A 57671-nucleotide genomic window follows, 5' to 3' on the forward strand; every position below is an offset into this window, starting at 1 on the left:
TATGAGTCGATCGTGAGCTCGCTATCTATTGGATTTTGTTATCTTTGTCGATACTGGTCCGATAGGGCGAGTCTCATGTAAGTCTTTGGGGAACCATGACTTTGGTCATGGTGGTTCTTGACGGTACCGCTTGCAAAGCATTGAGGCTCGCCCTATTGGTTTTTAACCAATAAGTCTTTCCTCCAAGCTTAGTTGAGTTAAACATTGTCATCATAAATCAAAAGATTATGAAAATGACACGATTAAATAAAAACCGTCAAGAACTATCCCTACGACTTTCAAAAAGTGTATTGCTGGTTCACTATTCATCATTAATAAAGAACGTCATCACTGCGCCTGAATAAAAATTCCTACGGATAATACAGAGGAAAGGTGTTCCGTTTGATTAGCACACGTAGAGACGTAAGATCTTACGTCTTTACAGAAAATGGTAAAACGCACCGTTTCCCAAAATATTCGTACCGACCTTCATTAAAAATTCTGACAATACCAACGATTGACAGATACAATTGGACCGGATTGTTTATTATTCAAGCACAATAAAATTAGCATATCTTTTCCAATATACCAAAATGATGTGGTTATTTCTCCCCGGAAATGGAGGAGTTGAGAATCAGCTATTTAAAAAAATTAATTGTAGGAGCTTACATGAACAAAAAGAAACTTTTCAAGAATATTATAAAAAGTCCCGAATAGTTCGGCAGGCTTTCCCATATCGGTGAATGCTGCACGACCACAATTTTAAACCTTATTATAATCCGCATTTTCAGCATTCCGACACCAATTCGTGAATTAACTTATTAGACCGATGGCCTGGCATCCGGCCGGATAGAAAGGATGGTATCTTTCTGAAGCGTTGCCGGGATCAGAGGTCATTTTGAAATAACCTTAAAAATGATGAATTTTGACAAGGGTGGGAGAGGACTGTGCCTGCCACTAAATGTAGAGACGCAATGCCTGTCTATCCGACAGGTAGACATTGCGTCTCTACGAAAAAAACGAAAACACACCACCGCCGTACAACGCGGCGAGATCGGTATCCCCCGATCCGTACAGATATATTTGCAGGTGTGGTTGAAAGTCACACGTAGGGGCGAAATATCTTTCGCCCAATTGATACGGGCAAATAATCATTTGCCCCTACGTATATTTTTTATATTTTTTGTTTCACTGTTGTTTAGTTTAGAAGCCCGACCGCAGTCTCCCGGAAGCCGGGAGGCTGCCCCCGGGCAGCGACAGGAATTTGTCCGTGAGATCAACGGTACGGTGATCGATGCAGTGACCAAAGAGCCGTTGCTCGGTGTGTCGCTAGTGATCTATGTCGACTCGGTCAAGTATGTAGGTCGAGCTAGCCGTGACGGAGGACGTTTTGACTTCCGTGGCACACACATCACGCATGGCGTGATGAAGATCAACCACGAAGGCTATATAGCGCAGGAAATCCAATTATCCCCACAGAACAATGGCCCATATCATATCGCACTACAGCCCGACGCTATTGCCATAGAAGAGGTCGAGGTCATCAGTACGGGTTATTTCTCCGTGCCAAAGGAACGGGCTACAGGATCTTTTACTCATATTGGTCAGGAACTATTTAGCCGCTCGGTAGGTTCCAATGTCATCGACCGTCTGAAAGACGTTGTACCCGGACTGACTTTCAATCAGCCCAAGATCGGCAAGTCGACCTTTTTCAACGAGCCAAGCATCTCGATACGGGGGCGCAGTACCATCCGGGGCAATGCCGAGCCTTTGATTATCCTCGATAATTTCCCCTATGAGGGTGATATTAATGACATCAATCCCGAAGACATCGAGAGCGTGACCATCCTACAAGATGCGGCGGCCGCCTCGATATGGGGTGCACGTGCAGGCAATGGGGTGATCGTACTGACCTCCAAGAGCGGTAAACTAGATCGGCCGCTACAGATGACCGTACACTCGGATCTCTCCATCTCGGCCAAGCCCGATCTGTACTATACGCCCACGATGTCGATGGACGACTTTATCGAGGTAGAGCGATTTCTGTTTGACAAAGGTGCATGGAATGCCTATATCAACCAAGGGTACAGCTATATTACGCCTGCTGTCGAACTATTGAAACAACACCGCGATGGTGATCTGACCGATACGGAACTGGAAGCGGCACTGGACGTACTCAAAGGACAGGACGTCCGCCGTGATCTGTCGAAGTACTTTTATCGCCCGGCATCACTGCGCAAGCTGTCGGCCAGCTTTGACGGCGGTGGTAGGTATAACACCTATTATTTTTCAGCAGGTTATGACGAGAACAGGAGCACCCAACAGGACAGCGACAACAAACGTATCAGTCTCAATGCAAGAAACAGTTATAGGCTGTGGAAGGATAGATTACAGTTTGACATGGGAGTGATGTTCAGTAAGAGTATAAGCCATAATCAACGTCTATCGGGCAGTCAATATAATGTGCTGTACGATCGCTTGGCGGATGATCAGGGCAATCCGCTATCTATCGGCGGATGGAACAGATTCAGGCAGAGCTATATCGATACTGCCGGAAATGGACTGCTGAAAGATTGGAACTATAGGCCATTGCAGGAGTTGGGGATGAATACGTTTCGTAACGATGACCTGTCTTATCAAGTCAATACAACGCTACGGGTACGACCATTCGATTGGTTGACGCTGTCCGTTCGATACAGATATGCTGCTGGAAATGGAAACTTATATAGTGTGTGGTCTGAAGAGGCTTTTCAGATGCGTAATATGTTTAATCAGTTTTCGACCATAGATCGTATGACAAATATCGTCACTACAGCTATTCCCTCCGGCGGGCAATTGAATACAACGAGGCATGCCTCTGACCACCACAATGCGCGTATTCAGGCTGATCTAAATCACTCGTGGGGAAGACACAAAATGGCTGTCCTGGGTGGAGCTGAAGTCAATAGTTTAAGTGGGTTGAGTGAAATCGATGCCACGAGGCTTGGTTACCAGTCGGGCACGGAGACTTTCACGCCGATAGATCTGACTGGACGATACCCACAATACCATTTATCCTCGTTAGGAACCTTGTCTGTAGCTCCGATCCAGCCAACACGTGATCGCAGTGTCAACCGAAATGTGCTACTGTTTGGAAATGCTTCGTACACTTACAGCGATCGTTATACAGCCACAATCTCCGTAAGGAAAGATGAGGCTAATATCTTTGGCGTGGAAGCCAACCGCAGGGGGAAACCTTTCTGGTCATCGGGATTGCTCTGGCATATACACGAGGAGGATTTTGCCCGTGTACCTTGGCTACAAAGGTTGTCATTGCGTGGTACACACGGTATGATGGGCAATGTGAGCACGGCATCGGCATATCTGACATCTATGGGGGCTTTCACTCCTTATTTCTATACCGATAGGGTGTACCAGTCGATAAGCACGCCCCCAAACCCGATGCTGTCATGGGAGAAGGTGCAGATGACAAATGTGGCCGTTGATTTTGCGTTATGGCAGGGTGGGCTGTCCGGTTCGGTAGAACGCTACTTTCGGAAGTCTACTGATCTACTGAGTTACAATCCGATGGCACCCTCATCGGGGGTATCCCAATTGTATGGCAATTGGTCATCCATGAAGTCTTCGGGATGGGATATCTCGTTGACTAGTCATCAGCTACGGGGCCATTTTTCATGGTCGTCCAATTTTATATTCAGTCATATCAAAGATATGGTGACCGATTATTATCAAAAACCCAGCAGCGATAGATTGTATCTGACATCCAATATCGGACAGTACCCGATCGAGGGAAAACCCCTTAATAGCATTTATTCGCTACGGTATGCTGGCCTGGATGAAGTTGGAGACCCATTGGGCTATATAGGTGGAGAGGAAAGCAAAAATTATACGGCCATTTACAATAATACCCCACTGTCCGAATATAGGTATCATGGTAGGGCAACACCGGCTACTTTCGGTAGCCTGCGCAATACTTTGGGGTATAAAGGTGCCGAACTCTCCTTTACCCTTTCTTATCATTTAGGCTATTACTTTCGTCAGCAGGCTTTCTCTTCATCTATGCTCTACAGTGTATTGGGATACGGTACATCTGCATTTCAGTCACATTATGCCGATCGTTGGAAACAAGCTGGTGATGAAATGAAAACACGTGTGCCGGCGGCTTTGTATCCAGTGAACGGCAATCGTGAGGTCTTCTATGGTATGGCCGAAGACCATGTACAGCGTGGGGATCATATAAGATTGCGTGATGTACGTATTGCTTACAGTTTTCCGGAGTTGAAGACGAAGTCCATAAGGGCGATCCAATTGTATGGATATGTGGATAATGTAGGCGTACTATGGGTCGCCAACAGAGAAGGTTATGACCCACAGGCTGTACCTGACGTGGGAATGATCTATCCTATACCGATAACCTTTGCATTTGGTCTTAACATTAAAATATAATCAACATGAAAATATATACTATATACACTCCCCTGACCGCGCTGATCCTGTCATTGCTGTCCTGTGGAGAGTATCTCGATACCAAACCGCATTCCAATCTGGTCGTACCGGAAAGTTTGGACGATATGGAGCAGTTACTGGACAATGGAACAGTATTCACGCCCTATCCGGAGCTGTTGGAGTTGCAGGCCGATGACTTTTATTTTGAACAACCGTATTGGGAAAGCATGTTTGAGCTGGTGAGTAAAAATGCCTATATCTGGGCCAAAGATATTTACGGCACGACAGAATCTCACTCAGCATGGTCACAACCCTATAGTAGGATCTTTTACGCCAATGCCGTCTTGGATGGTTTGCAAGGCATAGCCCGCACCCAGGCCACGGCTGCACGTCATGACCATATCAAGGGGTGTGCACTGTTCTTAAAAGCGGAAGCGGTGTACATATTGGCACAGCTATTTGCCAAAGTGTATGACGAACGTACTGCGCACAGCGATCTGGGTATCCCTATCCCGATCTCGGCTGATGTCAATGAACAGGTATCCCGTCCTACGCTTGAATATACTTTTGAATTCATTACCAACAGTCTGACGGAGGCCGAAAAGCTGCTTTCGGCTACTGTAGATTATTCCAGACCCTCAAAAGCGGCAGCCAATGCTCTCCTCGCACGCGTTTATCTCTACATGGGAAGGTATGAAAATGCACTGGATCATTCCAGCGCATCATTGCAATCCTTTGATGACGTGATAGATCTGAATACAGCTACTGTTAGAGATTATAAAAATACAATGTTAAACAGGTTTTTGTCTCCTTCCAATGATATCAAGAATCTAAGGGCTTCTACCCTGATAGATACTGTACTCATCAGGAGCTATAGCCTTTCAGATAAAAGGTTGTCTTCGTTTTATTTGGAGCAGAGCCCTAAGAAGTGGGTCAAGAAACGTTTTAATAATCTAGTGGATTTGTGTTTCACGGGATTAGATGCGGACGAACAGTACCTCATACGTTCGGAATGCTATGCTCGGGACGGGCAGTTGGATAAGGCACTTGAGGATCTAAATAACCTTCTAAAAAATAGATTTACTGTCGGTGCGTATGTTCCTTATAGTAGTTCTGATAGAGATGAGGTTCTGCGTTGGATATTGGAAGAACGTAGAAAAGAATTGATCTTTCGAGGAGTCAGGTGGTCGGATCTTAAACGGTTGAATCGGGAAGGTTTTGATATGAAACTCACGCGTATGCTGGGCAACGATGTCTATACTCTGGCTCCCCATGATCCTAAATGGGTACTGCCTATACCATTGAACGAAGTAAGCGTAACTAAAATTATACAGAATGAGCGTTGATATAAGGAAGCTATTTTTACTATCGGGATCGATCATGATCGCGATGTCGTCCATTGCTCAGAAAAACACGGCACAGCTTACCGTTGTGTCGGATTACTTAGATGTGCGTGATACTTTGGAACTTTATGTCTGGAGGGATTTGATAGGGTCTGAAATTAATGCTCCTCATGATATCATATCTATGGTACAGGATGGTCACGGCACCTATAGAGCTGATATAGCCAGTATGAATACTCATACACATGTCAGCCTGTATTTCTCCTATCAGAAATCCATGAAAATCCCGATGTTTGGCATTTTTTCAACTTTGCCACTACGACCGGGAGATGATATTACGATTGAATTGTTTCCGAAAACAGGCCGATACAAAGCAGCTGGAATGGGATATGACAATGGTGAGCCTGTGTTTTTAAAGAATTGGTTCTGTGTTTTTTCTGGAGTGGGGGGCAAGCGTATGCATTTGGATTACGAGATGACGGATATCTATACGAATATCACTTACGCGCCATCGCCGAAGGAACAAAAGGTATATATTGAGAGCAAGTGGTATAAAATAGACAGCCTCACAATGGAAGTCGATCAGCTGATTTCAAGAGCTGCTCTCCAACTCGATACGCAAGACGCTGATCGCTTGCTCGAGAATGCGAAGGTATGGGCCGTCCTGAGCAAAGTTGAAGTGCTTAAGGAATACAGGATGATGAGTCTCATGAATACCGTGAGGCTGGATACCGCTGATTTCTTAGGGCTCATTGATAAAATGTCGGCCGATGTCAATCAGCTGACAAAACAATACAATCTATCGATAGCAAGAAATTTTCGGTCGGTAAAGGCTGGCGCTATGCTAGCGGAATATAGTAGTATCATGCGCAGAGGTGTTTCTGGTATAGCAGATATGTTTTCTGAGACCGTAAACTTATTTGGTGAAAAAATTATGCAAGACCGGATAATCGCAAATCTTATCATTGATCATTTTTCACGTAAGCCGGATGGATTGGCTTTGGAAAAAATAATGGAAGGAATTTACGATCCTTATGCCCTGAAGAGAATACAGGAAAAAGGAATTTTTGTGCCGGGTAATGCATTTCCTGAATTTTCCTTACCTGATATATCGGGCAAAAAACACAATTTGTCGGACTATAAAGGAAAGCTGGTATTGCTAGATTTTTGGTACATGGGCTGTATACCGTGTAGATATTTTATAAAGAATGAAATAAAACCTTTGGCTGAAAGTGGTATTGATATCGAGATCTTACTGATCAGTACGGATACAAGGAAGGTCTTGGAGAAAGCTATCATCGACGATGTCATCCCCTCATCGGTTATTGCACTGTATACAGAAGACCAAGGGTTTAAACACCCATATATTGGGCGTTTAGGCATAAGTGGTTATCCTTATCCAGTACTTTTGGATGGCAAAGGCAAAGTTCTTTTGGTCGGAAATCAGTTGAAAAACGAGCGCTTGATCGATATCATCAGGCGGTACAAAAATAGCGGAGAATAATTCTCCGCTATTGCATTTAATTTGATTTCGGCTGGCGTTCGCCAATACATTCAATCCAATTGTCAACTGCTTCTGGGTGCCCCGGAGCATAAGTCCAGAAACAAGTTTGTGGTTGCTGACTGTTACACTCGAAGGTTGTGCCTAAAGTTCCCACACTTTGCATGTTGGGTTCGTTAATGGGGGCATCCGTAGGATTGGGGAGCCCTTCCTCAATTTTTTCATAACCCGGTGTGCCATCAGTCTGACACGGACTGTCTTCGGCTTGGCTAGCCCAAGCACCTCCTATACCGACCACTATGGCCAGGATAGGTAGGATTTTAAATAAACGATTCATCATATATATTGAAATTAAAGTGTTTCATCTTTACGTTTCTTTTGTTGCTTTGCCAGCTTCCATAGCATGATAGATGCGACTGCTACGATCCCATTGACCACATAATGCATGTCCCATGATAGGTTCTTGAAAGCACCTTGACAGGAGCAGGGCAGGAAAGGGGCATAGTTCATTATATAATATATATAGCTTGTGTAGACCATCATTAATACAAGCAGTAATGAATAGACCCACAGCTCTCGGTAGCGGTATAGGATCAGAATGGCGAGTCCATATTCTAGTAGCACCACTAGCGCCGTAAGCATGTACGCTACGGTTTTGCCGACATAAGGCAACAGTTCTAAGTGTGCGGAGAAGGCCTCAATGTCCATCACTTTCTTGGTTGCAGTGTACAATAGGAGTCCGCTCAAGCCAAGCGAGAATAGCCGCATCACAGTAATCCGGGTACCGGAGTACCGCTCGTTTTTGATAGATAATGTTTTCATAGTATATAATTTGTAGCTATACCCATCGGCATAGAGGGCTTACAATACTCCAAAGATAGATACGATCGATAGGCAATATTTGGCAAAATGATGCCGACTAATTGGCACTCCCGTCCCTTGGATAGGCATGTGGTGTGTATGCGATGCGGTCAGAAGATTTGCCGCAGATACTCGCGGCTGAGACAGAGAAAGCTGGCGATTTCGGTTCTGGGAACTAAATTTAGTACATTGCCATAGCGTTGGCGGAATGCCTCGAGGCGGTCACGCTTGTCCAGTGCCAGCAGATACTCCCTGAATGCGATGTCCTGCTGGTGCCGCTCCCGTAGCAGATCGTACAGGATGATATGGGTAGGATAGCGGATGGACAGTTCATAGAGGCCCTTGCGGTCCATAAAATAAACCAGGCTGCTCTCGAGGGCAAGTAGCCGGAAGCGGTGTCTTTCCAGTGGGACGAATATCAACTCCTCCTGTGCGGCATATCGTATGGGCCGTTTGCGCTCATACTTGCCCAGTGTACCGCCGCCCACAAAGTAGATGTCGCCGGGCAGGCAGGGCAGGTGCTCGCCGCTATCGATCTCCAAACGTTCTATATGATTTGGCAGATCAGGAATCTCTCTCCGCCATGGGGCATAGACGGTATCTAGAAATAGCTCAAATGTGTTTCCCATATCCCACAGGTCATTGGTAAGTGATCCAGACCGCAAATTTATAGGGAGAAAACCAAAAAGAAGCATTCTTTTCGTATATCACATGTTTTTCCGGTAGGATGGCTTTAAGATCTTCGTAGAACGGCTTTTTCCTTCGCAGGGGTATCCGCGAAATCGTGTGCTCGGGCAAAGGCCTTCCTGTCGACAACGTACGATTTTATTCTTTTTGCCCGAAAAATGTGTTGCATATTGCCGTCGATTAATCAGCGTACGAATGTTTTGGACGTCTGAAATGGCCAATCGGACGAACCAAACGAGTCAACACATGTAAACTAAAAAAACATGAAACAAGTTAAAGAACAGACGCCAATCCGCAATCAAGGAATGCAATTGGAGAATGAGGTAATCACATGGACGCAGCTACAAAACGTATTTAATGCGAAGAATCCCAAAAAAGACTGGAAATGTCCGATTGTGACGCCGCGGTTCTAGCGGTATAGAATGAGGAGGGGCGAAGAGCGACAGTTAGACGCCTCTCCATTTTTTTACTTTTTACGATCATGAATAGATATCTAAATGATTGGGACTTTGCACTCTTCAGCGCAAACCTGCACACCTATATGCCAGCTATCGGATGGCATGAGCATCCGGAAATCTATACGGACTGGAGACAGTATCATAGTGGAAAGACAGACATAGACCACTGCCCTCCCCTGAGTGATACCGAAAGACTTCGGGCACTGCCCACGGGCATTGTGGTATTGTTTCATCTGGGACACCATATACAGCTACCTTTACGACTTGCACAAGCGGGGCTATCTTTCGATATTATCCTCGACCGATCGGTATACAGACGATCGCAGCCGCTCTTTGATCGACTGCAGGAGGAGATGGATATACACGGACGTCAGCATGCTTATTTATTTAGTGATGACCCGTCTTTGCTCCTGCGCGTACGCGAGCGTTTGCGCAAAGGCAGACATCTGCTGGTCTTTGCAGACGCTGCCTCAGGCGCTGCCTCGCCATCTACAGCCAAGGACGTACGTGTACCCATTCCCTTCCTGCAGGGAGAGCTGTGGCTTAAAAAAGGTATACCGCTTATGGCTTATTTGTTTGATGTAGCGCTCTATCCGATCTGCTATCAACATACGACCGAATGCCCGTCGTATGTCCTGCACGAACCTTTGGCTGTGCGAAAGCAGGAAAACCGGGAAGATTTCATCCGACGTGCGCTCTGTCAATGCTATGGCCTGCTGGCCGAAACGGTATCCCGTCGCCCTTGGGTATGGGAATGCTGGCCTTATCTGCATAGCAATGGGATGCTGCAGATTGTGGACGTGGATATGCTATCGGTCTTGAAAAATGACCCCATGTTGCTGCTCCCTTTGGACAACAAAAATTGCTTATTCGACCGAAGGTATTATTATGCGCGAACGTTAACCTTTTGATGTATTGATTGAATTATTTATCTTTAGGGCACAATAAGCCTATTGATGAAGATCAATCTGTATTATATCACCTTATGGAATCTGCTCAGCTTTTTTGTGTTTTTGGGCTTGCTGGTAGGGATAAATATATTTCTGACGAACGAAAATATACCTTTCAATCAGATCATAACGGCGAGTATACTGTTTTGCATAGTGTATGTGATGCTATTTGCTTCCTCCTGGAAGCTTTTGTCTCCGGCCCGGAAAGACCGTGTAGTCGGCATCGTCTGGGCATTACTTGTGTTGGCTTTGGTGGCCTGCTATGCATATCCGTTGATCTACGATTGGCTTCCCCGCTTGGGCGTATACTTTCATCGAGTGGACACAGAATTTGACGTATTGGAGTTTTGGGAGCGAATTATGTGGGCAATGGCTTTTGTCTGGCTATTGAGTGCAGGGGCGGCGACCACATATCGCTATATTGCTTCACGTATACAGCTCCGGCAGGCAGCGGCAAAAAGGGATATCTATAGGATCAGGATCGAACGTCTACAGGCACAGTTGGAAACCCGACATTTTTCGCCGCATACGATCGAGAATGTCGTGGCCATTACGATGGGTAGACTCACGACCGAAAATAAGGAGGAGTATCTGGATACACTGATGGTGCTGGCAGAGATCTTACATTATGCCTTACGTATGCAGGATGAACGTGAGACAGCATCTTTTGCGGAAGAGTGGCGACAGGTAGAAAACCTGGTTATGCTGGGCCGGGTCTGCTTTGGGGATGAGGGTATAGTGCTTCATAGACCGGAGAAACTGCCCGAAGGCCGACTCCCTATGGGCATTTTTGTGATGCCTATGGAGAATGCCCTTAAGTACGCGACGGTGGCTAGGGACAAAGCAATTGTAATTGACCTGCAACGACACGTGGCGGGGTGGCGCTTTACGGTGACAAATAGCTTTCGGGAAACCAAACGTCAAGGAATATGGTCAAACAGGACAGGCTTTACACTGCTTCAGCAAAAAATAGAAGGAGGCAACTGGCCGTTGGCCATCGAGCGACAGGAACGAGGTGATACCTTTGTGGTCAGCATCGTAAGCAACTTGGATAACGAGATTTGAAGCTATGAAAAAGGAATGTTATACGATCATGATCCTGGACGATATGCTCGACTCGACCCTGTTGCTGCAGCGTCTGCTCGCAAAGATCGAATATGTACAGATTGTGCATAGGGTAGACAGGCCGGAGCAGGCCTTAAATCTGTTGGACATCCGGCCGGTGGACATCCTGATACTGGATATGGAAATGCCGGCAATGATGGGGTGGGAATTTGTCAACCTGTTGGACGATCCACCTGTCATACTCGTATTTACCGATCATGCACAGTACGGTTTTAAAGCACATGAAATAGGAGCGAGAGGCTATATCTCGAAGATACTGAATTATAACCTCCTCAAAAAAACGATAGATGATGCTATCCGTGAGGTAGATTACCGGGACGAACTGACCAAAAATAACAGTACCTGTGTAAAGGTGCGCAATTTTGACACCAAACGGGACGAGATCATCGTACACGAAGATCTCTGCTATGCCGAAGTGGACGACAAGATGGTGTCACTGTACTTGAAAGAGGGAAGGGCCATCAATAGCCAGATGTCTCTTTCCAGACTGATGGACGAACTTCCCGACAACAAGTTTGTCCGCATCAGTGCAAAGCACATGGTGGGCAAGCACGCCGTCATGTCATGTTGCCGGAAAGAAGTACAGATACGGGGATGCGAGAGTATATTGGAGATATTGTATCCAAATGCTTATATAAAGCTACAGCGTATGCTAAGTGAGGACATATAGGATAGTAGTTTGCCGATCAGGCATTTCCGACCAATATAGAAACAACAGATTTGATCTAATGGAACTTAGGATATAAACTCTTTTTATTGTATAACGGAGCTCTGAAAATCTTCTAGGGAAAGACCTAGATGCCAGACCGGGAGCAAGAGAGCTCATAAACCTTTAAATTATGAAAGATTGGTTTTACAGGCAGATAGCAGTACTGACAGCTATATACGATATACTCCTTGAAATAAAACACCAACACGTCAGAACACACCGCCCCTTAGAACAACGGAAACGGTGGACCAAACAAGAGGTGCTGGACAAACTCAATATGAGCGAATCTACCTACAAACGCAACCTAAAAAACGGCTTGCTCCATCCGATCCGTCTGAATGGTATAGATGAATATTTTGAAGAAGATATACTGATGGCGTTGGAAGAAAGCCGACGGCGTGGGCGGATCTAGTGATGCCTTGATAGTGGAGGCGAATTCCTTTTTGAATAAAACGATGGACATAAACAGGGTTGCTTCTACCATAACGCGACTACTGTTTAGGATAAAGTGCATGTACACTGTGATATAGTATACAGTGTACGTGGCAAAGAATGCAGCGTTTGTTGCAAACTGTACTGCGTTTGCGGCAGACGCACTACGGTTTGTTGCAAACGTAGCTGTGACATGCCCGTGACCTACCTGTCAGCCTCCATGTGCATTGACTTTTTGACAAAGTAGTTTGTGTTTTCGACAAAGCATGTTGAGTTGGCAGTGAAGCATAAGCTGTTTATGACAAACCGTATGCTGTATATGGCGAAAGCAAAGCTGTAAATGGGGAGTTATGGTATTTTTTCGTCTTTGTCCGGGTCAAAAAAGACCAAATCGGGTCAAATTGGCTCAAATCGGGTCAAAACTTCATTTCTATTTCATGCTATGTATATGTTTGTCCTGTTCGATCTCGCGAGGAGAACGTGCTTGGGGCCTATAGCTTACGGCCTAAAGCTTAAAACACAAAAAAAATGGCAACAAAAGCAAAAGCGCTTATCAGTTTTTCACGGATGAAAGACGATAAGCTCGTGGTCGCCGCCAATACGATCATCGGCGCCATGACGAACAATCCAAACTATCCACAGCCTTCGCCAGACCTAGCGGACATTCAGCTGCTGTTGGATGATTTTACAGCTAAACTTGCTGCATCCCGCAAGCGAGGCTCACCGGAAGACACCGCTCTCAAGAAAGAAAGTAAGGAGCCTTTGGCCGAAGCCTTACAACAATTGGCCTATTATGTCAATTCAGTGGCCAAAGGGCATCTTTCAACTCTATTGAGTTCAGGCTTCCCGACCAATAGCCAAGGCGGATCTGAGCTTGTGCCGCTGCCCGTAGAATCTGTACGGCTGAGCGATGGCCGACAGTCCGGCCAGGTACGGTTGGATTTTGGTAAGCAGAGGGGTATCAGGGTATATGAATATCGCTGCCGCAAAGCAGGCAATCCTGAAGAAGCTTGGAGCGATAGGCTGTCCACCACGTCCTCACGTGGCAATATCATTGCTCCGCTAGAAACAGGGCAACAGTACGAAGTACAGGTGCGTGCCGTGAATACGCAGGGTCCCGGAGACTGGAGCCAGACCGCCAGTATATTGGTGAGGTAAGAGGGGAATTAACAATACGTAGAGACGCAATGCATTGCGTCTCTACAAAACAATATCAAAAAATAATCACCCTATACAATGACACAAATGACCCTCGTCCTCCGACGGAAATACGGAGCACAGGGAACCAACGGAACGATCACCTTTGGCGGTGAACATATCTGCCACACGATAGAGCTGCCATGGTACAACAACATTCCCCGGCTGAGCTGTATCCCCGAGGGACGGTATAAACTCGAAAAAAGGATATACAGCAAGCACGGCGAACAGATCGGCATACCTGCCGTACTGGGCAGGGAGGCCATCCTGATCCATGCCGCCAACGATGCGATGAAGGAACTGCATGGCTGCATCGCCCCGGTCACCGTTCACACGGACGAAGGCCGAGGTACCGACAGCCGCAAGGCACTGGAAAGGCTGAAAGCCCTGGTCTACAGCCTCTGGGATATGGACGGGGAAGTGTTCTTGCAGATCAAGGATGGTATGCATAAAGATTAAGGATCCCGCTTTGGAGGTACCGCCCGTTTGTCTTCTCATAACCTTTGTAGACCGCTATCCCCCTCTTGAGGGGGAAGGGGGAGGAAAAAACGGCATGCGACAGGAGTCGCGCGCCAGCCATGGGGGAAAAAAAGCACGTCATCCCGATCTCGAATCGGGATATGTAACCTACAAATACTTGCGTACAAATCTTGTAAACCCGTAGAGACGCAAAATCTTGCGTCTCTACAATACAATATTAAAAAAAACTAGACATGAAAAAAATAATCCACACATTGAGCAAGGCCGTACAGTTGGTACTGGCCGCTCCGGTCAAATTGCCTGCCAAGGTCGTGCAGGTCGTCAAATATGTAGCTGTAGCACTCGGTATCCTCGAGACCGTGGTCGGAAGGGAGGAGCAGCAAACGCCACAAACAGGAGAGGAGGATGGCGGTGAGGCCGCTGAATAACGTACAGACGGGTACCCTTGGCGGTACCCTCTGTTCGATAATGGGCAGCATCACGATGGATGACATCGTCAAAACCGTCGTTCTGGCCGCCATAGGCGCAGTGACGAGCTATATCATCAGCTATTTTTTGAGCAGAGACAAACGAGACTCCCGTAAGCTAAGGAAATAACCATATACATAAGAGGCGAAATGGGAGGATTCGTTGGGGTAATAACTTGATTTTTATTGTATAAAATAGAAGCAGGATGATGTCATACCTTGATGATCGTAAATGCGTCTACTCCCTATGTGATTGTTCAGCTTAGGTGTCACCATATAATGGCGGGACTATAACCGGAAGGTCTGCATATCTCTCATTTGGGAAAACAATCGAAAGACTTAATTGTCTGTATATATATAGCTTAAGCAGGAGCCGAGTAGGGTCTGCGCTTTCGATTATAAACATTTGTTAAATAATTAAACATTTACGATTATGGCTAAAGCACAAAAAGTAAGTCCCAAAAAAGGAGCGGCCAAAAGCCTGGATGATCTTTTTGAAGATTGTCTGAAGGATGCCTTATGGGCAGAGAATGCGGTCAAAGATGCTCTGCCGCTGATGATCAAGAATGCGACATCCAAAAACCTTAAAAAGGCGCTCGAAGACCATCTGGCAGAGACCAAAAACCAGATCAAGACCTTGAAAGAGGTCTTCAAGTCCATCGGCGTAAAGGCGGAAGAAGAAAAATGCGACGCTATGGCCGGCATCTTGGAAGAGGGCGAAGGTATCTTGAAAGAGACCGAACCCGGATCGGTGCGGGATGCGGGCATCATCGCTGCCTGCCAAAAGGTGGAGCATTACGAAATAGCATCTTATGGCAGTATGATAGCCTATGCACGCCTCTTGAAACACAAAGAAGCCAAGGATCTGCTGAGCGCTATACTAAAGGAAGAAAAGAATGCCGATGCACTGCTGTCCAAGCTCGCGACATCCGAAATCAATGTCAAGGCGGACAAATAACCTGTGAAAGACGAATCGTAGACTTAGGTCTGGGAGGCACTCATCGGGCAATAGCACATCACCCTATTGCCCGATTTGTATATTTATTTTATCTTTATGATCGGATAGATACCCGATTGCTATGGAAATAACCCTTACGACCCTGTCAGGGATACTGATTCTACTGAGTGTGTTGCCATTCGTGCAGCATCAGCATTGGATATTCCGCGTGCCCGAATTCCTCAAGGTCCAGGTATTTGCCTTACAAATGATCGTATTTCCCATTTGCTTGGTATTTATGGAGCAATCGCTCTCGTTCTGGATTATACAGGGTGTACAGCTCGGATTGATCCTATACCATATCTATATTCTGATGCGTTATACCAAGTTTTGGAGAAAGAAGCGGGTGGAGAGGACAGAGTACGCATCGGATACGATAAAGATCATCTCTTGTAATGTTTATCAGTTCAACACTGACTATAGCCGCTTTGTACGGTTGATACAGAAGGAAAAGCCAGATATCTTCCTGACGATGGAAAGCAACAGCGAATGGGAAGAAGCTATGCGTGTCCTGGAGAAGGATTACCCGGTCCAGGAAAAAGTAACCTTGGACAATACGTATGGTATGCATCTGTATACGAGGCTCAAGGCGAAAAGTCTACGCACGCACTATTTCGTAGCGGAAGATCTGCCCAGCATAGAAGCCGAGCTGGAAACGAACGATGGACATCGTTTTATTTTTTTCGGCGTACATCCTCCTCCTCCGAGCCCCACGGAGGAAGATACGTCCAAGGAAAGGGACGGAGACCTCCTAAGTGTGGCCAAGCGGGTCCGCAAGCATACACTGCCCGTCATCGTGGCGGGCGACTTCAACAATGTAGCCTGGGCTAGAGCCTCCATCCTATTCAAGAAAACGAGTGGACTGATAGATGCACGGATCGGAAGGGGAATACTATCTACTTTTCATGCAGGATACTGGTTCTTTAGGGTGCCTTTGGACCTGTTGTTCCATAGTCCCGATATTTTCATTGACAAATTGTCTATCTATCCCGCCATTGGTTCTGACCACTTTCCCATGGGATGTACCTTTTACATAGACAGGCGTGATGGCCAACAGGAAGAAGATGTCACGCATCTGGAACAGGGAGAGATGGAAGAGGTAGACGAGTTGATCGAGGAAGGAAAAAAAGAAGAAAGCGACAATAGGGAGGATACGTAAGTCATTTTCGTAGCTGCAAAAGTGCATATTAAGGAAGGGCTATAAGCAGATAAGTAAGATTCGTTGTGCCCCCAAAGAAAAGCAGTCATGGAGTACCACTATATAAAAACAGAAAAGAACGATTTCCGTTTTGTGCTGACCCTATCCCGGCCGGAGAAACGGAATGCCTTCACCCCGACGATGGTCAATGAGATCGCGCATGCTTTTGGAGAGGCTAACGACGACGATACGGTAAAAGTTGTTGTTTTCAAGGCAGAGGGCCCGGTCTTTTGTGCAGGCATGGATCTGAAAACCTTTGAAAATCCGGAAACGGATATCAGAAATACGAATATCGAGAACAAGGATATTTCTTTGGGAGAGGTATTTGACACCTTGACGAAGCCCTCTATTGCTATAGTCGAAGGCGATGTCATTGCCGGGGCCTTTCTGATCGTCTTGGGCTGTACCTATGTATTTTGTAAAAAGGAAGTACGGTTTAGGCTGCCCGAGCTGGAGCTGGGCATCTTTCCATTCCAGGTCATGGCCAGCCTGCTGAAAGTGCTGCCCGAAAAGAAGGTCCTGCAACTCTGCCTGGAGACCGGTTATTTCGCGGCGGAGCGGGCGAGGGAGCTGGGGATCGTCGATGGCTATCTGGACGACGTGGATGTGGAGGCGCGCATCGCTTCATTTGGGACTATGGATATACAGGCCCTGCAAGCCGGTATCCGGTCCCTGCGTGTCCTGCCCGATGTACGGCGGGCCGAACGGTTTGCCTTCCTGCTGCATGCATTGGAGGATATGAAAAGACCACGTAGGGAGTAGGAAGTTTTATTCAGGACTGCTTGCCGATACGGCCTAAGTGCGTATTCTTAAAATCATCATTATATTTCAGTCCGTAGCCAAAAATCCTGTCCATCGCCGAATGGCCGAATAGGATGATCCCCGTCAGTGTAAGCAAAGGTATGCCGGAGGCTATCCCTGCTAAGAACACAGCGACCGCCAGTAGCTTGTGGTGAAACAGGTTGTATATCCAGGCACCGAGTCTGGGATTGGCCAGATACCCTGCCATGGACAGATCCGGCAGGAGAATACAGAGCGGAAATACCCACCAGGCATAGTCTAGCTGGCTGAATAGAATAATAGAAAGCAACAATTGCCCCAACTCCTCGAGTTTCAAAAGATTAGCCATTTTTTTTGCAGATAATTTCCGACAAGATAACTAATCGCATCAATAATAACAATCCGTTCTTAACGTATGATATCGATATCATGCGCTAAAAACGGATTGATAAATCTTATTTCTTTGTCATGCCAAAACGGATTCCAAAAAAGACATCGACCTGCTTGGACTCTTGGGTCAATGCCGACAGGATACTGCCTGAGCCGACATACAGCGGCCCTAAGCGCAAGGCTGCCCCTATATTTGTGCCGGTCAGGGCATTGTGCTGCAAGGGTAGGTATACACCTAGCCACGAGGTTTCGTAGCGTGGTGTCAGTGAAATAGAAGAGTAATACTGGCTGTTGTACGGTTTGGACGAAACATTGACCATACTTACTGTCCCCTGCAAGCCTACGTACAAGCCCCGCAGGATATTATAGTCTACCAAAGCGTGCATGGCCGTCGGTAGGGATACGCCATACGTAGGCGAAGATGCATCGCCTATCGGGGTGAAATGGGGCATACCGTCGAGCTTCTGATTGATATCGTCCATGGAGACATCGTCAAATTCGCTGAGATAGAGCCTTTCGGTTCCCGTAACGGACAGGTCGTACCCTCCGGTAGAGGTGGGGTCTTTTTTGTACTTGATGGAGCCTATATCTGTGATGGACAGGCCGACCCTAAACTTATAGGCATTGGATGCCTTGTCGTCCCCACTACCGGGGCGGTACTCGTACACCACGCCTATATCGGCCCCAAAGCCCGAACTCTCGAACTTGGTCAGGTTGGCGGCATCGAAATCCGCCACATTGATCCCGCCTACACCGATGCTGACCCTTCCGGTGGCATCTTTGAGATAGGCATCCTCCTGTACATCGTCATAGTCGAGCGTCGCCTGCACCTTGCCCAGCTGCAGGTGTGTATTGCCCACGCCGGCGAGGTATTTTCCGGTGATACCGGCTTTCACAAAGTGGGGGCCCTCGTCAAACACGATCCGTCCGTAGCTGAGCCCTGCTTCGGCCCACACATTGGCGTTGACAATCATATTTTGCGCCGACCCGATAGAATAGGGTAGGTCATCTATATTTTCGTTGCCTTCGAGCAGGCGGTTGGCGAGCTCGCCGTCCAGGTCGTGGGCGTTGAAAAGCACGCGTGCCCTGCTCGTAAAGGCGACGCCGTTTTTCTTGCCGACCTGTAGCATGAACGAAGGGGTATGTACGGCCAGATTGAGGAGTGCATTGGTGCTTTCCCCATTTTTGCCGATGAAGATGTTGCGCAGCGAATCGCCGGCCAGGTCACTGAGCTTATTGAGATTGAAGCTCGCCTGGTCATTGCCTACGCCTATATTGAACCCCAGCAGATTGACATCCCATTTGTACCTGCTGTCGACGACATTGGCGGGGTTGGCAAAGACACCGTTGACTCCGGAATACGTGCCTGTGCTGATGCCCGGAAGGTGCTGTGCAAGCACAACTTGTACTGACATAGCCAGCACAAGGGTTAATATAAATTTCATGGCTTGGTTGGTTGAAGTTGAAAAACAAAGAGGTTACTTCTTCAGATAGGTGGTGTGTTTCCACTTTATATCCCTATTGTCCTGATCCTTATATGTACCCTCTTCTTCTAATACCAGTTCTGATGAGGTCAGCTTGACGATGGTCATTCCATCTTCTGGATCTTCTAGCTCTTCCCGATCTTCAGCAAGAAATAGCTTGCCGCCTTTCACTTTCCAAAATCCAGAATCCTCTTTTAGTTTTTCTTCATCCTCGTCATAACGTCTCACCACGGCAGCTCCGTCTTTTTTGAATTCTATGTATTCACCATTTACGCCCGGTTCTGTCTCGGTGTCACCGGGAGTTTCCTGCCACACGTCCTTTACGAATTCCCATCTGCCTACGATGGCTGTTGTTTTTTCGGAATCACTTCCTCCCGATAGGTCCTTGTCATCGTCCTTGCCACATGAGGTGAACAGTAAAAAGAATACGGCTGTCGCCATCGTTAAAAATTGTGCTTTGTTTTTCATGGTTTGTATTTTTAAATCTAGTTTTTTACAAAGCTAAAAGGTGATGTATAGCCTGTCAATACCGCAAAAGAGGTATTTTTTAGGATTTTTATCCTGTGCGGACTATATTTTTTGTTAAATTTAGGGCGCAAACGAATTATGTAAAGGCTTAATGAATGGATATGTACGAAGAACTGTACGCAGAATTAGATAGTGTTTATTCTTCCCTTTCGGACAGCGAACTGCTGACCGTCGATTCTTGCCAGAATTCACCGTTTTTGGATATTATCAATCGATCCCCCTATTATATTACTGTGCATGATGTCGAGTTTTACCGTCCGCTATGTATCAATGAACCGATGCGCCAGTTCTATGGTTTTGAAGGGCAGGTGATGAAAGGGATGGACTATTTCTACTACCTCAAGACAATCCATACCTCGACCTACCATGCGCTGATCGAGTCCATTTCTTTTTTTCGTAAGGATACGCCCGGATACCTGGATCTGAAATATAAACTGCTGGATGCAACGGGCGAGTGGCGAAAAACGATAGGCACGAGCAAGACGATCATCCGTAATGAGCGTCATCGGCCGAAAATCGCCATCACGGTCATGAAGGAGACAAAGGAGCACCTTGACAGCTCGGTCTATGAAAACTTCATGTCCCTCACCGAACGGGAACAGGAGATTGTGTCCCTGCTAGTCCTGGGGTCGACCAAAAAAGAGATAGCGCACCATCTGAACATATCTTTCGGAACAGTCGTCAGTCATGTCAAGAATGTCTACAAAAAACTACGGATAAAGAAATTGACCGAGCTGACACAGATTGTCGAACTTTTTACAATGAAATAGTATGTCTGCGATAGGTAGAAATATCTACCGCTCTATGGCTTGCCTCAGGGCAGGCGCCTCTAAAATTGTTGTTCTGCAATGAATGGTGTTGGCTGTGTGGTTTTAAGTAAAGGATTCTGGCAAGTCAAATAATAAGAAGTGTCTGTAGCTTTTGTTGTGTTCTATGCGTTTAAGGGGAGGAAATTATGTACACTATATTAATCATATGATGGTCACCAAAAAACTACTTTCCTTTATTTTTCTTTCTTTTCTCGCTGGCGGTACTTGTATGGCACAGGTCAAAGGAGATATCCGTGCCGGGGTAAATTTTTCCAATGTCGTCGCTAAGGACAGGGACGGCAAGGTCGCGGATACCGAATCTGTACCGGGTCTATATGTGGGTTTGGGCGTAAATGTTCCTGTATGGCGTGATTTTTCCGTACATCCGGTATTTGTCTATGCCAGAAGGGGTTTTAAGCAGCATGGGGACGCATCCCATATCGGATGGGGCAAAGATTTCGAGGCAAGATCGTCCTATCTCGAATTGCCGGTAGATATCGTATATAGCCCGAAGATCGGCTTGGGCAACCTGATCCTGGGGGCGGGGCCATATGTCGGCTACGGCACCGGGGGTAAGTGGAAAACAGAGGGACCCGTATTGATCGGGGATATCATGATAGAAGGACAGGGGTCTTTGAAATTTCAGAGCGATCTCTCGTACAGGGGTGACCAGGACTATGCGTATGCCAAGCCTTGGGACTATGGCTGGCATGTCAGGGTAGGCTATGCTTTGTTTGGAAAATACTCCGTACAGTTGGAGATGCAGCGTAGCATCGCCAATCTGGACGCAAAATGGGGGAACTCTCCGCCCGACGGAGACATCAAAAATAAATCTATGGGTATCTCGGTGGGTTATACGTTCTGATCGGCGTCAGCGTATTTTACCGCAATGGGTAAAAGTATGGCTGATCTTGTCTTAAATCGAAAAAAAGACCACATTATTAACCCTTGTTCTGTGATCAGAAGAGGTTCGATATAATGACCCAACTATGCTTTGCGCGAAAACTCCACTTCCGCTAGAATCGGGAAATGATCTGAAGGATCTCTACCATTAAATCCGTAATAATCTAGTGCCTGTGTATGATCTATAGGTTGCCTGAATCCTGGTTATTCGTGGGCAGGATCTGCATTTCTCTTTTCGATAGAGAAATTATTGAACCCCGTGCCGACTTCTATTTCCAAAAGCTTTTGTTGCAGCATCTCAAGAATAGCCAGAAAATTGTAGATAAGCTGTACTTTGTTTTCTGAATTTTTAAGAATGTGCTGAAAGTCCAGTTTCTTGTTCAGTTCGATGAGTTGGCTGATGGCTTTTTTCTGCTGCTCGATCGTATAGGGATATTTTACGACTGTATGTTTGATGGGCTGTACACGATGGGTAAAGCTGTACATCATCTTTTCGTACACCATCATGAGCTTATAGAGGTCGAAGGAGGCCAATTCTTCTTCGGTGATCTGGCGCTTGGTATTCTTGATATCATAGGTGATATTGCCCCGTGCATGAAGCTTTTCGCGGCGGGCCTCGAACACTTTTAATTGTTCGCAGATATCCTTGAATTGCTTGTATAGGATCAATTTCTGGACAAGTTGCTGTTTGAGGTCGACCTCGTTTTCATGTTCGTCCAGTTCCGGACGGGGCAACAGCATTTTGGCCTTGATGCGCATCAACGTAGAAGCAACAAAGATAAATTCGGAAGCCAGTTCTATATTGAGGGACTGCATCTGCTGGATATAATCCAAAAAATCATCCGTAATCTTGGAAATAGGGATATCGTGTATGTTCAGTTCATCACGTTCGATGAAGAACAACAACAGATCGAAGGGTCCTTCAAACTGTTCGAGCTTGATTTCGTAATATGCTGGTTCCATATGTCCTCCAAACTTAGATAAAATGCTTTGCATTCGCGAATACCTATAGCAAAAATATTCCATGAATCTATTCAAATAAAGATTCTTCCTACTGTCGGAATGACAAAGAGACGGATATGCGGTAACAACATGCTTTTAGCGTATAAAGTTGAGTAATAACTTCAGTTTTTATGCTGTAATTCTTTGCAAGAATATCATTTTAAAATCGTAATTTTGCACTGTCTAAAAACGAACTATTTTAAAGCTAATGAGAGAAATACAATTCAGAGAAGCCCTTCGTGAAGCACTAAACGAAGAGATGCGTAAAGATGAAACTATATTTTTGATGGGAGAAGAAGTAGCCGAGTACAATGGCGCATACAAAGTAAGTCAAGGGATGCTTGACGAATTTGGTGCCAAACGTGTCATCGATACCCCCATCGCTGAGCTTGGATTTGCCGGAATTGCCATTGGCGCGGCAATGAACGGATTGCGGCCTATCGTCGAATTCATGACGTTCAATTTCTCATTAGTAGCTATAGATCAAGTCATCAACTCTGCGGCCAAGATCCGTCAGATGTCCGGAGGGCAGTTCTCTTGCCCTATCGTTTTCCGTGGGCCAACCGGAAATGCAGGTCAATTGGCTGCACAGCACTCCCAAAACTTTGAGAACTGGTTTGCCAATACTCCGGGATTAAAAGTCGTTGTACCTTCTAATCCTTACGATGCAAAAGGATTATTAAAATCGGCTATCATCGATCCGGATCCTGTGATCTTCATGGAGTCTGAAGTGATGTATGGTGACAAGGGCGAAGTCCCTGAGGAAGAGTATTACTTGCCTATTGGCAAAGCTAATTTGGTAAAAGAAGGTACCGATGTCACGGTTGTCTCTTTTGGTAAGATGGTGCCTCGTGTGGTCATCCCAGCCGTAGAGGAGCTGACCAAAGAAGGTATCAGTGTAGAATTGATCGATCTGCGTTCGGTAAGACCTATTGATTTTCCAGCTATACTGGAGTCGGTCAAGAAAACCAACCGCTTGGTGATCGTCGAGGAAGCATGGCCGCTGGCATCTATCTCCTCGGAAATCACTTTCCACGTTCAAAAGCATGCTTTTGATTACCTGGATGCTCCGGTGACCCGGGTGACATCTGCCGATGTACCCTTGGCGTATGCGCCGACTTTGGTCGAAGCGACGTTGCCTAGCATAACTAAAGTAGTGAATGCCGTGAAAGAGGTGTCTTATATTACGAAATAAGCAGAATGTAAAATATATAATAGAAGAAGCCGTCTCATTAATTTTGGGACGGCTTCTTCTATTTATTATGGTATACTTTGCTCGATTACTTTTTATCAAGCATTGATTTCTGATTTATATTCCTCAGCAGACAATAGACCGTTGACGTCAGCAGGATCGGCCAGTTTCACACGGATAATCCACCCTTCGCCATAAGGATCTGAATTGACCAGCTCCGGAGAAGCATCGATAGCATCATTTATGGACAATACAGTAGCTGCTACAGGCATAAACAGATCAGAAACTGTCTTGACAGCTTCGATCGTACCAAAAACCTCGTTGGCAGGAACATCCTCCCCTACGGTATTGATGTCAACAAATACGATATCGCCCAATTCACGTTGAGCAAAGTCTGTGATTCCGATAACGGCTTCATCGCCCTCTACACGAATCCACTCGTGATCCTTTGTGTATTTTAATTCTGCTGGGAAATTCATTTTATCTTTATTTTTTCTCAAAAATAGGATTATCCATTGATATTCCAAAAGTAATATCCTTAATTTTATGGTATGAACACGCAGATCCATAGACTTTATGAAATTGGTAAAAAAGACAATCGACTGATTCTCGGCTTGATGTCGGGGACATCCCTGGATGGATTGGACATAGCCTTGTGCCGTATTCACGGCAGTGGTAGGTCTATCAAACTGGATCTGCTGCACTTCGTGACAAAGCCTTACGATGATGCATTTAGAACGAGGGTAAGGGAAGTATTTGCCAAACGGCATATTGATCAACAGATTTTGTGTGGATTGCATGCTTATATAGGAAAGGTGCATGCTGAACTCGTCAACGTTACATTAGCCGAATGGGCTATCCAATCGCAAGATATTGATCTGATCGCCAGCCATGGGCAGACCGTGTACCATGCCCCTCAGTCCCTGACCCAGGATAGGAGCCTGCCCAATAGCACATTGCAAATAGGGGATGCAGATCATATTGCTGTGGGGACAGGTATCATTACGGTGTCGGATTTCAGGCAAAAACAGATTGCCGCAGGAGGAGAGGGAGCTCCCTTGGCAGCATATGGCGACCATCTGCTCTATACCGATAGCCGGGAAACCCGGATTTTGCTAAATATCGGTGGCATATCCAATTTTACCCTTCTACCCAAACAGGGGAGCACGCGACAGGCGTTTGCCACCGATATTGGGCCGGGCAACACCTTGATGAATCAATATATGTTCAAGTATTTGGGAAAAGAAATGGATGAAGACGGCAAAGTCGCCGCTTCCGGAAGCATACAGCAAGATCTGCTGGATCTTCTTCTGGAAGAAGAATTTTTGAAACTGGCCTTTCCGAAGACAACCGGACCGGAACTTTTTAACCTCAGCTACCTGTCCCGAAAAGCCGGAGATACCTATAAAAAGAGAGCCCATGAAGATGTCATGGCTACGCTCAATGCTTTTTCTGCACGAACCATTGTTGATGGTATCAGACAAGTGGCTAAGGACGTGGACGATACAACGGTGTATATCAGCGGTGGAGGGCTCCAGAACCGTACACTGATCGATAATATCAAAAAAGAGCTGCCTCCGCATGTTCGTACGGACAGTATGGCTTCGCTGGGTATGGATCCCGATGCCAAGGAGGCCTGTCTATTTGCCCTGCTGGCCAATGAAACTGTCGCCGGAGAACCTTCCCATGTGAGCAACATCAAAGATTCTCCAGCGGTATGTATGGGTAAGATCAGTTTTCCCCAATAAGGGGTTTAATCTTGTCTACTTTCGATACGATACGTCGCTGTACTATAAAATTTTCGGCCAAACATATCGTTGACACGGAACTCCATCGTATGCTCGCCGACAGGAAGATCACTTGGTACAGGGGCTTTCCATATATGTGAGCTTAGATTGGGATCTCCGGGACGCTCACCTTTTGGCATTGGATCTGCCGTATCCCATTTCATGACAGATAGTAAATGATGGGGGTCCTGGATCTCTGTTTTTTTCATTTTTTGCCATTTCCCTTCGCCTACACGGTAGTAGACTGTATCCTTCTCGCCTCCTAAGAAATAGTTGACATAGACACTGGTCTTGGGTTTCTTTTTCTTTTGCACCACCTTGGGCAAAAATACATTCATCTTGAAATCGGAGGGTTTGCCGCTGACATAGTAGTCTACTTCATATTGGTTGCCTTTGAAGGTCGCTACGGCCCATCCTTTCAGCGTGCCATCGGCCATGGTGGCTGCGGGTACACCCAATTCATTGAATTCTCCCGAATACCAATTGCCGCTCGTCGTACCCACATTGTAGTGGTGATGAGGTATGCTTTGTTGCCAACCCTGCTCCTGGCCGATAAACACTTGTTTTTGTATATGTGTGTGGGCAGACATGGAGAACGTATTTGGAAAATCTTTCAGAATCGAAAATAACCTTTGGCTGTCTTCTTTCCGCATGCTCAGCAAAGGGATGTGTGTGTTGATGACGATCAGACGGTCTTTGGGAACATACTTCAACGTGTTCTCCACAAAATCCAATTGGTCCTTGCGCAGTCCGCCTATATAGGGTTTTTTTGCACCTTTTCCCTGGTAGAGGATATTGTCCAACACGATAAAATGTACTTTACCGTGATTGAAAGCATAGTTGTTTGGTCCAAAGTGTGCCTCAAAACTCTCATCGGACAAGGTGTCGCTCGTGACATCAAAATTCATGTCATGGTTGCCCATGACCTGGTACCAAGGAATGCCAACTTGCTTGATGGCCTGGATATAAGGCTTGAATAAATTGGGTTTGTTGCCGACCAGATCGCCTAAGCTGATGCCAAATTCATATTGGGTACTGTTTTTCAATAAGGCTATCACACCATTCTCGAAATATTCGACTTCTTTTTGGTTGTAGACCTGTGGATCGCCAAAGACCAAAATCTGAAATTCGTCCTTCTCTACAACAGGTATAAGTCCAAAGTCTATGGACTTGGGTAGAGATCCTGTAGCTTCTACCCCTTTGAACTTCAATTTGGGAGAGCCGTTTGGTTTATGAATATAATAATACCGAGGTAGATTGTCCTCATCTACCGAAACTTGGTAGCCGGCTGGTTTGATGACAAAGAGGATATTGTCCTCGCCGACGGGCAATATATATTCGCCTTTGCTATTTGTCAATACAACATCCACACCATTGGACACCGCTACGTCGGACAAGATCTTCTCTCCTTTATCCTTTTTGCCATTTCGGTTGATATCTTCAAAAACAATTCCTTTGGCGGTTTGTGCATGTACAACTTGCGTGCAGAGGTTAATAATAAGGCATAGCCAAAAAAGTTTTTTCATATAGAGTTTTTATTAAGATAATTATATACTGTTATAAATAAAACCGTCATTTCGACCAAAGGGAGAAATCTATGGATGAATTTGAATTAATTGTCAATAAGTTGAAAAACTGCTTAACCATAGATTTATCTACGATGAGCTCGTTTCACTCGGTTCTCGTCGTACCTCCTCGAAATGACGATAAAATGCGGCTATGAAAACATATAACTACTCTCATTAATTGTCAATAGCTTCGTGTAAAAACTTTTTAAAAGGGTAGATCCGCTCACAAATTGTCAAGACTTCTTTCAAAGCATTCTTGGAGGTCAACAGCTTGTCGGACAGCATCTGATGGATAATAAAACTTTTGAGCTTGAGCAGTTCGATATTGGGATCGTCGGCCGTGTATCCACTTGGAGGTCTGGACAACTTGTCCTCTTCCGATAGGTCGACCTCTGTCCATTGGCCGTCTGTCAATGCCTGCCGGAGTGCCTCGCCATTGTAATCTATTTCTTGACGGATGGCATCCAAATGCTCTTTTTTGGGGCGCCAATAGCCACAGGCGATGAATGACTTGTTGTCTGGTTCGATGTGTATGTAATATTCCGGGCCTTCCAATTTACGGCCGTCGATAGAAATGCCTGCCGCCATCCAACTCTTGTAGGGAGATTTGTCCTTGGAAAACCGTACATCGCGATAGATCCTGAACATACATTTTGCAGCATTGATATCCAGATTGATGTGTGGGTCAAATTCGGTCAAACCCTTTATCATCTCGGTGATGAAGTGTTTGACATCGTCCTGTGCGTGCGTATAGTGAGATTTGTGTTCCTGAAACCAATCCCGATTATTGTTTTGACGCAAGTTCTTTAAAAAATCGAATGTAGATGTCTGGATTTGCATAATGTCAACAAACAAGTAAATATACGAAAACCAACGGAGCTGCAAGCAACAATCCGTCAAAACGATCCATCAGTCCTCCATGTCCGGGTAACAGTCTGCCCGAGTCCTTGACCCCCAAGCTCCGCTTGAGCATAGACTCGACCAAGTCACCCAATGTGCCAAACACGCCTATGATCAAAGCTATACAGGCCCATTGCCATTTGGACAAGGAGCCAAAATATTGGGCAAGATTGATAGCTATGAGCAGAGCCAACAATACACCGCCAATGAATCCTTCCCAGGTTTTGTTGGGCGAAATGCGTTCAAAAAGCTTGTGCTTGCCAAAGCTCTTTCCGGCTAAATACGCGCCTGTATCGTTGGACCATAGTATAATCAAAAAACCTAAGGGAATGTAAGGGTTGAATACGCCTTGTATAAAGCCTAAAGAAACAAAGAACAAGAAAGGAAGAAAAGCATACCCTAGTCCCAGCACGGTATAGGCGATGTCGTCGAAAGGCTTTTCTCTTTTTTGAAACAACGACGTAATCAAGATCAATGAAAACATCGGCACGATCAGCCATACTTTGGCGAAAGGAATCCAACCTATACAGTGCAGCCCTATCAATATAGCCAACAAAATTGCCGTCAATACCCCTAGGTACACATTGGGCCTAACATTCTCCTTGGCAAATAGGGTATAGAACTCATACAGACACCCAATCCCGATCAAGGAAAAAAACACCACAAATACTTCCTGCCCCAATAATGTAGCTCCTACTAGCGCAAGTACAAAGAAAAAACCTGTTATTGCTCTTTGAAGCATATTATTCTTCCTCCGTGTTAGACTGTGTTAAAATGTCGAGGGCCTGCTCCTGTACCTCCTTGGCCACATATAGTTCGATACGCCCAAACTTCAAAGATGAATCCTGTTTGTTCAAGACGACCGCAGGAATGTCGTTTGTTTCCAATAGCTGTTTGTCCATTTCGGCAGCCAGTATATTACCGTATGTCCGTATCTTTATCCAATCTTGCTCCATGTATTGTTGCTTTCTTGTGTGTGTACCTGTAGAACCAATATCCTATCAACCCAGTTAAAATCAGACTACCAATATACACAAATATTGAGTAGTTCTCCTGACTTTGTAAATCTTCGTACGCCTTTCCGTTTTTCGTGTAGATGAATGCCAGGATAGTGACCATCGCATTGTTTACAAAATGGGCAAAAACAGGTATCCATATATTCTTTGTCCAAACCAGCATGTACCCGAAAAATGCACCTAGCAACATCCGAGGGAAGAAACCGTAGAATTGCAGATGTATAGCACTAAACACGATGGCTACTATCCAAACGGTAAGATGGCTGTTGTTGAATAATCGGTTTAGAATATGGAAGAGCGTACCCCGAAAATAGAATTCCTCAGCAATAGCCGGCAACAGGGCCAAGAGGACTATATTGAGCAGTAAGAGTGGGATACTATCGACCATAATGACTCTCTCGAACAGCACCTTCATGCTTTCTTCCTTGTCATGCATCCATTGTTCTACATCACGTAGAGCTTCGGGCAAGGACATTTGTGCATTCCACTCGCTGACGAGGTGCATGAGTGGACTGAACGCGAAGAGGAATACAAAGGTGATAAGCCATATCTGCTCTCCCTTAGATTGTCGCGGGAAATATATTTGATACCGCTCTATACGTTGTAAGACCAAAGGTGGAATAAGAAAAGTACCTACCGTGCCTGCCATCAGCAGAAGATATAGGATGAAAGGTTTGTGTATGTAGGAATTGACCGATTTGCCTTGTTTCATCAGATCTTCCATTCCACCATTCCAGATAAAATCTATGGCCACGACCAAAAACTGCAGGACAAATGTGCTCACCAATGTAAGTGCCAGCAGGTAAACAAGTGATGTCCAAGAGGTATGGATGTGGCCGGTATGTTGATTCATGTCCTAAAGATAGCGATAACTCTCCAAGAGTTTTCAAAACCTTTGGAGAGTTTTTTGTCAATTGACCCGTATCGGATCCCCCGGTTTCTGAATGCTCTTGTATGGATAGGTTTTCATCTCTTCCAATAGAAGTTTTACTGTTCTTTCCAACTGTGGATCCTTACCTTCCAACAATTCTTTTGGTGTCTGCTCGACAAAGATGTCTGGTGCGACGCCCTCGTTTTCGATGATATAATTGCCATTCAGGTCAAACACACCAAAGTTTGGTGAGGTAATGCGGCCACCGTCCAATAACGGCGGATAACCGGAGATACCGACCAGTATACCCATTGTCGTACGTCCCACAAGCTTACCCAATCCCTTGAAACGGAACATATACGGCATCATATCGCCACCGGAACCTGCATTTTCGTTGATGATCATCGCTTTGGGGCCATATATACCGTTGCCGGGTGTGGTGAATGGCTTGCCATCACGGATACCCCATCCGGCGATCAGGTCACGGGATAGGAGGTCGATCACATAATCCGCAACAGAACCACCCCCATTGTTCCGCTCATCTAATAGGAGTGCTTTTTTGTCCATTTGAGAGAAATAGTACCTGTTGAAATTGGTATAACCTTCTTGCCCTGTATTCGGCATATAGACGTAGGCAATCTGTCCGTTGCTCCATGTCTCAACTTTCCTGCGGTTGCTCTCTATCCAATCCATCCGGCGCAAATTGATTTCGTCCGAAAATGAAATAGGCTTGACGGTGACGGTGCGTGCTCCCTCAAACTTCGGTTTGGTATGTATATGCAGTGTGACCTGTCTACCTACTTTTTGCTCAAGCAATTTGTAGATATTCTGAAGTTTGGTCAGTTGTACGCCATCCACTCCGACAATGTAGCTTCCTTCCTTAATATTCAGCCCGGGTTCGGCCAAGGGAGCTTTGAACGAAGGGTTCCAGTCCAACCTCGAAAAGATCTTGGTGATCTTATAGCCCCCATCTTGTTCGACAAGGTCTGCGCCCAATGTACCTGTGTTGACAGATGGCGATGAGGGTTGATCTCCCGGATAGATATAGGCATGGCCTACGACCAGTTCGCCCATCATTTCATTGAGCAGATAACCCAGATCCGAGCGGTGATTGACATAGGGTAAGTATTTTTCGTATTTGGCTTTGATAGCAACCCAATCAGCTCCATGCATATTCTCTACATAGAAAAATTCCTTTTGCATACTCCACACCTCGTGGAATACCTGTCTCCACTCTGCTGCCGGGTCTATTTCAAAGCTAAAGTTTTTGAAATCCAGCTTGCCGCTTTGGGGAGTAGGTTTTTGGCCGGCATTGACGATATAATAGTCTTTTCCACTACTGTACATCATTTTCTTACCATCTGCGCTGATCGCAAAGCCTCCTCTTGCATTTTCGACGATAGTTCGGCTTTCCATTTTGTTGAGGTCGTATACTCCTATGGTGCTGCCACGCTGGAAGGTCAATACGTTTTCTGTCAAGCCGTTCAATCGATAATATGCAGGAGGTAACGGTAGCGCTACAATGCGGTTGTTGATCTGCTCAAAGTCTACCGCTATTTTTTTGACCTCAGGTTTGATATTCTTTTTCTCTGATTCTTTGGCATCTGGTTTTTTCTTTTCAGTCTTCTTTTTATCTTTTTTGTCCTCTTGTTTTTCTTCTTTTTTATCTTCTGTCTTTTCCTCTTTCACCACTTCTTCGTCACTCTCGTTCTTAAAAGGCGAAGGTGTATTCTTGGACAGGATAAATGCATAGACACTGTAATTTGGACTGCGTTCGTAGGCGGACATGTGCAATCCGGAGTTGGTCAGCCCGGTATTGGTACTCGCTGTAAAAAATAAGTATTTGCCATCACGGCTGAACGTAGGTTGTGCCGTAGCACTCATGCCGTCTGTGATCTGATGTGTCTTTTTGGTCTCTAGGTTGTACATGAATATGGCTCGTACACCATTTTTTAGACTTTTGACATAGGCTATCCAATTTGAATCACTGGACCAGGAAGGTTCAAAATGGTTGCGGGTACGGCCTGTGATAGAGGACAATGTATCCGAATCGACCAACATTACATTCTTGGTTGTGATGTCTACGTAATAGAGATTGAGGTGCGCATCGTTGAAAAATAGCTTTTTGCTGTCTGGTGACCATACTGGATCGAAATAGAATGCCGTCGTCCCCAAAGAGATATAAGTCGGTTGGTCTATCGCCTTTTGATCCCGAAGCACCAACTCATATTTTCCATTTTTATCCGATAGATAGGATATCCACTTGCCATTGGGCGACCAGGCAGGGAAACGTTCGTGACTGCTTGCAGATACGGAGATATTGCGGGCGTCGCCCTTTTCCCGTGGAACAGAGATGATTTCTCCACGGCTTTCGAACAATGCCCGCTGTCCTGTAGGCGAAATATTAAAATTTCTGATGTCAGCAGAGGCTTGTACATAGCGAGGACGTTTGTATAGAGGATCCATATGGACGGTGATCTTTAAGCTATTGACCTGTCTGGTAGACAGATTGAGGATATGTATCCGACCATCGTATTCAAATACCAACTCATTGCCCGAACCTTGCAATGTACGTACATCATAATCTGCGTAGCTTGTCAACTTCTCGATATTTTTGGATTTAACATCGTAGCTGAAGATATTGACAGTCCGATCCCTATCGGACAGAAAGTACACTTTTTGTCCTAACCATATGGGCTTGACATCGTTGCACTGTTTGCCGGGAACGATCTCTATGTTTTTTGTCTTGGTGTCAAAAATCCATATTGAGGGCATGCCTCCTCCTCTGTACCGTTTGAACGCGACACGATCGCGCTCTGTAGGATCTCCATTTTTGAGATAGGCCCAATAGCGTCCGTCTGGAGAAGGAGAACCTTGATAGGCTTCGGGCATAGACAGCGGTGTCGCTAGACCAGGGGTCAGTGTAGCCTTATACAGTCTGGAGCCCAATGAATATTGAAATTCCCTTGTTGTCGTAAAGTATACTTCATGGTTGTTCAGCCACCCTCTCACGATATCCGATGCCGGATGAAAGGTAATACGCTGGGGCTCGCCTCCTTGTACTGGAATAGTGTACACATCGGTGTTCCCGTCATAGTTGCCCGTAAAGGCAATCTGGGAGCCATCGGGCGAAAATATAGGATTGAGCTCTACTCCCGGATTGGAGGTCAGCCGTCTGGGATGCTGTCCATTCTTGTCAACAACCCAAATGTCTCCACCATATACAAAGGCTACATGGGATGGACTGATGCTGGGGTTTCGTAATAATAGCGTCTCTTCCTGGGTATACCCTTGAGTAATACAGCCTAGGAGTAGGGCACAGCTTAAAAGGTTTGCTATCTTTTTGAACATAAAAATATGCGATATGATGACTAAGGCCCAAAGATAGAAGTATCTGTACGGATTGCATTTATTATATCCAACTTGTTGCAGAGTAGGAAATGTAAATAAATGTTAAAAAAATGACTTCCTTATTTTTTGGTACAAAACTTGGCCTACTACCTAAAAAAGGAGGGGTTATGAAAACAAGGATGACACTTTTGAGCGCTTTTGCAGTGATGGCTTGGTGCTATTCTCCTGCACGAAGGAGACAGTAGATAATATAGGTAGGGATGCGGCATTGAACATTATCGTAACGGGCAATTGGGAAAAGGCAACCAGAACTATATCCGGAAATGAGAATCCGGACCTAAACATCACAGAGGAACTTTTAGCCGAAGACGAAACGATCAACTTTGATAAGGATGGCAAGGCCTACGTGAGAAAAGAGGGCAATGATGTACGTACATACGACTATGAAATGCCCTCAGCAAAGGAAATGAAATTTGATGGCTTGACCTATGCCATACAGGAAACCATCGTACAGTCTATCTCCACATTGACCTTGGTAAACCACACCGGGCCAATTCGTACCGAGATTGTCTTTAAAAGAAAAAGGTAGGTAAGTTTATATAATGGTTGATTGGTTTGGAGCGTACTGTATCAGTGCGCTCCTTTGTTTTTTTCCTCAATCCAGAGCGAAAGGTATTTAGTGGATTGTAAGGTATGGTGACGTAGCATACGGCCAATGAAATTTTTACGTCTATGGTTTTCCAGGTTCTGGCATAGGTCGTGACATTTCTCCAAAAGGTCGAACGAAGGCCGGAGATCGGCAAAGGTTTTGTTGAAGAGCGTGAACCCGTTTGCCTGGGCTTGTATCCATTCTTCTTTGTGGTTGTACAGGGCAAGGGATTTTTGTACAAAATCCACTATGTCGTCGGCAATGAAACCGTTCCACAGCCCTTCTTTGGCCATGCCTTCGGCGCCTATGGTAGAAGAGACCACAGGTATACCGCCATGCATGGCATCCACAAACTTGCCTTTCATACCTGCACCTACAGGTATGGGGGCGAGGAGTACACGGTATTGCGCCAAGGTAGACCGTGCATCCTCGGCTCTACCTTTTATCAAAAAACCTTCACGGAGTTGGTGCAGTTGAAGGGCTTTTGGCGGCGTGTAGGCTCCGTAGATGTGCAGTTTTGCCTGGGGCAGTTCCTTGCGTATCCGTGGCCAGATGTCCCTTTTGAGTATCTCCACGGTCTTCCAATTGGGTTCATGGATAAAATTGCCGATAAAAACGAAATCTTTACGTGCTTCGAAAGAAGGCAAGGCTGATATATGCGCTGATGTAATAGCTTCTTCGCAGAACGGCAAAAAATAAATAAGCTGTTCGTGGATGTGGAATTCTTCGGTGAGCAGTTGCATTTCGGCTTCCGAGATTACCAAAGAGAGGTCACAACGATAGATAGAGGCGATTTCGCGAAGAGCCGTATCGTTATAGAGATCTATGGGACGATCTTTTTTATAGGCTTCCAACCGTGCCGCCCGAAGTAGATGTAGATCCTCTGTATCAAGGATCTGTACCGTCTGTGGACAGGAACGGGTCACCCGCCACCCGTATTGTTCCTCGATCATGAAGCGGTCGAAAATCACAATATCTGGTCGAAGATCCTGTATAAAATAATCAAATGAGGAATCGTTGAGGAGGATGGTATGTTCGGTTATCCCTAGGTCGGACAAGGGATAGGAATATTCGGATTTTGAAGCAGAGGATGCGAAATGCACCTCATATTGCTGCTGAAACAGCTTGATCAACTGTAATATGCGCCATCCCGCTGCGGAGGAAGTCGGCTCCGGCCATACCAATCCAATGAATAACACGCGTTTCACACGTCGAAGGTACGTAATTTTTTCTCTTGTAGAGACGTAAGATCTTACGTCTCTACGGAGTTTATTTGTTATTTTTGGTTTTTAACATTGATACGATATGCTAGGACTAAAACTGTTGACAGACCCACGCTGGGCAAACATCGCCGAATCCAATTTGGAAGAAATACTGACCGACCACGCTTGGTGTGAACAAAAGGCGGCATCCAATGCCATATCCTTGATCACCCAAAATTCGGAATATCAGGATCTGGTACACGAATTGACAGCTATTGCTATCGAAGAGATGGAGCATTTCAAGATGGTCATCGACATCATTAAAGAGCGTGGCTATACCTTGGGGCGTGAGCGTAAGGATGATTATGTAGGGCAGTTGATGAAGTTTGCCAAGAAAGACGGGTCGCGCAATCAGGCATTTATCGACCGTCTACTGTTTGCAGCGATGATTGAGGCCCGTAGCTGTGAGCGGTTTCGGGTACTGTCGAAAAATATCCAGGATGAGGAGTTAGCCAAATTCTACCACGAACTGATGGTGTCTGAGGCCAATCATTATACGACGTTCCTCAATTTTGCCCGTAAATATACGATCGATGTGGATGTGGATAAGCGCTGGAAAGAGTGGTTGGACTTTGAGGGAGAGCTGATACAATCCTACGGCAACAAAGAATATATACATGGGTGATGGGCTTTTGGCTATAAGCCTTAGGCAATAGGTTTACTGCTTATGGCCTAGAGCTTATAGCCTATTGCTATATCCGGATTAAACTATATTTTTTACTTTTTATTTTGAAAGAATGTTAGAACTAGGAATAGGCATGTTTGGGGATCTTCAGATCGATCCCGTCAGCGGACAAATCCAATCTCCACAGGAGCGTCTCCAAGAGATTATTGAAGAAGTCAAACTCATGGACGAGGTTGGACTGGACTTTTTTGGTATCGGTGAGCACCACAGGCCCGATTATGCCGTAGCTGCACCGGAGATTGTCTTGGCGGCAGCCTCCACGGTCACCAAGAATATTAAATTGGGCTCAGCTGTTTCGGTCTTGAGCTCGGCAGATCCGGTCAAATTGTATCAAGACTTTGCAACGGTAGATCTGATCTCTAATGGCCGGGCCGAACTGATGGCAGGCCGGGGATCGTTTATTGAATCTTTTCCGTTATTCGGCTATGACCTAAAAGATTACAGTGAACTTTTCGAAGAAAAGTTAGAACTATTGCTCAAATTGAAAAACAATCCAACTATCAATTGGACAGGAAAATTCCGCAAAACTTTGATCAATCAAGAAGTTTATCCCCGACATACTGAAGGGGGACTTCCGATCTGGGTGGCCGTAGGGGGTACGACTTCGTCTGTCATCCGTGCCGGAAAACTGGGATTGCCGGTCATGTTTGCTATTATAGGCGGCGTCTGGGAACAGTTTATGCCTTTATTTGAGGTGTACAGACAGGCTTATGAGGAGAATGGGCATGACATGGATAAATTTCAAGTTGGGGTACATATGCATGCTTTTTTTGGAGAAAACAGCAAGGAAATTTCAGACAAATACTATCCTCTGTACTCTACACAAATGAACAGGATAGGTGCGTCGAGGGGTTGGCCTCCTTATCAGCGATCGCAGTATGATTTTGGACGTTCGTCCCATGGTCATCTGGTCGTAGGTGATGTCAATGAAGCTGTCGATAAGATTTTGGCCGTTAGCGAAACTTTTGGGTTGACACGCTTTTCTGCACACATGGATGTCGGAGGCCCCAACCATAAGGACATGATGAAATCTATCGAAATTTATGGGACACAGATTGCTCCTAAAGTGAAGGAAACTGCAAATAAATAGTAGAGTTCAAAAACTCTACTATTTATTTGCATTGATGAGCATACACTCCAATTCTGCCAGATCTTTGGCAATGATGTCAGGAACTGTATCCGATTCACGCACAATATCCATAGTTGTTTCACCCGAAAGTACCAATACACCGATAGCTCCGGCATTGTGAGCCATTTTAACATCTGTATATATTCTATCCCCGACCATCAGCACTTCGGAAGGATGTAACTTATAGCGTGTCAGGATACCGTCCAGCATACCTGGGTTGGGCTTGCCGATGACTTTGTCAGGCAGTCGGCCTGTAGCGTATTCTATACAGGTATAGATGGCTCCACAGTCTACCAAAATGATTTTCTTGTCGGTCGGGCATACACGATCGGGATTGGTGGCGATATAAGGTAGTTGTTGTGCTACCCACCACGAAGCCCTGCATAGGCGTGCATAGTTAAGAGTCATATCAAAACCAACCACTACGGCATCGGGAACGTCTTTTTCATCGTCTGCTGTGGATATGAAGCCTGCCTGTTCAAACTCACTGATCATACTGGGTGTGCCCAGGATGAAAAGCCTTTTTGCTTCCGGCATATTCGTTTTTATGTATTCTATTGTGGCTTGAGCGGATGTGTACATTTCTTCTTTGGTCGCATGTATACCCATCTTATCCAGATGTGCGAGATAATCTCCCGTACTTTTCGAAGGATTGTTGGTTAGAAAAGAATATCCTATACCCATTTCCTTTAATTTGGCAAGAAAGGGAATGGTAAAGGAAAACAAGGTACTGCCATTGTATATCGTACCATCCATATCCAAGGCGATATGCTTGATGTTTTTCAGACAATCGTATAGTTTGTCGAAAGTGTCCAGTTTTGCACTATCGATATATGCGTATGCTGTCATTGTTTTAAAGTTATGGAGGTTATGAAAGTTATGGAGGTGAGGAAGTTACGGAGACCATTCGTTCATGACCTCCATAATCATTATCACCTCTGTCACTTTTGTTCTGTTTCTTCATCGTAACCATGTGCTTTGGCTTTCCACATAAGGGCGAATATGAATACGCAAAGTATGGCCATTCCGATCATCATCATAAAAACGTAATTCCAGGCGTTTCCGGGGTTCACTTTGTTGATAGTGTCCACCATGTAACCAATCCCGACTCCGGATACCAGGCCGCTTGCATAACCAAATATACCAACCACGCCATTAGCTGTAGCGGCGGCTCTGTTGGTTGCCTGATTGGCGGCGGCAATACCGATAAGGGCTTGTGGGCCATAAATAAAGAATCCGGCCATGGCCAAAGACAATATCATGCCCCAGGACGGAGTATCGTCCGGCAAATACAGAAAGATAGTCATGAACAGGGCTACGCCTATCATACAATATAAAGAGGTACGGTGGGCTTTTCCCGCAAGATACCTGTCAGTCACCCAGCCCGCGGCCAACATACCGACGATACCGAAAATTTCAAATACTGCTACTGTCCATCCTGCATTGGTCAATGTCATGCCGTGCGCTTCTTTCAAAAACGTCGGTCCCCAGTCCAGTACGGCAAAACGAACCACATAAACGAAGAAATTGGCTATTCCCAATATCCATATCCACTTATTGCGATACACCGCTTTACGTACAAAAGCCTTGAACTCAGCAGAGGAATCCTTCCCTTTTTTATGCGTTTTATGCAACTCGGGCAAACCTACCGAAGATGGTGTATCGCGTAAGCCAATGAATAGACCTATTGATCCCATCAACGCAATAGCAGCTGGTATCCAAAAACACCACTTCCATGCCCCATAGTGAGACGCGGATTCGAGTACGGTCTTCATTTTGTCGGTATCTGTAGGATCTATTTTCAAATTTGCCGCGATGGAGGCGACCACCTCCGGATTATCGCTCATATTGGTACCGAGCGTACCCATGATATAGCCGGCAAGAATGGCTACCAAAGCTGCTCCAATCGAGTGGGAAGTGTTCCAGACCGACATTTTTGTCGCCAGTTCATTTGGAGGTATCCAATGGGTCAATAAGCGGGCGACAGGAGGAAAGCCGCTCCCCTGGATGAGATTGTTCAAAATCAGGATGATCCCGAATATAAGTACCATCGTGTTTGTAAACATAGGGCCTTCTGTTTGCCCTGTAAAAAGTGTACTAATATCGGTGCCCCATCCAAAAGCAAAATTGGCTATAGCACATAAAAATAATCCAATGGACATGTGATAACGGGCATTCATCCTGTCTGCTATCAACCCATTGAGAAACCGTGACACTCCGTAGACGATAGTGACCAATGTCATGATAATTCCAAAACTTGTTTTTGTAATCCCGTATTCGGCCGTCAAGCCAGGAATAGCAAAGGAGAAGTTTTTGCGTACAAAATAGAAAATAGCATAGCCTATCATGGTGACAATGATCGTGCGTGTCTGCCAGTATTTGAATGTTTTGGACGTTGATCCAGATGAAACTGTTTCTTCTTTCATGTCTTTTGATTTAGGTTGCCCCGTTCATTTTTCAAATAATGGGTTAAATTAATGATTTTCTTTCACTAATATTTTATTTTGGTCGATCTCCCATACGCCACCTTTACCAAAAAGCTTGTCAAGGAATATATCCATTGTGTTTGTTCGTACGAGTAGATCCAGCACCGTAAAACGGCGGCGGATATATTGTGCTCTTTTGAATGTTCTTTTTAAATAAGTTTTGGATATGCCAATATGCTCCGGTTCATAAGGGGCACCAACCATTTTCAAACGGTTTTTGACCTCCTGAAAAGGAACCAACTGCTTGTGTAGCCGCTCTTTGATAGAAGGCCAGTTATCTTTCAGTGATTGTAGTTGCAGTACCAGGGCTTCTTGATCGATATATTTTGCTTTGGTCTCCTGTACGCCTATTTCGGGAAAGTCTGTGTCCTTAAAGAGGGATCTGGCTTCCTGCTCAAGTGTTTCGGGCGAAGGCCAGGTGGTGCAGCATTGACGAATGTCCAATTGATCAAAAGGGTATTTCAAAAGCTCTTCATATAGGGCGGAGATGGCCAGCGTACCGATAGCGACTTGAAAACCGTGGGAAATATGCTCTCCTTGATTGGTATGGTGCTCCATATTCCACAGGTGGCTGAATTGATGTTCGGCTCCTGAGGCCGGACGACTGGATTTTGACCATTGCATGGCAAACCCCCCTAACATCAACCCACTGATTAGTTCTAATGTGGCCTTGGTGTCTCTCTTGCGCAAGCCTTCGGGATCTGATAAGGCATCGTGCAGACCGTCCTGTACGATACTCCAAGCTTGGGGGTCGATAGGCTCTACCCCCAAACTATCCGCCAATATCCAATCGGCCCCTGCCGTTATCTTAGCAAATAGATCGGCGTATCCCGAAGCGGTCATCTCTTCCGGTGCATTGCGAAGAATTTCTACGTCTGCTACGCATACCTTTGGCGCAGGGCAGTTGAAGGTCTGTTTTGCGCCGTCCGCGGTGATAGAAGCTCCAAATGCTGTATAACCGTCCATAGATGCCGCTGTTGCTACACACATATATTCCCGACCGTTTTGATGAGCAGCCAATTTGGTCAAGTCATTTATTGTGCCCGACCCGACGGCTATCGGCGTGGCCTGGTGTGTAGCGAGTGAAGCAGACAATTGTTCTACATAGCTATATTCGGCATAGAGATCCGGATCATGGAATATAAAGGCAGGTTCCTGGGCGATACCGTTGACCTCCAATAATTCGGACACATGACGTCCGGCCACGGCATACGTGGTTTTGTCCGCGATGATGACGGCTTTTCTGTTGCCAAAATACGTTCTGAATAAATCGGGAACCTTGTCTAGGATATTGCTTTCCATCAACAGGTCCTTGGTTTCACTTGCAGCCTTTAAGGCGGCTTCTACTTTTGTTGACATTGTTTTTAAATATTTTTTTGTTTCTGGACAACCACAAGGGATGCCCCTACGTTCTTTTCCAAATTTTCAAATTCCCACATTTTCAAATTATCTCATTTCTTGCCATGCAGGACTTTCCAAACCTCTATGGGTAAGTCAGATTCAATAATGTCGGGTTTTTTATCGATTTCTTCTTGGTATCGTTTGTCACGTTCGATAGCATCTTTGATCTTATCGTGTGAAGGTGCAACAGATATCATGCAGCGTACACCTTTTTCCCTTAGTTTCCTGACGATAGCTTCGTTCTTCTTATCAATGGTCCAGCCCACGTAGGCAATCGTATTTTTCCAAGGTACTCCTGAGATTTCCATATCAGCGTATTCTTTTTCGTTTCGGGCGAATGCTGAAAGCATGATGTTGGGAAAATGATCGTAATAATAGCGGGCCTGTGCTCCGGTATGGACGGTCAGCATGACGTGTTTTTCGGCCTTGTGCTTCCTTATCAGCTCGACAACCATGTGCAGTGGAACATCTTTTTTGTCGAGGTTGATGACCGTCTTGCCCCGGCTCCACAGGATGGTTTCTTCTAAAGTGGGGATTTTATAGGGGGTGACATTGCCTTTGGCGTCTTTCAGCCTAACGGATGCTAATTCCGCATACGTGTAATCGGAAAGCTTTCCGGTGGCTGTCGTCGTCCTGTCGAGTGTGGCATCGTGCATCAGTACGATGACACTGTCTTTGGTGAGGCGAGGGTCGATCTCAAAAAATGCCGGCATCACGTCCAGTACACCTTGAAGACCTTCCAAACTATTCTCGGGGAAATCTATACCTCCGCGGTGTCCGCTGATGATAATGCTACCGTCATTTTTATACCTGAAAAAATCTTGTAATTCTTCGGTCGTTTTAAAGTTCAGATAGTTGGATTTCTTTTTCTGTGCGTCTGCCGAGTGAGGGGCAAACAGAAGAGATAGGCCCACGATTAGGGAGAGTTGCTTAGCTTGTTTTAGTAGGATCATGCTCTGCTTCGTTTATAATAAAAAAAGATTGAGTAACAAATATAGCAACCAAATCGAAAAATAGAAATAAAACGAAACAATATAATACAAAAATCCTTTCTATTTGAGTAGAAAAGCTTTGATGTTCGCAATTATTTTCTTTATTTTACGCTTACGTAAATGTTGTTTTCATGATTTTAAGTATTGCCGAGCGGCATAAGTATATATTGGGTACGCTTCAGAAAGAAGGATTTGTAAAGGTAGTGGATATTGCTAACAAGCTAGATGTCACTACCGTAACCATCCGTAAGGACTTGAAAGCTCTGGAAGAAAAGGGCCTGCTTTACCGTACCCACGGGAGTGCCAGTCCTGTCAATCCGCATACTGCCGACCGAAACGTAAAAGAGAAAGAGAAGATACGGACAAAGGAAAAGCAACTGATCGGTATTTTTGCGGCAAGATTGATCGAGGAGGACGATTCGATCATCATCAATTCGGGATCGACGATATGTGCTTTTGCTGAGCAGATCGAGCCGAAAGGCAGGCTTACCGTAGTTACCTCGTCCATAAAAGCGACTTCTATACTTGGTGAGCACGAGGGGATCAATGTGTCGCAACTCGGCGGGACACTCCGCAGGAGCTCCATGTCAGTGATTGGTAATTATACGTTGAGTTTTTTGGAGAATATTACCTGTTCAAAGGTTTTTTTGGGCGTAGATGGTATAGATCCTGATTTTGGTGTAACTACGTCCAATATCGAGGAGGCCGAACTGAATAGGGCTATGATGTCGGTTTCGCTCAAAACAATTGTGCTCTGTGATTCTTCTAAGTTTGGCCGGAAGGGGTTTGGCAAGATCTGTAATCTGGATAAAATTGATGTCGTCGTGACCGATGAAGATATATCCTCGTCTATGTGCAAGTTGCTTGAGGAGAATGGAGTGGAAGTGATCGTAGCGAGATGATTGTAGGCAAGGTATTTTTTACCGTTATCAGAAACAAATTTTGTAGCTTTGAATAAAAGCTCCAATCAAGAAACACATGTTATCATGCAGAAAAAGCACATCATCTCTTTATTGACCCTTTTCTTTCTTGTTTGCATAGAATCTGCGGCAATAGCCCAAGAGAAAATTAAAATCTTTTCCTACAACGTTTTGTATGGCTTGCAGAAGGACTCTGTGGAGAATATAGAACGGTATAAGCAATTGATCAATGAGTTGCAGCCTGATATTGTGGCCACCCAGGAAATGAACGGCTGGACACAAAAAACATTGGAAGGACTAGCCAAAAGCTACGGTCATCCCTACGCTTTGCAATCCAAGGAAGAGGGCTTTCCGGTAGCACTGACATCCAAAACCCCTTTGGTGAACTTCAAAAAAGTAACGGAAAACATGTGGCACAGCTATATCTATGCCAAGATAAGGGATATTCATGTTTTTGTTATCCATTTTTCGCCTTTTAGCTATCAGAAACGTATGGAAGAGGTCACGAATATTATCGCACAGACAGCCGAGATACCCGCTCATGAACCCATACTGATCATGGGTGATTTTAATTCGTTGGCTGAATCAGACCGTGACCATTATGGAGAGAAAGTGCTGGCAGGTATGAAGAAAAGCGAGCAACAGCATGCACATATCCGCAATCTAAATAATGGACAGGTCGATTATTCTGTGCTGAACAAACTCGTTGAAGCAGGTTTTAAAGATTCGTACAGATTGCTGAGCAAGGAATTTGATAGTAGCCTGCCGACTTTCAAAGACGGTAAAGGAAAGATCAAACAGACCAACTCGGGTATTGCCAAGCGTATAGACTTTCTGTGGTGCAATGATGCGGCAGCCAAGCGTGTGACCAAAAGTATTATCTTGAAAAACGCACGAACACATATTATCTCGGATCATTATCCGGTGTATGTGGAGATGGATATACAGTAGAGATGTAAGACTTACGTCTCTATAGGATACCATTTGTGACCCAGTACAACCCAAACAGTGATCTACCTCTCTTTTTATATCCGATAAAATTTATATTTTTGTTCAATAAACGAGAGAGAAAAATATGGAGAATTTACAAGGGCAGGGTTTGCCAGTCGACTACGTTCCTATTCTTATACAGCTTGCCGTGGCGGTAGGCTTCGGTATATTCGCGATTATTTCTACCCATTTATTGGGTCCTAAGGTCAGGACCGAAAACAAGCTCAGCGCTTTCGAATCGGGTGTCGAGGTAATCGGAAATGCAAGACAGCCCTTTTCCATCAAATATTTTTTGGTGGCCATATTGTTCGTGATCTTCGATGTTGAGGTGATCTTTATGTATCCTTGGGCGGTAAACTTCCGGGAGTTTGGTATGGAGGGAATGATCGAGATGTTTATCTTCATGGGGCTACTCTTGTTGGGCTTTATTTACGTCATCAAGAAAAAGGCTCTCAATTGGGATTAGATTGATTCTAAATAGATTTCCGGCCCGTTGATCGTTGGAATATGTGCGTATATTGTGGGCCGTATAAATAAGGAAACGGAGAGATAATATGAGTAAGGTTACCTTAGCTGAAGCCCCCCCGGGTGTAGAAGGAGCTGGATTTTTTGCCACTACTTTAGACAAGGCCATTGGTTTGGCAAGAGCAAACTCGCTGTGGCCATTGCCATTTGCGACCTCCTGTTGTGGTATTGAGTTTATGGCAACGATGGGTTCGACGTATGATTTGGCACGTTTTGGTGCGGAGCGTCCCAGTTTCTCTCCCCGACAAGCAGATATGTTATTGGTCATGGGAACCATCGCCAAGAAAATGGCTCCCGTATTGAGGCAAGTGTACACACAGATGGCTGAGCCCAGATGGGTGATTGCCGTGGGCGCCTGTGCGTCTAGTGGAGGGATATTTGATACCTATTCAGTATTGCAGGGCATAGACGAAATCATTCCGGTAGACGTGTATGTGCCGGGCTGCCCACCGAGACCGGAAGCTATTCTGGACGGTGTACTCAAATTGCAGGATATCGTCAAGAACGAATCGCTGAACAGAAGAAATACACCGGAGTATAAAGCATTGTTGGAAAAATACGGAATACAGACAGATAATGGATAAGTTGGACAATCAAGGTATTTGGACATATCTCCAGGAGAAGTTTGGAGAGCGGGTTGGTATCATCGGTGAGCCCCATGGCTTGTTGACCATCTCTACGTCCAAAGATGATATTATTGAGTTGCTTTCTTTTCTGAAGGACGACGAAAAGTTGCAATTTATCTATCTGACCGATATTACAGCGGTACATTACCCGAAGCAGCAGAAAGCTTTTGCGGTAGTATATCATGTACACAATTTATATAGAAATGTTCGCTTGCGTGTCAAGGTTTTCCTAGAGGGCGAAACACCCACAACCCCTACAGCTACTACTATTTGGAACGGAGCCAATTGGATGGAAAGAGAAACCTACGATTTTTTTGGAGTGGTTTTCGAAGGCCATCCCGATCTAAGACGTATATTGAATATGGACGATTTGGATGTTTTTCCGATGCGCAAGGAATATCCGTTGGAAGATCCCAATCGTGTGGATAAGAAGGATTTTTATTTTGGGCGATAAACGACGAGCAGATGAGCAAATCCATAAGTAAAATAACGCACAATAACCCTGTCTTTTATGACAATGATCCGCAAGATGAGCTGATCACGCTCAATATAGGACCTACTCACCCTGCCACGCACGGTGTATTCCAGAATGTGTGCCAGATCGATGGAGAGCGCATCGTCAGTGGTGTATCTACGATAGGTTATATTCACCGGGCGTTTGAGAAGATTGCTGAGCATAGACCATTTTATCAGATCACGCCCTTGACGGATCGGCTGAACTATTGCTCTTCTCCTATCAACAATATGGGGTGGCATATGACAGTAGAGAAGCTGTTGAATATCGAGATACCCAAGCGTGTGCAGTACATGCGTGTGATCGTGATGGAGTTGGCGCGTATCGCCGACCATATCATTTGCAATGGGATATTGGGTGTGGATACAGGGGCCTTTTCGGGTTTCTTGTACGTCATGCAGGAGCGTGAGTTTATCTACGAGATATTTGAAGAGATCTGCGGTGCCCGTCTGACGACGAATATCGGTCGTATAGGCGGTTTTGAGCGTGATTTTAATGAGGTTGCGTTTAGAAAGATCAAGGAATTCATCAAACGTTATCCACCCGTATTGGAAGAATTTGAGGAACTGTTTGTCCGAAACAGGATCTTTATCGAACGTACGTCGGGTGTAGCTGCGGTCACGCCGGAGCAAGCCCTGAGCTACAGTTGGTCCGGCCCTATTCTGAGGGCTACAGGTGTAGATTATGATGTGCGTGTAGTGGACCCGTATTGCTCGTACGAAGAATTTGATTTTGAAGTGCCCGTAGGAACGAGTGGGGATGTGTATGACCGTTTTATGGTGCGCAATGCTGAGATGTGGCAGTCGCTCCGCATTATCGGGCAGGCTTTGGAAAAAATAGAAAAGGAGCCTCAGGGTATCTTCCATGCAGATGTTCCGGAATTCTATCTGCCTCCCAAAGAGCAGGTCTACAACAACATGGAAGCGTTGATCTATCATTTCAAGATTGTGATGGGTGAGTGGGAAACGCCGAAATCCGAGGTGTACCATGCCGTAGAGGGAGCCAATGGGGAGCTGGGCTTTTATCTGATCCATGATGGCGGTCGTACGCCGTACCGTCTGCATTTTAGAAGACCGTCCTTTGTCAATTACCAGATGTTTGCTCCGATGAGCAGCGGGATGTTGATTTCGGACGCGATTATCAATATGAGTAGTTTAAACGTTATAGCGGGAGAATTAGATGCTTAGTATAAAAGAAAATCAACCTGTCGAATTTTCTTCCGAGCTGTTTGCCCAGTTCGGAGAGATCGTAGGGCGCTATCCCGAAGGTAAACAAAAGTCAGCCTTACTGCCTATCCTGCACTTGGTACAGGCGGAGTATGGGTGGTTGAGTACTGACGCCATGGACAAGGTGGCCGCATATTTGGGCATCAAGCCTATCGAAGTCTACGAAGTGGCAACATTCTATACCATGTATTTTTTGGAGCCCAGAGGCAAGTACACCCTAGAGGTTTGTCGTACGGGGCCCTGTTGTCTGGTCGGTGCAGAGCGTATCATGACACATATAGAGAAGAAGTTGGGCGTCAAGGAAAACGAAGTGACACCCGATGGATTGTTCTCCTGGCGGGGTGTGGAATGTCTGGCAGCCTGTGGCTATGGCCCGGTATTGCAGATAGGCCCCGAATATACATTTTATGAGAATTTAACAGAAGAAAGCGTCGATCAACTGATCGAAACTTTACGTAATAAAGCACAACACGAAGCTTAATGGATTATGGGTCGTAAGTTATTATTAGAGCATATCAACGTTCCGGGAATACAGACTTTTGAAGTTTATCGTCAAAAGGGAGGCTATCGTGCGGTCGAAAAAGCGTTGAAATCCATGTCTCCGGATGATGTGGTGGAAGAGGTCAAGAAATCCGGATTGCGCGGACGTGGGGGAGCGGGTTTCCCGACAGGGATGAAATGGAGTTTTTTGGCCAAGCCGGAAGGTGTTCCACGTTATCTCGTGTGCAACGGTGATGAGTCCGAGCCCGGCACGTTCAAGGATAGGTACCTGATGACTCATATTCCCCATGCACTGATCGAGGGGATGATCGTATCGAGCTATGCCCTGGGTGCCAATACCTCCTATATCTATGTGCGTGGTGAGATGATGCCCCAGATCCGTATCCTGGAAAAAGCTATTGCTGAGGCAAAGGCAGCCGGATTTTTGGGCAAGGATATTTTAGGAACAGGTTATGACCTGGAATTATATGTTCAACCGGGAGGAGGTGCGTACATCTGTGGGGAGGAGACAGCTTTGTTGGAATCTTTGGAAGGTAAACGAGGCAATCCCCGTATCAAACCTCCATTTCCGGCGGTAGCGGGCTTGTATGGCTGTCCGACCGTGGTCAATAATGTCGAATCCATTGCCGCTACGGTTCCGATCGTCAATGATGGAGGCGAGGAGTATGCAAAGATCGGCATCGAACGCAGTACAGGAACCAAGCTGATTTCGGCCAGTGGCAATATCAATAAGCCAGGTGTGTATGAGATAGAGCTTGGTGTGCCGGTAGAGGAATTTATCTATTCGGACGAATATTGTGGTGGCATCGCCAATGGCAAACGTCTGAAAGCTTTGGTAGCAGGAGGTTCATCCGTACCTATTTTGCCGGCAAACCTGATTTCGACGACGATAAAAGGTGAGCCTCGATTGATGACATATGAATCCCTTGCGGATGGTGGTTTTCAGACCGGAACGATGATGGGATCCGGTGGTTTTATCGTATTTGATGAGGACCAATGTATCGTACGTAATACGTGGAACTTTACCCGTTTTTACAGTCACGAGAGCTGTGGACAGTGTTCGCCTTGCCGTGAAGGTACAGGGTGGATGGAAAATGTCCTCTACAATATCGAAACAGGGCAAGGGTCAATGGAAGACATTGACCTGCTATGGGATATACAGCGTAATATTGAAGGCAATACCATTTGCCCATTGGGGGATGCAGCAGCTTGGCCGGTAGCGGCGGCGATACGCCATTTCAGAGATGAGTTTGAATGGCATATTACGCATCGTGACGAGTCGCAGCAGAGAAATTATGGTTTGGCGCATTATGCCGATCCGTTGGAATATGCGTAGGGGCATAAGATCTTTTGCCCGTACTTTTTTAAGATAGCAGAGACAATGGCTGAAGAAGAAGTAAAATTTAAAGTAACGATAGACGGCATTCCGGTAGAAGTGGCTCCGGGAACGACCATTCTGAATGCGGCACGTCAGATAGGGGGAGATATTGTGCCTCCTGCCATGTGCTACTACTCAAAATTGGAAGGTTCGGGAGGAAAATGCCGTACTTGTCTGGTCAAGGTCGCCAAAGGATCGGAAAAAGATCCACGACCTATGCCCAAGCTAGTCGCTTCCTGCCGTACAACGGTCATGGACGGTATGGAGGTACACAATATCACATCGCCCGAAGTCATCGAAGCACGTCGTGGAGTCGTGGAGTTCCTACTGATCAACCATCCACTGGATTGCCCGGTATGTGATCAGGCGGGAGAGTGCAAATTGCAGGATCTGAGCTACGAGCACGGTCTGGAACAAACGCGTTTTGAGTTTAGCAAGCGTACATTCGAACGTATCGATATAGGTGGCAAGATACAGTTGCACATGAATCGTTGTATTCTTTGTTACCGCTGTGTATATGTGGCCAATCAATTGACGGACAATAGGGAGCATGGTATTATCGGTCGGGGTATCCACTCGGAGATATCGACCTATATCGAGAAGGCGCTGGACAGTGATTTTATCGGTAATGTCATTGATGTATGCCCCGTGGGTGCATTGACGGATAGGACATTCCGATTCAAGAACCGCGTGTGGTTTACCAAGCCGGTCAATGCACATCGTGACTGTCCGACCTGTTCGGGCAAGGTGACCTTGTGGTACAAAGGCGAAGATGTGCTTCGTGTGACCGGGCGTAAGGATGAGTTTGGGGAAGTGGAGGAATTTATCTGTGATACCTGTCGATTTGAGACTAAAAGTACAGCAGATTGGATATTGGAAGAACCGGCTCCTATCGATCATGAATCGGTGATTGCAGCTAACCATTATTATGAGTTCAATCTTCCTCCAGTGATTCAGGAGAACAAGAAATTGCAGTTGGCCAATGAAGAACAATTGGCTCGTACGGAACGATTAAAATAAGCGAGGATGGAAGTTGCTTTTATTTTAGAGAAGTTGATTTTGGTGGTTATCATTTTTACGGTAACCTTGGTTATAGCGATGTACTCTACATTGGCAGAGCGTAAGGTCGCCGGTTTTATGCAGGATAGGTATGGCCCGGATCGGGCTGGTATATTTGGCCTGCTCCAACCTTTATGTGATGGAGGGAAATTTTTTTTCAAGGAAGAGATCATTCCGGCAGGCGCGCACAAGCCTTTGTTTATCCTGGGGCCTGTCATTGCTATCATTACGGCCTGTATCAGTTCGGCTGTGATCCCTTGGGGACAGGAGCTCGTGATCAATGGCAAGGCTGTTTCATTACAGGTGGCAGACGTTAATATCGGCGTGTTGTACATTTTTGGTGTGATTGCTTTGGGTGTGTACGGTATTATGTTGGGCGGTTGGGCGTCGAACAACAAGTTTTCCCTCATGGGAGCTATCCGGGCTGCTTCGCAGAGTATCAGCTATGAGATCGGCATGGGGCTGTCGTTGATCGCCTTATTGATGGTCACAGGTACATTGTCCGTAGGCGAGATCGTTGCACAGCAATCCGGTTTTGTCAACTGGAATATTTGGGTGCAACCTTTGGGTTTTCTGGTGTTTATTACATGTGCTTTTGCAGAATGTAACCGGGTGCCTTTCGATTTGCCCGAATGTGAAACCGAACTGGTCGGTGGCTATCACACCGAGTATTCGTCGATGAAGTTGGGTTTGTACATGTTTTCGGAATATATCAATATGTTTGTCTCCTCGGCCTTGATGGCATCGCTCTATTTCGGTGGGTACAACTTTCCGTTCATGTATGACCTGGGATTGTCCCAAAACTGGATTACGGTCATCGGTGTGTTGGTGTTCTTTTTGAAAATATTCGGGTTTATCTTTTTCTTCATGTGGATTCGTTGGACATTGCCACGTTTTCGCTACGACCAGTTGATGAATCTGGGATGGAAGATATTGATACCGTTGGCCATTGCCAATATTGTGTTGACCGGGGTGGTTACGTTAGTAAAGGATACATATTTTTAAGAGTTATCAAGTGAACGGGTTAACAAGTTATCAAGTGAACGAGTTATCGAGTTAACAGGATAACAAGATCACAAGTTAACAGGGTCACAAGAAAGAAAAAATAAACTATGCAGTCATTAAGCAATAGAAAAAAGGTACTCGAGCAAAAGCCGATGAATATATGGGAGCGCATGTACTTGCCTGCCATTGCTAAGGGGCTTTCGATTACCATACGACATTTTTTTAAGAAGATCCCGACGATCAAATATCCGGAACAGATACGCCCTTATTCCAAGAATTTTAGGGGACAGCATTCGCTGAAACGTGACGAGCAGGGAAGGGAGCGGTGTACAGCTTGTGGCTTGTGTGCTCTGTCCTGTCCGGCCGAAGCGATTACGATGATCGCTGCTGAGCGCAAGAAAGGTGAGGAGCATCTGTACAGGGAAGAGAAATATGCAGCGGTGTACGAGATCAATATGTTGCGTTGTATTTTCTGCGGATTGTGTGAGGAGGCTTGCCCCAAAGAGGCGATCTATCTGGATGGTCCGCATGTGACCGCAGACTATCTGCGTAAGGACTTTATATACGGGAAGGATAAACTGGTCGAACCAAAATTTGATATTACCCAACTAAAACAGGAAAAAATATAAGCTCATGACCGCATTTTATTTTGTAGCTTTTTTGTCTATTTTCTTTGCGCTGATGACCATCTTTACGAAGAATCCGGTGCACAGTGTACTCTATCTGGTGATTACTTTTTTCACGTTTACGGTACATTACATCATGCTCAATGCCCAGTTTTTGGCTGTGGTCAATTTCATTGTGTATATGGGTGCGATCATGGTATTGTTCCTGTTCGTACTGATGCTCTTGAATCTCAATAAGGATACCGAACCAATGAAGTCCAATCTGGTCAAGATCATGGGAGCCGTAGCAGGGATGTGTCTGCTAGCTACGTTTCTGGGAGCCTTTCGGGTGATCGAATTGGATAATGGTTTTGTGACGGGTAATTCGGATGTTGGTTTGGTAAAAAATCTGGGAAAGGTATTGTTTGATGAATTTTTGTTGCCGTTCGAGCTATCGTCCATATTGTTGTTGACGGCGATGGTCGGTGCCATATTATTAGCTAAAAAAGAAACGAAGGAAGCCTAATGGATCATATCATTCAACATATACAGGGGATACCGTTAAATCATTATTTGATTTTCTGTAGTATCATTTTTGCGATCGGTGTGGTCGGCGTGTTGATCCGCCGCAATGTCATCATCATCATGATGTCCATTGAGCTGATGCTGAACTCGGTCAATCTGTTATTGGCTGCTTTCTCGGCATACCGGGGAGATGCCAGTGGACAGGTATTTGTGTTTTTTGTCATGGCGTTGGCTGCGGCAGAGGTTGCTGTGGGACTGGCTATTGTCATCATGGTGTACCGAAATACGAAATCTGTAGATTTGGAGTCGTTGAGCAAATTGCGTTGGTAAATATATAAGCAGACTTAGATACTTATTTATGAAAGAACTTATTTGGTTAATTCCTTTGTTGCCTTTGGTTGGTTTCTTGATCAATGGTTTGGGGCAGAAGATATTGCCTAAGTCCCTGATCGGAATCATCGGAAGTGGTGTGGTGCTTGTTTCGTTTTTGATAAGCTGTGTGCTTTTTGGAGAGGTTAGGGCCTGGCGCGATGCAGGAGAGAGTGGAGCATATATGCACCAATTGTTTGACTGGATTTCGGTAGGTAATTTTAAATTGTCCTTTTCCTTTTTGTTGGACCCGTTGAGCAGCTTGATGTTGCTCATCGTGACCGGTATAGGTTTTTTAATCCATGTATATTCGTATGGCTACATGCTACACGATGAAGGTTTTGGGAAATTCTTCTCGTACTTGAACCTCTTCATCTTTTTCATGTTGTTGTTGGTGTTGGGGTCCAATTACCTCATCATGTTTATCGGTTGGGAAGGTGTAGGTCTCTGTTCTTATCTGCTGATTGGTTTTTGGTACAAAAACTCGGATTATTCCTCGGCAGCAAAGAAAGCTTTTGTGATGAACCGGATCGGAGATCTGGGCTTTCTGATAGCTGTGTTTGCGATCATAGCCACTTTCGGGTCGTTGGAATTTGCAGAAGTCTTTCCTAAGGCCGCCCAATTCCCGATGGGTGATGCAGCATTGTTACTGATCACGTTGATGTTGTTTGTGGCAGCTACGGGCAAATCAGCGCAATTGCCTTTGTTTACCTGGTTGCCGGACGCGATGGCGGGCCCTACACCGGTATCGGCCTTGATCCATGCGGCGACGATGGTGACGGCAGGTATCTACATGATCGCCCGTTCGAATATCTTATTCACCTTATCACCGGTTACGATGCAGGTCATTACGGTGGTTGGTATTGCGACGGCACTTTTGGCAGCCTTCATTGCCATTACGCAGAATGATATCAAGAAGGTATTGGCCTATTCTACGGTATCTCAATTGGGCTATATGTTCTTAGGCTTGGGAGTAGGTGCCTTTACGGGCGCATTTTTCCATGTATTGACGCATGCCTTCTTCAAAGCCTTGTTGTTCTTGGGCGCAGGATCGGTCATCCATGCGATGAGCAATGAACAGGATATGCGGATGATGGGAGGACTGAAAAAGAACTTACCTGTCACTTATATCACGATGCTGATCGGTACGGTTGCGATAGCCGGTATTCCGCCATTGTCGGGCTTTTTCTCCAAAGACGAAATTTTGGCACATGCCTTTTTTGCCAGTCCGGTTTTTTGGGTATTGGGTTTTATCGGGGCGTTGTGTACGGCTTTTTATATGTTCCGCTTGTTGTCCATGACATTTTTTGGCAAGTTCAGGGGTACGGAGGAACAGAAGCATCATTTGCACGAGTCACCATGGCAGATGACCTTTCCTTTGATTGTGTTGGCAGTTTTATCGGCTGTAGGTGGTTTGTTGAATGTACCGGAGGCACTTGGTGGCGGACATTGGTTGGGCGAATTCCTCAGCCCAGTATTTGCAGATACGAATGCGGTAGCAACGCCATTTCACCTGTCCCACAGCACAGAGTATATACTGATGGCTGTGTCGACAGTAGGTGCGGTAGGGATGGCTATCTTTGCCTTAAATAAATATGGCCGTTTGACATCAACAAACGAAGTGGCTGAACCGAGTTTCTTGTATAAGCTTTCTTACCATAAGTTTTATATTGATGAATTGTACGACACGCTGGTCGTGAAACCATTGGATGCGCTTTCAATCGTGTTTTACAAGGTGTTTGACCGTGGGGGAATAGATCGTCTGGTCAATGCCGTAGGTGAATTCTTTGTTCTATCGGGCAGAGGTATTCGTCAGATACAGAATGGTCACGTTGGGTTCTATATATTTATGATGGTGATCGGGATCGTGGCGATTATGTTGTATGGATTTTTGCATGTTTAGTTTTTAAATTCGATGGATAACCTATTTATACTGCTGTTATTTCCTACCGTCAGTGCGATAGCACTGAGTTTTGTCCGGTCTGCTCCTGTGGCTAAGTGGTTGGGGTTGGTGGCATCTTTGGTGCAATTGGCTTTGACCATACCGTTTGTATGTACTTTCATACCGAATGCTGAGGTACAGTTTGAACAAGTTTTTCCGTGGATATCCAGTCTGGGCATATCCTTTCATATCGGTATGGATGGTATCAGCTTGCCTTTGGTGCTATTGACCAATGTGCTTATCCCGCTTATTGTCCTATCTTCTTTTGGCAAGGAGCACAAAGGGAGTTTCTATGCCTTGGTGCTGTTTATGCAAACGGGGCTCCTATTGGTGTTCACGGCTTTAGATGCGTTTAGCTTCTATGTGGGATGGGAAATTGCTTTGATACCGATTTATTTTATATGTGCCTTATGGGGAGGCCCCGATCGGGTACGGGTCAATCTGAAATTCTTTGTGTACACATTTTTGGGTAGTATTTTTATGCTGATCGGTATTATTTACCTGTATCAGCAGAACCCAAACAAAGATTTTGAATGGACTTCTTTTATCCATCTTATCTTGAGCGAATCGGAACAGCGATGGATATTCTGGGCTTTTTTCCTTGCCTTTGCCATTAAAATCCCGATCTTACCGTTTCATACCTGGCAACCCGACACATACACGAATGCACCTGCGGCCGGAGCCATGTTGCTGGCAGGGATTATGCTGAAGATGGGGGTATATGGCTTGATCCGTTGGTTGATACCTATCGTACCTTTTGGCGTATCAGCTTATGGCTCTATCGCATTGATATTGTGTATTGTCGGCATTGTATATGCTTCTATCATTGCTTTTCAACAGGGTGATGCCAAGCGTTTGATTGCATATTCTTCCATTGCACACGTCGGGCTGATCAGTGCGGGCGTATTTGCCTGGAATGCGACAGGATTGCAAGGTGCGATGATACAGATGGTCAATCACGGTATCGTAGTGGTAGGCTTGTTCTATGTGATCGATATTATAGAAAGCAAGACAGGAACACGTCTATTGGGCGAACTGGGAGGTCTAGCCGATCGTACACGTAGGTTGGCTGTATTTTTTCTGATCATTATTATGGCAGGTATAGGTTTGCCATTGACCAATGGATTTATCGGTGAATTCCTTTTGTTGAAGGGATTGTTTGAGGTGAATACTTGGGCGATGGCTATAGCAGGTCTTACGTTGATCTTCGGAGCGGTGTACATGTTGCGTTTGTTTCAGAAGACGATGTTGGGGCCATTGGATCCGAAGTATGCCAGCGTGACGGATATAAAAGGATATGAGGTGTTGGTACTGGGTGTCATTGTAGTCTTGATCGTGGCGATAGGTGTCTATCCGAATGCATTGTTGCATCTATCGGAAGCATCGGTCACACGTTTGGTGGAACAAATCAATTTTTAAAGCGATTATATAGTTAAGAGATTATGGGTGCGATTATCACGCTATCATTGTTAGGCATACTGTTACTTTATTTAGGATTATATAAAGCGAAGAACGCATTATTGCCCGTTACTTTATTGGGTCTGTTGGTGGCATTGGGTTTTGAAGTCAGCGAATGGGGAAAGGAGGCTGCTCCGGTCTACCATGGTATGGTGCTTTTTGACCACTTTGCGCTGTCTTTCTCCATGCTGTGTATCTTGCTGACCGCCTTGACGTTGTTTCTGTCCAAAGCGTATTTTAGTGCCATCAGCAACAATGTAGCCGAGTATTACTGCTTGATCGTGTTCTCTTTGACAGGAGCGTTGTTGGTGTCTTCTTACCACAATTTTGCGATGCTGTTTATCGGTATAGAGATCATGTCAGTAGCTTTGTACATCTTGGCAGGTATCCGAAAAAAAGACCTTTACTCCAATGAGGCTTCGTTGAAGTACTTCATTATGGGGGCTTTTTCGACCGGCTTCCTCTTGTTCGGGATTACATTATTGTATGGTGCTACGGGGACGTTTGATCTGGCTGGCGTACGTCAGTATGTCATCGATACGCAACAGATATCACCCTTGTTCTACGGTGGGATATTGTTGTTATTGATTGGTCTGTGTTTTAAAGTCGGTGCGGCTCCATTTCACTTCTGGACAGCAGATGTGTACGATGGGTCTCCGATTTTGGTGACGATTTTTATGAGTACTGTGGTCAAGGTGGCTTCCTTTGCCGGTTTCCTACGTTTGTTTGATTATGTGTTTGGTGCTTTGAATGAGTTTTGGACACCTGTCCTTTTGGTCGTGATCGTGATTACTTTGTTCGTCGGAAATATTTCGGCCATGATGCAGACGAGCTTTAAGCGGATGTTGGCCTACTCCAGTATTGCGCATGCAGGATATATGTTGTTTGCGATATTGAGCTTGGGACCAAATGCGGCTTCTTCGGTTTTTGTCTATGCGCTGGCTTATTCGTTGTCGTCCATTGTTGGTTTTGGAGCTTTGATATTGGTCAAGAAATCGCAGGGATCGGATCAGTTTCTGGCTTTCAATGGGCTGGGCAAGTCCAATCCGTTGCTGGCAGCCATCGTGGCCTTGGCTATGTTCTCTCTGGCAGGTATCCCGTTGACAGCAGGTTTTATCGGTAAGTTCATGATGTTTACAGGTGTCATGGGCGACTACCACGTGGTCTTGTTGGCTTTGGCGGCCATCAATGCGATCATTGGGGTATTTTATTACTTGCGAGTTATTGTACACATGTACTTTAAGACGGCTGAAGAGGGAGCAGAAACTGTTGTGATGCCATTGAATTTTAAAGCCGTGTTTATCATAGCAGCTATTTTGACCTTGGCAGTTGGGATTTATCCCGATTGTTTGATTGGGTTATTTTAGTTGGTAATGTAATATACTTTCCAGGCCTGACAGATTTTTAAAAACCTGTCAGGTCTTTTTATTTCATCGGCAGCCTGTCTACTATTTGAATGTAACAGCTTTTTTTTAGAATAATTTTAAACTTTATCCACAAGTCGTATCTTTATAATCGACTAGAAGTGTTTATGAGAGAAGAGTTTGTTTTGCTGTTACGACATCTTGCCCTTACTATATATGCGACGTTACTGATCACTCCCGGTTTGGCTCAGACAAAACTAACGGGCAGGGTGTACGATAGCCTTGATGGTAAAGCTATTGCTGGTGTGTCTGTACGGGCAAATGTTTCTTCGATAGGCACCTCTACCGATACAAGTGGGTTTTTCCAGATTGTACTGTCTTCTTCTGACCGTCAGCTTACCTTTTCCCGTATAGGATATAGATCCGAAACCACAGAGATAAGCCAACAGGATACCGTTTTGGAGGTGTATCTGGATTCGGATAAGCATACTATAGATGTGGTAGATGTCAGCAGACGGGTCAAATACAAAAGGAGAAACCCAGCGACAGAACTAATTGACTTGGTCATCCGACACAAGAGCAAGAATAAACTTTCGAAAAAGGACAACCTGTATTACCAGCAATACGAGAAGATAAAGTTTGGGTTGGT

General features: G+C 45.4%; 58 protein-coding genes (1 of these 58 cut by a window edge). 39 read left to right on the plus strand and 19 right to left on the minus strand.

The annotated features are described in order from the left end of the window. Positions 1-894 precede the first annotated feature (894 nt). The 3 genes from G5B00_RS02620 to G5B00_RS02630 are packed head-to-tail and all read left to right on the plus strand — an operon-like array spanning position 895 to position 7272. Positions 895-4425, plus strand: coding sequence for a SusC/RagA family TonB-linked outer membrane protein (locus G5B00_RS02620; protein ID WP_163871699.1), 3531 nt, complete (start codon positions 895-897; stop codon positions 4423-4425). A 5-nt stretch (positions 4426-4430) separates the two neighbouring features. Beyond that, complete coding sequence (locus G5B00_RS02625) at positions 4431-5771, plus strand: RagB/SusD family nutrient uptake outer membrane protein (RefSeq protein WP_163871700.1); 1341 nt, start codon at positions 4431-4433, stop codon at positions 5769-5771. Beyond that, complete coding sequence (locus tag G5B00_RS02630; protein ID WP_163871701.1) at positions 5761-7272, plus strand: TlpA family protein disulfide reductase; 1512 nt, start codon at positions 5761-5763, stop codon at positions 7270-7272. The genes G5B00_RS02625 and G5B00_RS02630 overlap by 11 nt, the downstream gene beginning before the upstream one ends. Before the next feature lie 16 nt (positions 7273-7288). Here G5B00_RS02630 and G5B00_RS02635 read toward each other — a convergent pair whose 3' ends face one another. The 3 genes from G5B00_RS02635 to G5B00_RS02645 all read right to left on the minus strand — a co-directional run bounded on the left by G5B00_RS02635 (position 7289) and on the right by G5B00_RS02645 (position 8759). Next, positions 7289-7609, minus strand: coding sequence for a hypothetical protein (locus G5B00_RS02635; protein ID WP_163871702.1), 321 nt, complete (start codon positions 7607-7609; stop codon positions 7289-7291). A gap of 11 nt (positions 7610-7620) precedes the next feature. Beyond that, positions 7621-8091, minus strand: coding sequence for a MauE/DoxX family redox-associated membrane protein (locus tag G5B00_RS02640; RefSeq protein ID WP_163871703.1), 471 nt, complete (start codon positions 8089-8091; stop codon positions 7621-7623). 149 nt (positions 8092-8240) lie between these two features. Then, entirely contained in the window at positions 8241-8759 is a 519-nt protein-coding gene (locus G5B00_RS02645) for a Crp/Fnr family transcriptional regulator (RefSeq protein WP_163871704.1), read from the minus strand. A gap of 321 nt (positions 8760-9080) precedes the next feature. On the opposite strand from G5B00_RS02645, the gene G5B00_RS02650 reads away from it, so the two are divergent. The 12 genes from G5B00_RS02650 to G5B00_RS02705 all read left to right on the plus strand — a co-directional run bounded on the left by G5B00_RS02650 (position 9081) and on the right by G5B00_RS02705 (position 17592). Then, positions 9081-9230: a hypothetical protein gene (locus G5B00_RS02650; RefSeq protein ID WP_163871705.1), complete on the plus strand. Its 150-nt coding sequence runs from the start codon at positions 9081-9083 to the stop codon at positions 9228-9230. Between the two features lie 68 nt (positions 9231-9298). After that, entirely contained in the window at positions 9299-10186 is an 888-nt protein-coding gene (locus G5B00_RS02655; RefSeq protein WP_163871706.1) for a hypothetical protein, read from the plus strand. Between the two features lie 45 nt (positions 10187-10231). Beyond that, positions 10232-11290, plus strand: coding sequence for a hypothetical protein (locus tag G5B00_RS02660; RefSeq protein ID WP_163871707.1), 1059 nt, complete (start codon positions 10232-10234; stop codon positions 11288-11290). A 4-nt stretch (positions 11291-11294) separates the two neighbouring features. Further along, complete coding sequence (locus tag G5B00_RS02665; protein ID WP_163871708.1) at positions 11295-12020, plus strand: LytR/AlgR family response regulator transcription factor; 726 nt, start codon at positions 11295-11297, stop codon at positions 12018-12020. Between the two features lie 169 nt (positions 12021-12189). After that, a complete protein-coding gene (locus G5B00_RS02670; protein ID WP_163871709.1) occupies positions 12190-12471 on the plus strand; it encodes a DNA-binding protein in 282 nt (93 codons plus the stop codon). A gap of 548 nt (positions 12472-13019) precedes the next feature. Further along, the gene (locus tag G5B00_RS02675; protein ID WP_163871710.1) at positions 13020-13649 is read left to right on the plus strand and encodes a fibronectin type III domain-containing protein; all 630 of its coding nucleotides are present in this window, start codon (positions 13020-13022) and stop codon (positions 13647-13649) included. Positions 13650-13727: 78 nt separating this feature from the next. Then, complete coding sequence (locus tag G5B00_RS02680) at positions 13728-14147, plus strand: DUF5675 family protein (RefSeq protein ID WP_240894362.1); 420 nt, start codon at positions 13728-13730, stop codon at positions 14145-14147. A 254-nt stretch (positions 14148-14401) separates the two neighbouring features. Continuing rightward, positions 14402-14596: a hypothetical protein gene (locus G5B00_RS02685; RefSeq protein ID WP_163871712.1), complete on the plus strand. Its 195-nt coding sequence runs from the start codon at positions 14402-14404 to the stop codon at positions 14594-14596. Further along, a complete protein-coding gene (locus G5B00_RS02690) occupies positions 14574-14765 on the plus strand; it encodes a hypothetical protein (RefSeq protein ID WP_205966270.1) in 192 nt (63 codons plus the stop codon). Before G5B00_RS02685 ends, G5B00_RS02690 begins: the two co-directional genes overlap by 23 nt. A 303-nt stretch (positions 14766-15068) precedes the next feature. Continuing rightward, entirely contained in the window at positions 15069-15593 is a 525-nt protein-coding gene (locus tag G5B00_RS02695; RefSeq protein ID WP_163871713.1) for a ferritin-like domain-containing protein, read from the plus strand. Between the two features lie 121 nt (positions 15594-15714). Then, positions 15715-16791, plus strand: coding sequence for an endonuclease/exonuclease/phosphatase family protein (locus G5B00_RS02700; protein ID WP_163871714.1), 1077 nt, complete (start codon positions 15715-15717; stop codon positions 16789-16791). 87 nt (positions 16792-16878) lie between these two features. Continuing rightward, positions 16879-17592 (plus strand): enoyl-CoA hydratase/isomerase family protein, encoded by a 714-nt coding sequence (locus G5B00_RS02705; protein WP_163871715.1) that lies wholly within the window; start codon positions 16879-16881, stop codon positions 17590-17592. A gap of 10 nt (positions 17593-17602) precedes the next feature. Here G5B00_RS02705 and G5B00_RS02710 read toward each other — a convergent pair whose 3' ends face one another. The 3 genes from G5B00_RS02710 to G5B00_RS02720 all read right to left on the minus strand — a co-directional run bounded on the left by G5B00_RS02710 (position 17603) and on the right by G5B00_RS02720 (position 19952). After that, positions 17603-17959 (minus strand): DUF4260 domain-containing protein, encoded by a 357-nt coding sequence (locus G5B00_RS02710; protein ID WP_163871716.1) that lies wholly within the window; start codon positions 17957-17959, stop codon positions 17603-17605. A gap of 106 nt (positions 17960-18065) precedes the next feature. Further along, positions 18066-19445 carry a DUF5723 family protein gene (locus tag G5B00_RS02715; protein ID WP_163871717.1) on the minus strand — a complete coding sequence of 460 codons (1380 nt, stop codon included), beginning with the start codon at positions 19443-19445 and terminating at the stop codon, positions 18066-18068. A gap of 33 nt (positions 19446-19478) precedes the next feature. Beyond that, the gene (locus G5B00_RS02720) at positions 19479-19952 is read right to left on the minus strand and encodes a lipocalin family protein (protein WP_163871718.1); all 474 of its coding nucleotides are present in this window, start codon (positions 19950-19952) and stop codon (positions 19479-19481) included. A 155-nt stretch (positions 19953-20107) separates the two neighbouring features. On the opposite strand from G5B00_RS02720, the gene G5B00_RS02725 reads away from it, so the two are divergent. Beyond that, the gene (locus G5B00_RS02725) at positions 20108-20782 is read left to right on the plus strand and encodes a helix-turn-helix transcriptional regulator (RefSeq protein WP_163871719.1); all 675 of its coding nucleotides are present in this window, start codon (positions 20108-20110) and stop codon (positions 20780-20782) included. A gap of 205 nt (positions 20783-20987) precedes the next feature. After that, positions 20988-21686, plus strand: a complete 699-nt coding sequence (locus G5B00_RS02730; RefSeq protein ID WP_163871720.1) for an outer membrane beta-barrel protein — start codon at positions 20988-20990, stop codon at positions 21684-21686. 242 nt (positions 21687-21928) lie between these two features. Here the strand turns inward: G5B00_RS02730 and G5B00_RS02735 are convergent, their stop codons facing one another. Continuing rightward, on the minus strand, positions 21929-22687 hold the full coding sequence (locus G5B00_RS02735; RefSeq protein WP_163871721.1) for a segregation and condensation protein A: 759 nt from the start codon (positions 22685-22687) through the stop codon (positions 21929-21931). Between the two features lie 247 nt (positions 22688-22934). Here G5B00_RS02735 and G5B00_RS02740 point away from each other — a divergent pair, with 247 nt between their 5' ends. Next, positions 22935-23921, plus strand: coding sequence for a pyruvate dehydrogenase complex E1 component subunit beta (locus G5B00_RS02740; protein ID WP_163871722.1), 987 nt, complete (start codon positions 22935-22937; stop codon positions 23919-23921). A gap of 95 nt (positions 23922-24016) precedes the next feature. Here the strand turns inward: G5B00_RS02740 and gcvH are convergent, their stop codons facing one another. Continuing rightward, positions 24017-24397: a glycine cleavage system protein GcvH gene (gene gcvH, locus G5B00_RS02745; RefSeq protein WP_163871723.1), complete on the minus strand. Its 381-nt coding sequence runs from the start codon at positions 24395-24397 to the stop codon at positions 24017-24019. 72 nt (positions 24398-24469) lie between these two features. Here gcvH and G5B00_RS02750 point away from each other — a divergent pair, with 72 nt between their 5' ends. Continuing rightward, positions 24470-25666 carry an anhydro-N-acetylmuramic acid kinase gene (locus G5B00_RS02750; protein ID WP_163871724.1) on the plus strand — a complete coding sequence of 399 codons (1197 nt, stop codon included), beginning with the start codon at positions 24470-24472 and terminating at the stop codon, positions 25664-25666. 5 nt (positions 25667-25671) lie between these two features. Here the strand turns inward: G5B00_RS02750 and G5B00_RS02755 are convergent, their stop codons facing one another. The 6 genes from G5B00_RS02755 to G5B00_RS02780 form a co-directional block, all read right to left on the minus strand. Next, the gene (locus G5B00_RS02755) at positions 25672-27231 is read right to left on the minus strand and encodes a calcineurin-like phosphoesterase C-terminal domain-containing protein (protein WP_163871725.1); all 1560 of its coding nucleotides are present in this window, start codon (positions 27229-27231) and stop codon (positions 25672-25674) included. Between the two features lie 216 nt (positions 27232-27447). Beyond that, on the minus strand, positions 27448-28113 hold the full coding sequence (locus G5B00_RS02760) for a DUF2461 domain-containing protein (protein WP_205966271.1): 666 nt from the start codon (positions 28111-28113) through the stop codon (positions 27448-27450). Positions 28114-28117: 4 nt separating this feature from the next. Beyond that, positions 28118-28915: a phosphatidate cytidylyltransferase gene (locus G5B00_RS02765; protein ID WP_163871726.1), complete on the minus strand. Its 798-nt coding sequence runs from the start codon at positions 28913-28915 to the stop codon at positions 28118-28120. Between the two features lies 1 nt (position 28916). Next, the gene (locus G5B00_RS02770) at positions 28917-29129 is read right to left on the minus strand and encodes a putative signal transducing protein (protein WP_163871727.1); all 213 of its coding nucleotides are present in this window, start codon (positions 29127-29129) and stop codon (positions 28917-28919) included. Then, complete coding sequence (locus G5B00_RS02775) at positions 29092-30042, minus strand: CPBP family intramembrane glutamic endopeptidase (protein WP_163871728.1); 951 nt, start codon at positions 30040-30042, stop codon at positions 29092-29094. Before G5B00_RS02775 ends, G5B00_RS02770 begins: the two co-directional genes overlap by 38 nt. 57 nt (positions 30043-30099) lie before the next feature. Further along, positions 30100-33411: a S41 family peptidase gene (locus G5B00_RS02780; RefSeq protein ID WP_163871729.1), complete on the minus strand. Its 3312-nt coding sequence runs from the start codon at positions 33409-33411 to the stop codon at positions 30100-30102. Positions 33412-33622: 211 nt separating this feature from the next. Between G5B00_RS02780 and G5B00_RS02785 the strand changes: the two genes are divergently transcribed. Further along, on the plus strand, positions 33623-34000 hold the full coding sequence (locus tag G5B00_RS02785) for a hypothetical protein (protein ID WP_163871730.1): 378 nt from the start codon (positions 33623-33625) through the stop codon (positions 33998-34000). A gap of 41 nt (positions 34001-34041) precedes the next feature. Here the strand turns inward: G5B00_RS02785 and G5B00_RS02790 are convergent, their stop codons facing one another. Beyond that, complete coding sequence (locus tag G5B00_RS02790; RefSeq protein WP_163871731.1) at positions 34042-35268, minus strand: glycosyltransferase; 1227 nt, start codon at positions 35266-35268, stop codon at positions 34042-34044. A 97-nt stretch (positions 35269-35365) separates the two neighbouring features. Here G5B00_RS02790 and G5B00_RS02795 point away from each other — a divergent pair, with 97 nt between their 5' ends. Together G5B00_RS02795 and G5B00_RS02800 are read left to right on the plus strand one after the other, a co-directional pair. After that, positions 35366-35947, plus strand: coding sequence for a tRNA-(ms[2]io[6]A)-hydroxylase (locus G5B00_RS02795; RefSeq protein ID WP_163871732.1), 582 nt, complete (start codon positions 35366-35368; stop codon positions 35945-35947). Positions 35948-36059: 112 nt separating this feature from the next. Then, the gene (locus G5B00_RS02800; protein WP_163871733.1) at positions 36060-37097 is read left to right on the plus strand and encodes an Atu2307/SP_0267 family LLM class monooxygenase; all 1038 of its coding nucleotides are present in this window, start codon (positions 36060-36062) and stop codon (positions 37095-37097) included. Between the two features lie 18 nt (positions 37098-37115). Here G5B00_RS02800 and G5B00_RS02805 read toward each other — a convergent pair whose 3' ends face one another. The 4 genes from G5B00_RS02805 to G5B00_RS02820 form a co-directional block, all read right to left on the minus strand. Next, on the minus strand, positions 37116-37985 hold the full coding sequence (locus G5B00_RS02805) for an HAD-IIA family hydrolase (protein ID WP_163871734.1): 870 nt from the start codon (positions 37983-37985) through the stop codon (positions 37116-37118). Positions 37986-38077: 92 nt separating this feature from the next. Further along, positions 38078-39562 (minus strand): MFS transporter, encoded by a 1485-nt coding sequence (locus tag G5B00_RS02810; protein WP_163871735.1) that lies wholly within the window; start codon positions 39560-39562, stop codon positions 38078-38080. Positions 39563-39610: 48 nt separating this feature from the next. Then, positions 39611-40981 carry a sn-glycerol-1-phosphate dehydrogenase gene (locus tag G5B00_RS02815; protein ID WP_163871736.1) on the minus strand — a complete coding sequence of 457 codons (1371 nt, stop codon included), beginning with the start codon at positions 40979-40981 and terminating at the stop codon, positions 39611-39613. 92 nt (positions 40982-41073) lie between these two features. Continuing rightward, positions 41074-41976 carry a glycerophosphodiester phosphodiesterase family protein gene (locus G5B00_RS02820; RefSeq protein WP_163871737.1) on the minus strand — a complete coding sequence of 301 codons (903 nt, stop codon included), beginning with the start codon at positions 41974-41976 and terminating at the stop codon, positions 41074-41076. 170 nt (positions 41977-42146) lie between these two features. On the opposite strand from G5B00_RS02820, the gene G5B00_RS02825 reads away from it, so the two are divergent. The 17 genes from G5B00_RS02825 to G5B00_RS02905 form a co-directional block, all read left to right on the plus strand. Beyond that, positions 42147-42917 (plus strand): DeoR/GlpR family DNA-binding transcription regulator, encoded by a 771-nt coding sequence (locus G5B00_RS02825; protein WP_205966272.1) that lies wholly within the window; start codon positions 42147-42149, stop codon positions 42915-42917. Positions 42918-43001: 84 nt separating this feature from the next. Next, a complete protein-coding gene (locus tag G5B00_RS02830; protein WP_163871738.1) occupies positions 43002-43886 on the plus strand; it encodes an endonuclease/exonuclease/phosphatase family protein in 885 nt (294 codons plus the stop codon). A gap of 124 nt (positions 43887-44010) precedes the next feature. Further along, positions 44011-44391 (plus strand): NADH-quinone oxidoreductase subunit A, encoded by a 381-nt coding sequence (locus G5B00_RS02835; RefSeq protein WP_163871739.1) that lies wholly within the window; start codon positions 44011-44013, stop codon positions 44389-44391. Between the two features lie 88 nt (positions 44392-44479). Then, positions 44480-45034 (plus strand): NADH-quinone oxidoreductase subunit B, encoded by a 555-nt coding sequence (locus tag G5B00_RS02840; RefSeq protein ID WP_163871740.1) that lies wholly within the window; start codon positions 44480-44482, stop codon positions 45032-45034. Continuing rightward, on the plus strand, positions 45027-45530 hold the full coding sequence (locus tag G5B00_RS02845) for an NADH-quinone oxidoreductase subunit C (RefSeq protein ID WP_163871741.1): 504 nt from the start codon (positions 45027-45029) through the stop codon (positions 45528-45530). The genes G5B00_RS02840 and G5B00_RS02845 overlap by 8 nt, the downstream gene beginning before the upstream one ends. An 11-nt stretch (positions 45531-45541) precedes the next feature. After that, a complete protein-coding gene (locus tag G5B00_RS02850) occupies positions 45542-46777 on the plus strand; it encodes an NADH-quinone oxidoreductase subunit D (protein WP_205966273.1) in 1236 nt (411 codons plus the stop codon). After that, positions 46770-47297 (plus strand): complex I 24 kDa subunit family protein, encoded by a 528-nt coding sequence (gene nuoE / locus G5B00_RS02855; RefSeq protein WP_163871742.1) that lies wholly within the window; start codon positions 46770-46772, stop codon positions 47295-47297. Before G5B00_RS02850 ends, nuoE begins: the two co-directional genes overlap by 8 nt. A 6-nt stretch (positions 47298-47303) precedes the next feature. Next, the gene (gene nuoF / locus G5B00_RS02860; protein WP_163871743.1) at positions 47304-48653 is read left to right on the plus strand and encodes an NADH-quinone oxidoreductase subunit NuoF; all 1350 of its coding nucleotides are present in this window, start codon (positions 47304-47306) and stop codon (positions 48651-48653) included. Positions 48654-48698: 45 nt separating this feature from the next. After that, positions 48699-49715, plus strand: a complete 1017-nt coding sequence (locus G5B00_RS02865) for a 2Fe-2S iron-sulfur cluster-binding protein (protein WP_163871744.1) — start codon at positions 48699-48701, stop codon at positions 49713-49715. A gap of 6 nt (positions 49716-49721) precedes the next feature. Further along, positions 49722-50759 (plus strand): NADH-quinone oxidoreductase subunit NuoH, encoded by a 1038-nt coding sequence (gene nuoH, locus G5B00_RS02870; protein WP_163871745.1) that lies wholly within the window; start codon positions 49722-49724, stop codon positions 50757-50759. A 107-nt stretch (positions 50760-50866) separates the two neighbouring features. Beyond that, a complete protein-coding gene (locus tag G5B00_RS02875; RefSeq protein ID WP_163871746.1) occupies positions 50867-51388 on the plus strand; it encodes a NuoI/complex I 23 kDa subunit family protein in 522 nt (173 codons plus the stop codon). 4 nt (positions 51389-51392) lie between these two features. After that, positions 51393-51890, plus strand: a complete 498-nt coding sequence (locus tag G5B00_RS02880; RefSeq protein ID WP_163871747.1) for an NADH-quinone oxidoreductase subunit J — start codon at positions 51393-51395, stop codon at positions 51888-51890. After that, entirely contained in the window at positions 51890-52219 is a 330-nt protein-coding gene (gene nuoK / locus G5B00_RS02885) for an NADH-quinone oxidoreductase subunit NuoK (RefSeq protein ID WP_163871748.1), read from the plus strand. Before G5B00_RS02880 ends, nuoK begins: the two co-directional genes overlap by 1 nt. A 28-nt stretch (positions 52220-52247) precedes the next feature. Further along, entirely contained in the window at positions 52248-54161 is a 1914-nt protein-coding gene (gene nuoL / locus G5B00_RS02890; RefSeq protein ID WP_163871749.1) for an NADH-quinone oxidoreductase subunit L, read from the plus strand. A gap of 12 nt (positions 54162-54173) precedes the next feature. Continuing rightward, on the plus strand, positions 54174-55619 hold the full coding sequence (locus tag G5B00_RS02895; protein ID WP_163871750.1) for a NuoM family protein: 1446 nt from the start codon (positions 54174-54176) through the stop codon (positions 55617-55619). Between the two features lie 23 nt (positions 55620-55642). Continuing rightward, positions 55643-57025, plus strand: a complete 1383-nt coding sequence (locus tag G5B00_RS02900) for an NADH-quinone oxidoreductase subunit N (RefSeq protein ID WP_163871751.1) — start codon at positions 55643-55645, stop codon at positions 57023-57025. A 164-nt stretch (positions 57026-57189) separates the two neighbouring features. Beyond that, positions 57190-57671, plus strand: partial view of a DUF5686 family protein gene (locus tag G5B00_RS02905; protein ID WP_163871752.1) — the start only. Its footprint extends 2041 nt past the window's final position; the window shows 482 of its 2523 coding nt (coding positions 1-482); its start codon is at positions 57190-57192; its stop codon lies off the right edge, out of view.

Source organism: Parapedobacter sp. SGR-10 (assembly GCF_011030405.1).
GTDB lineage: Bacteria > Bacteroidota > Bacteroidia > Sphingobacteriales > Sphingobacteriaceae > Sphingobacterium.

Excerpts from the sequence above, each read along its gene's own strand:
- G5B00_RS02620 (WP_163871699.1), top strand. The coding sequence starts at position 895 with ATGATGAATTTTGACAAGGGTGGGAGAGGACTGTGCCTGCCACTAAAT.
- G5B00_RS02625 (WP_163871700.1), top strand. The coding sequence starts at position 4,431 with ATGAAAATATATACTATATACACTCCCCTGACCGCGCTGATCCTGTCA.
- G5B00_RS02630 (WP_163871701.1), top strand. The coding sequence starts at position 5,761 with ATGAGCGTTGATATAAGGAAGCTATTTTTACTATCGGGATCGATCATG.
- G5B00_RS02635 (WP_163871702.1), bottom strand. The coding sequence starts at position 7,609 with ATGATGAATCGTTTATTTAAAATCCTACCTATCCTGGCCATAGTGGTC.
- G5B00_RS02640 (WP_163871703.1), bottom strand. The coding sequence starts at position 8,091 with ATGAAAACATTATCTATCAAAAACGAGCGGTACTCCGGTACCCGGATT.
- G5B00_RS02645 (WP_163871704.1), bottom strand. The coding sequence starts at position 8,759 with ATGGGAAACACATTTGAGCTATTTCTAGATACCGTCTATGCCCCATGG.
- G5B00_RS02650 (WP_163871705.1), top strand. The coding sequence starts at position 9,081 with ATGAAACAAGTTAAAGAACAGACGCCAATCCGCAATCAAGGAATGCAA.
- G5B00_RS02655 (WP_163871706.1), top strand. The coding sequence starts at position 9,299 with ATGAATAGATATCTAAATGATTGGGACTTTGCACTCTTCAGCGCAAAC.
- G5B00_RS02660 (WP_163871707.1), top strand. The coding sequence starts at position 10,232 with ATGAAGATCAATCTGTATTATATCACCTTATGGAATCTGCTCAGCTTT.
- G5B00_RS02665 (WP_163871708.1), top strand. The coding sequence starts at position 11,295 with ATGAAAAAGGAATGTTATACGATCATGATCCTGGACGATATGCTCGAC.
- G5B00_RS02670 (WP_163871709.1), top strand. The coding sequence starts at position 12,190 with ATGAAAGATTGGTTTTACAGGCAGATAGCAGTACTGACAGCTATATAC.
- G5B00_RS02675 (WP_163871710.1), top strand. The coding sequence starts at position 13,020 with ATGGCAACAAAAGCAAAAGCGCTTATCAGTTTTTCACGGATGAAAGAC.
- G5B00_RS02680 (WP_240894362.1), top strand. The coding sequence starts at position 13,728 with ATGACACAAATGACCCTCGTCCTCCGACGGAAATACGGAGCACAGGGA.
- G5B00_RS02685 (WP_163871712.1), top strand. The coding sequence starts at position 14,402 with ATGAAAAAAATAATCCACACATTGAGCAAGGCCGTACAGTTGGTACTG.
- G5B00_RS02690 (WP_205966270.1), top strand. The coding sequence starts at position 14,574 with ATGGCGGTGAGGCCGCTGAATAACGTACAGACGGGTACCCTTGGCGGT.
- G5B00_RS02695 (WP_163871713.1), top strand. The coding sequence starts at position 15,069 with ATGGCTAAAGCACAAAAAGTAAGTCCCAAAAAAGGAGCGGCCAAAAGC.
- G5B00_RS02700 (WP_163871714.1), top strand. The coding sequence starts at position 15,715 with ATGGAAATAACCCTTACGACCCTGTCAGGGATACTGATTCTACTGAGT.
- G5B00_RS02705 (WP_163871715.1), top strand. The coding sequence starts at position 16,879 with ATGGAGTACCACTATATAAAAACAGAAAAGAACGATTTCCGTTTTGTG.
- G5B00_RS02710 (WP_163871716.1), bottom strand. The coding sequence starts at position 17,959 with ATGGCTAATCTTTTGAAACTCGAGGAGTTGGGGCAATTGTTGCTTTCT.
- G5B00_RS02715 (WP_163871717.1), bottom strand. The coding sequence starts at position 19,445 with ATGAAATTTATATTAACCCTTGTGCTGGCTATGTCAGTACAAGTTGTG.
- G5B00_RS02720 (WP_163871718.1), bottom strand. The coding sequence starts at position 19,952 with ATGAAAAACAAAGCACAATTTTTAACGATGGCGACAGCCGTATTCTTT.
- G5B00_RS02725 (WP_163871719.1), top strand. The coding sequence starts at position 20,108 with ATGGATATGTACGAAGAACTGTACGCAGAATTAGATAGTGTTTATTCT.
- G5B00_RS02730 (WP_163871720.1), top strand. The coding sequence starts at position 20,988 with ATGATGGTCACCAAAAAACTACTTTCCTTTATTTTTCTTTCTTTTCTC.
- G5B00_RS02735 (WP_163871721.1), bottom strand. The coding sequence starts at position 22,687 with ATGGAACCAGCATATTACGAAATCAAGCTCGAACAGTTTGAAGGACCC.
- G5B00_RS02740 (WP_163871722.1), top strand. The coding sequence starts at position 22,935 with ATGAGAGAAATACAATTCAGAGAAGCCCTTCGTGAAGCACTAAACGAA.
- gcvH (WP_163871723.1), bottom strand. The coding sequence starts at position 24,397 with ATGAATTTCCCAGCAGAATTAAAATACACAAAGGATCACGAGTGGATT.
- G5B00_RS02750 (WP_163871724.1), top strand. The coding sequence starts at position 24,470 with ATGAACACGCAGATCCATAGACTTTATGAAATTGGTAAAAAAGACAAT.
- G5B00_RS02755 (WP_163871725.1), bottom strand. The coding sequence starts at position 27,231 with ATGAAAAAACTTTTTTGGCTATGCCTTATTATTAACCTCTGCACGCAA.
- G5B00_RS02760 (WP_205966271.1), bottom strand. The coding sequence starts at position 28,113 with ATGCAAATCCAGACATCTACATTCGATTTTTTAAAGAACTTGCGTCAA.
- G5B00_RS02765 (WP_163871726.1), bottom strand. The coding sequence starts at position 28,915 with ATGCTTCAAAGAGCAATAACAGGTTTTTTCTTTGTACTTGCGCTAGTA.
- G5B00_RS02770 (WP_163871727.1), bottom strand. The coding sequence starts at position 29,129 with ATGGAGCAAGATTGGATAAAGATACGGACATACGGTAATATACTGGCT.
- G5B00_RS02775 (WP_163871728.1), bottom strand. The coding sequence starts at position 30,042 with ATGAATCAACATACCGGCCACATCCATACCTCTTGGACATCACTTGTT.
- G5B00_RS02780 (WP_163871729.1), bottom strand. The coding sequence starts at position 33,411 with ATGTTCAAAAAGATAGCAAACCTTTTAAGCTGTGCCCTACTCCTAGGC.
- G5B00_RS02795 (WP_163871732.1), top strand. The coding sequence starts at position 35,366 with ATGCTAGGACTAAAACTGTTGACAGACCCACGCTGGGCAAACATCGCC.
- G5B00_RS02800 (WP_163871733.1), top strand. The coding sequence starts at position 36,060 with ATGTTAGAACTAGGAATAGGCATGTTTGGGGATCTTCAGATCGATCCC.
- G5B00_RS02805 (WP_163871734.1), bottom strand. The coding sequence starts at position 37,985 with ATGACAGCATACGCATATATCGATAGTGCAAAACTGGACACTTTCGAC.
- G5B00_RS02810 (WP_163871735.1), bottom strand. The coding sequence starts at position 39,562 with ATGAAAGAAGAAACAGTTTCATCTGGATCAACGTCCAAAACATTCAAA.
- G5B00_RS02815 (WP_163871736.1), bottom strand. The coding sequence starts at position 40,981 with ATGTCAACAAAAGTAGAAGCCGCCTTAAAGGCTGCAAGTGAAACCAAG.
- G5B00_RS02820 (WP_163871737.1), bottom strand. The coding sequence starts at position 41,976 with ATGATCCTACTAAAACAAGCTAAGCAACTCTCCCTAATCGTGGGCCTA.
- G5B00_RS02825 (WP_205966272.1), top strand. The coding sequence starts at position 42,147 with ATGATTTTAAGTATTGCCGAGCGGCATAAGTATATATTGGGTACGCTT.
- G5B00_RS02830 (WP_163871738.1), top strand. The coding sequence starts at position 43,002 with ATGCAGAAAAAGCACATCATCTCTTTATTGACCCTTTTCTTTCTTGTT.
- G5B00_RS02835 (WP_163871739.1), top strand. The coding sequence starts at position 44,011 with ATGGAGAATTTACAAGGGCAGGGTTTGCCAGTCGACTACGTTCCTATT.
- G5B00_RS02840 (WP_163871740.1), top strand. The coding sequence starts at position 44,480 with ATGAGTAAGGTTACCTTAGCTGAAGCCCCCCCGGGTGTAGAAGGAGCT.
- G5B00_RS02845 (WP_163871741.1), top strand. The coding sequence starts at position 45,027 with ATGGATAAGTTGGACAATCAAGGTATTTGGACATATCTCCAGGAGAAG.
- G5B00_RS02850 (WP_205966273.1), top strand. The coding sequence starts at position 45,542 with ATGAGCAAATCCATAAGTAAAATAACGCACAATAACCCTGTCTTTTAT.
- nuoE (WP_163871742.1), top strand. The coding sequence starts at position 46,770 with ATGCTTAGTATAAAAGAAAATCAACCTGTCGAATTTTCTTCCGAGCTG.
- nuoF (WP_163871743.1), top strand. The coding sequence starts at position 47,304 with ATGGGTCGTAAGTTATTATTAGAGCATATCAACGTTCCGGGAATACAG.
- G5B00_RS02865 (WP_163871744.1), top strand. The coding sequence starts at position 48,699 with ATGGCTGAAGAAGAAGTAAAATTTAAAGTAACGATAGACGGCATTCCG.
- nuoH (WP_163871745.1), top strand. The coding sequence starts at position 49,722 with ATGGAAGTTGCTTTTATTTTAGAGAAGTTGATTTTGGTGGTTATCATT.
- G5B00_RS02875 (WP_163871746.1), top strand. The coding sequence starts at position 50,867 with ATGCAGTCATTAAGCAATAGAAAAAAGGTACTCGAGCAAAAGCCGATG.
- G5B00_RS02880 (WP_163871747.1), top strand. The coding sequence starts at position 51,393 with ATGACCGCATTTTATTTTGTAGCTTTTTTGTCTATTTTCTTTGCGCTG.
- nuoK (WP_163871748.1), top strand. The coding sequence starts at position 51,890 with ATGGATCATATCATTCAACATATACAGGGGATACCGTTAAATCATTAT.
- nuoL (WP_163871749.1), top strand. The coding sequence starts at position 52,248 with ATGAAAGAACTTATTTGGTTAATTCCTTTGTTGCCTTTGGTTGGTTTC.
- G5B00_RS02895 (WP_163871750.1), top strand. The coding sequence starts at position 54,174 with ATGGATAACCTATTTATACTGCTGTTATTTCCTACCGTCAGTGCGATA.
- G5B00_RS02900 (WP_163871751.1), top strand. The coding sequence starts at position 55,643 with ATGGGTGCGATTATCACGCTATCATTGTTAGGCATACTGTTACTTTAT.